General features: G+C 68.4%; 43 protein-coding genes. 19 read left to right on the plus strand and 24 right to left on the minus strand.

From position 1 onward, the window contains the following. From A5701_RS23925 to A5701_RS23960, 8 genes are all read left to right on the plus strand, one after another. A partial coding sequence (locus A5701_RS23925; RefSeq protein WP_197505055.1) for an arabinosyltransferase C-terminal domain-containing protein occupies positions 1-367 on the plus strand: 367 nt, incomplete at its 5' end. Between the two features lie 14 nt (positions 368-381). Further along, entirely contained in the window at positions 382-1,005 is a 624-nt protein-coding gene (locus A5701_RS23930) for a maleylpyruvate isomerase family mycothiol-dependent enzyme (RefSeq protein ID WP_067760198.1), read from the plus strand. A gap of 67 nt (positions 1,006-1,072) precedes the next feature. After that, positions 1,073-4,399 (plus strand): arabinosyltransferase domain-containing protein, encoded by a 3,327-nt coding sequence (locus A5701_RS23935; protein ID WP_067760201.1) that lies wholly within the window; start codon positions 1,073-1,075, stop codon positions 4,397-4,399. Beyond that, a complete protein-coding gene (locus A5701_RS23940; protein WP_067760204.1) occupies positions 4,396-7,623 on the plus strand; it encodes an arabinosyltransferase domain-containing protein in 3,228 nt (1,075 codons plus the stop codon). The genes A5701_RS23935 and A5701_RS23940 overlap by 4 nt, the downstream gene beginning before the upstream one ends. A 157-nt stretch (positions 7,624-7,780) precedes the next feature. Then, positions 7,781-8,284 carry a hypothetical protein gene (locus A5701_RS23945; protein ID WP_067760207.1) on the plus strand — a complete coding sequence of 168 codons (504 nt, stop codon included), beginning with the start codon at positions 7,781-7,783 and terminating at the stop codon, positions 8,282-8,284. 108 nt (positions 8,285-8,392) lie between these two features. Next, positions 8,393-8,851 carry a hypothetical protein gene (locus A5701_RS23950; RefSeq protein WP_156670249.1) on the plus strand — a complete coding sequence of 153 codons (459 nt, stop codon included), beginning with the start codon at positions 8,393-8,395 and terminating at the stop codon, positions 8,849-8,851. Between the two features lie 65 nt (positions 8,852-8,916). Beyond that, positions 8,917-9,294 (plus strand): FHA domain-containing protein, encoded by a 378-nt coding sequence (locus A5701_RS23955; protein ID WP_369807445.1) that lies wholly within the window; start codon positions 8,917-8,919, stop codon positions 9,292-9,294. Positions 9,295-9,304: 10 nt separating this feature from the next. Continuing rightward, positions 9,305-11,077, plus strand: coding sequence for an acyl-CoA dehydrogenase family protein (locus A5701_RS23960; protein WP_067760218.1), 1,773 nt, complete (start codon positions 9,305-9,307; stop codon positions 11,075-11,077). A 217-nt stretch (positions 11,078-11,294) separates the two neighbouring features. Here A5701_RS23960 and A5701_RS23965 read toward each other — a convergent pair whose 3' ends face one another. From A5701_RS23965 to glf, 12 genes are all read right to left on the minus strand, one after another. Then, a complete protein-coding gene (locus A5701_RS23965; RefSeq protein WP_067760220.1) occupies positions 11,295-12,662 on the minus strand; it encodes a tetratricopeptide repeat protein in 1,368 nt (455 codons plus the stop codon). Positions 12,663-12,696: 34 nt separating this feature from the next. Then, entirely contained in the window at positions 12,697-14,202 is a 1,506-nt protein-coding gene (locus A5701_RS23970; RefSeq protein ID WP_231968752.1) for an acyl-CoA carboxylase subunit beta, read from the minus strand. 65 nt (positions 14,203-14,267) lie between these two features. Next, complete coding sequence (gene pks13, locus A5701_RS23975; RefSeq protein WP_067760224.1) at positions 14,268-19,592, minus strand: polyketide synthase Pks13; 5,325 nt, start codon at positions 19,590-19,592, stop codon at positions 14,268-14,270. Between the two features lie 11 nt (positions 19,593-19,603). Continuing rightward, entirely contained in the window at positions 19,604-21,502 is a 1,899-nt protein-coding gene (fadD32, locus tag A5701_RS23980; protein ID WP_067760229.1) for a long-chain-fatty-acid--AMP ligase FadD32, read from the minus strand. A 290-nt stretch (positions 21,503-21,792) separates the two neighbouring features. Beyond that, on the minus strand, positions 21,793-22,803 hold the full coding sequence (locus A5701_RS23985; protein ID WP_067760231.1) for a cutinase family protein: 1,011 nt from the start codon (positions 22,801-22,803) through the stop codon (positions 21,793-21,795). A 131-nt stretch (positions 22,804-22,934) separates the two neighbouring features. Beyond that, on the minus strand, positions 22,935-23,837 hold the full coding sequence (locus A5701_RS23990) for an esterase family protein (protein ID WP_067760282.1): 903 nt from the start codon (positions 23,835-23,837) through the stop codon (positions 22,935-22,937). A 157-nt stretch (positions 23,838-23,994) separates the two neighbouring features. Then, complete coding sequence (gene ag85A / locus A5701_RS23995) at positions 23,995-25,044, minus strand: diacylglycerol acyltransferase/mycolyltransferase Ag85A (protein WP_067760233.1); 1,050 nt, start codon at positions 25,042-25,044, stop codon at positions 23,995-23,997. 329 nt (positions 25,045-25,373) lie between these two features. After that, on the minus strand, positions 25,374-27,344 hold the full coding sequence (gene aftB, locus A5701_RS24000; protein WP_304442295.1) for a terminal beta-(1->2)-arabinofuranosyltransferase: 1,971 nt from the start codon (positions 27,342-27,344) through the stop codon (positions 25,374-25,376). Then, entirely contained in the window at positions 27,331-28,239 is a 909-nt protein-coding gene (locus A5701_RS24005) for a decaprenyl-phosphate phosphoribosyltransferase (RefSeq protein ID WP_067760237.1), read from the minus strand. Before A5701_RS24005 ends, aftB begins: the two co-directional genes overlap by 14 nt. Continuing rightward, a complete protein-coding gene (locus tag A5701_RS24010) occupies positions 28,232-28,771 on the minus strand; it encodes a phosphatase PAP2 family protein (protein WP_067760239.1) in 540 nt (179 codons plus the stop codon). The genes A5701_RS24005 and A5701_RS24010 overlap by 8 nt, the downstream gene beginning before the upstream one ends. Continuing rightward, a complete protein-coding gene (locus tag A5701_RS24015; RefSeq protein WP_067760242.1) occupies positions 28,764-30,659 on the minus strand; it encodes a glycosyltransferase in 1,896 nt (631 codons plus the stop codon). The genes A5701_RS24010 and A5701_RS24015 overlap by 8 nt, the downstream gene beginning before the upstream one ends. Next, the gene (gene glf / locus A5701_RS24020; protein ID WP_067760244.1) at positions 30,656-31,855 is read right to left on the minus strand and encodes a UDP-galactopyranose mutase; all 1,200 of its coding nucleotides are present in this window, start codon (positions 31,853-31,855) and stop codon (positions 30,656-30,658) included. Before glf ends, A5701_RS24015 begins: the two co-directional genes overlap by 4 nt. A 269-nt stretch (positions 31,856-32,124) precedes the next feature. On the opposite strand from glf, the gene A5701_RS24025 reads away from it, so the two are divergent. Together A5701_RS24025 and A5701_RS24030 are read left to right on the plus strand one after the other, a co-directional pair. Then, the gene (locus A5701_RS24025; RefSeq protein ID WP_197505056.1) at positions 32,125-33,249 is read left to right on the plus strand and encodes a PirG; all 1,125 of its coding nucleotides are present in this window, start codon (positions 32,125-32,127) and stop codon (positions 33,247-33,249) included. 131 nt (positions 33,250-33,380) lie between these two features. Beyond that, positions 33,381-35,039 carry an LGFP repeat-containing protein gene (locus A5701_RS24030; RefSeq protein ID WP_197499000.1) on the plus strand — a complete coding sequence of 553 codons (1,659 nt, stop codon included), beginning with the start codon at positions 33,381-33,383 and terminating at the stop codon, positions 35,037-35,039. A gap of 16 nt (positions 35,040-35,055) precedes the next feature. Here the strand turns inward: A5701_RS24030 and A5701_RS24035 are convergent, their stop codons facing one another. The 4 genes from A5701_RS24035 to A5701_RS24050 are packed head-to-tail and all read right to left on the minus strand — an operon-like array spanning position 35,056 to position 38,216. After that, positions 35,056-35,871: a Cof-type HAD-IIB family hydrolase gene (locus A5701_RS24035; RefSeq protein ID WP_067760248.1), complete on the minus strand. Its 816-nt coding sequence runs from the start codon at positions 35,869-35,871 to the stop codon at positions 35,056-35,058. Positions 35,872-35,886: 15 nt separating this feature from the next. Continuing rightward, a complete protein-coding gene (locus A5701_RS24040) occupies positions 35,887-36,672 on the minus strand; it encodes a 1-acyl-sn-glycerol-3-phosphate acyltransferase (RefSeq protein ID WP_067760249.1) in 786 nt (261 codons plus the stop codon). A gap of 14 nt (positions 36,673-36,686) precedes the next feature. Beyond that, a complete protein-coding gene (locus A5701_RS24045; RefSeq protein WP_067760251.1) occupies positions 36,687-37,442 on the minus strand; it encodes a 1-acyl-sn-glycerol-3-phosphate acyltransferase in 756 nt (251 codons plus the stop codon). A gap of 6 nt (positions 37,443-37,448) precedes the next feature. Beyond that, a complete protein-coding gene (locus A5701_RS24050) occupies positions 37,449-38,216 on the minus strand; it encodes a 1-acyl-sn-glycerol-3-phosphate acyltransferase (RefSeq protein WP_067760254.1) in 768 nt (255 codons plus the stop codon). A gap of 62 nt (positions 38,217-38,278) precedes the next feature. On the opposite strand from A5701_RS24050, the gene A5701_RS24055 reads away from it, so the two are divergent. From A5701_RS24055 to A5701_RS24065, 3 genes are all read left to right on the plus strand, one after another. Next, on the plus strand, positions 38,279-39,022 hold the full coding sequence (locus tag A5701_RS24055) for a phosphotransferase (RefSeq protein WP_067760256.1): 744 nt from the start codon (positions 38,279-38,281) through the stop codon (positions 39,020-39,022). A 61-nt stretch (positions 39,023-39,083) separates the two neighbouring features. After that, the gene (locus tag A5701_RS24060; protein ID WP_067760284.1) at positions 39,084-40,634 is read left to right on the plus strand and encodes an MBL fold metallo-hydrolase; all 1,551 of its coding nucleotides are present in this window, start codon (positions 39,084-39,086) and stop codon (positions 40,632-40,634) included. Then, positions 40,631-40,975 (plus strand): hypothetical protein, encoded by a 345-nt coding sequence (locus tag A5701_RS24065; protein WP_067760258.1) that lies wholly within the window; start codon positions 40,631-40,633, stop codon positions 40,973-40,975. The genes A5701_RS24060 and A5701_RS24065 overlap by 4 nt, the downstream gene beginning before the upstream one ends. On the opposite strand, the gene A5701_RS24070 is transcribed toward A5701_RS24065, so the two are convergent. After that, a complete protein-coding gene (locus tag A5701_RS24070; protein ID WP_067760260.1) occupies positions 40,958-42,388 on the minus strand; it encodes a condensation domain-containing protein in 1,431 nt (476 codons plus the stop codon). The genes A5701_RS24065 and A5701_RS24070 overlap by 18 nt on opposite strands. 439 nt (positions 42,389-42,827) lie before the next feature. Between A5701_RS24070 and A5701_RS24075 the strand changes: the two genes are divergently transcribed. Beyond that, complete coding sequence (locus A5701_RS24075) at positions 42,828-43,553, plus strand: GAP family protein (protein ID WP_067760261.1); 726 nt, start codon at positions 42,828-42,830, stop codon at positions 43,551-43,553. A gap of 42 nt (positions 43,554-43,595) precedes the next feature. Beyond that, entirely contained in the window at positions 43,596-44,681 is a 1,086-nt protein-coding gene (locus A5701_RS24080; RefSeq protein ID WP_067760263.1) for a PE-PPE domain-containing protein, read from the plus strand. Positions 44,682-44,684: 3 nt separating this feature from the next. Here the strand turns inward: A5701_RS24080 and A5701_RS24085 are convergent, their stop codons facing one another. The 4 genes from A5701_RS24085 to A5701_RS24100 form a co-directional block, all read right to left on the minus strand. Further along, the gene (locus tag A5701_RS24085) at positions 44,685-47,885 is read right to left on the minus strand and encodes an RND family transporter (protein ID WP_082969826.1); all 3,201 of its coding nucleotides are present in this window, start codon (positions 47,883-47,885) and stop codon (positions 44,685-44,687) included. Between the two features lie 24 nt (positions 47,886-47,909). Next, positions 47,910-49,352, minus strand: a complete 1,443-nt coding sequence (locus A5701_RS24090; protein WP_067760265.1) for a condensation domain-containing protein — start codon at positions 49,350-49,352, stop codon at positions 47,910-47,912. Positions 49,353-49,516: 164 nt separating this feature from the next. Then, a complete protein-coding gene (locus A5701_RS24095) occupies positions 49,517-51,079 on the minus strand; it encodes an NAD(P)/FAD-dependent oxidoreductase (RefSeq protein ID WP_067760267.1) in 1,563 nt (520 codons plus the stop codon). 49 nt (positions 51,080-51,128) lie between these two features. Beyond that, positions 51,129-51,752 carry a TetR/AcrR family transcriptional regulator gene (locus A5701_RS24100; RefSeq protein ID WP_067760268.1) on the minus strand — a complete coding sequence of 208 codons (624 nt, stop codon included), beginning with the start codon at positions 51,750-51,752 and terminating at the stop codon, positions 51,129-51,131. 71 nt (positions 51,753-51,823) lie between these two features. Here A5701_RS24100 and A5701_RS24105 point away from each other — a divergent pair, with 71 nt between their 5' ends. Then, a complete protein-coding gene (locus tag A5701_RS24105; RefSeq protein WP_067760270.1) occupies positions 51,824-52,309 on the plus strand; it encodes a DUF2834 domain-containing protein in 486 nt (161 codons plus the stop codon). Here A5701_RS24105 and A5701_RS24110 read toward each other — a convergent pair. Then, the gene (locus tag A5701_RS24110) at positions 52,306-52,626 is read right to left on the minus strand and encodes a helix-turn-helix domain-containing protein (RefSeq protein WP_231972874.1); all 321 of its coding nucleotides are present in this window, start codon (positions 52,624-52,626) and stop codon (positions 52,306-52,308) included. The two genes, A5701_RS24105 and A5701_RS24110, sit on opposite strands and share 4 nt — an antisense overlap. 40 nt (positions 52,627-52,666) lie before the next feature. On the opposite strand from A5701_RS24110, the gene A5701_RS24115 reads away from it, so the two are divergent. Then, the gene (locus A5701_RS24115; RefSeq protein ID WP_067760274.1) at positions 52,667-53,248 is read left to right on the plus strand and encodes a carboxymuconolactone decarboxylase family protein; all 582 of its coding nucleotides are present in this window, start codon (positions 52,667-52,669) and stop codon (positions 53,246-53,248) included. Positions 53,249-53,273: 25 nt separating this feature from the next. Here the strand turns inward: A5701_RS24115 and A5701_RS24120 are convergent, their stop codons facing one another. Continuing rightward, positions 53,274-53,843, minus strand: a complete 570-nt coding sequence (locus A5701_RS24120; protein ID WP_067760288.1) for a class I SAM-dependent methyltransferase — start codon at positions 53,841-53,843, stop codon at positions 53,274-53,276. 55 nt (positions 53,844-53,898) lie between these two features. Between A5701_RS24120 and A5701_RS24125 the strand changes: the two genes are divergently transcribed. Then, the gene (locus A5701_RS24125; RefSeq protein WP_067760276.1) at positions 53,899-54,648 is read left to right on the plus strand and encodes a helix-turn-helix domain-containing protein; all 750 of its coding nucleotides are present in this window, start codon (positions 53,899-53,901) and stop codon (positions 54,646-54,648) included. Positions 54,649-54,673: 25 nt separating this feature from the next. Here A5701_RS24125 and serS read toward each other — a convergent pair whose 3' ends face one another. Continuing rightward, a complete protein-coding gene (gene serS, locus A5701_RS24130) occupies positions 54,674-55,933 on the minus strand; it encodes a serine--tRNA ligase (protein WP_067760278.1) in 1,260 nt (419 codons plus the stop codon). A gap of 122 nt (positions 55,934-56,055) precedes the next feature. Between serS and A5701_RS24135 the strand changes: the two genes are divergently transcribed. Continuing rightward, positions 56,056-57,380, plus strand: a 1,325-nt coding sequence (locus A5701_RS24135; protein WP_067760280.1) for a septum formation family protein, incomplete at its 3' end; no start/stop codon positions are given.

Genomic DNA, 57,380 nt, shown 5'->3' on the forward strand with positions numbered 1-57,380 from the left:
CGTCGTCGGCTCGAAGGACCCGGTGTTCCTGGATTGGCTCGTCGGCCTGGCGTTCCCCTGCCAGCGTCCGTTCGGCCACCAAAACGGCGTCGACGAAACGCCGAAATGGCGCATCCTGCCTGACCGTTTCGGCGCCGAAGCCAACTCGCCGGTGATGGACAACAACGGTGGCGGCCCGCTGGGCGTCACCGAGCTGCTGCTGAAGGCCACCACCATGGCGACCTATCTGAAGGACGACTGGTCGCGCGACTGGGGTTCCCTGCAACGGCTGACGCCCTACTACGCCGGGGCGCAGCCCGCCCGCCTGCAGCTGGGGACGGTCACCCGCAGCGGCCTGTGGAGCCCCGCGCCGCTGCGTAAGAGCTAGCGAGGGGGCCGGCAATGACGGCAAGCCTGATGAGCATGGCCCGCGACGAACGGGCCGACCTGGCCGAGTTCCTGGCCACCCTGACGCCCGAGCAGTGGGAGGCGCCCAGCCTCTGCACGCACTGGACGGTCAAAGACGTTGTCGCGCATACGATCAGCTATGAAGAGCTCGGCCCGTTAGGTCTGGCGGGGCGCTTCGCGAAGGGCTGGATCGTCCGCGCCAACCAGGTGGGCGTCGACGAGTTCGCCGGCCTGGGTCCGGAACAACTGCTCGACTTTCTGCGAGCCCATCTCCAGCCGCGCGGGCTGACAGCGGGTTTCGGCGGAATGATCGCGCTCGTCGACGGCACGATCCATCACCAGGACATCCGCCGCGCCCTCGACCGGCCTCGCATCGTCCCCGCCGATCGGCTCGAGCGCGTCCTGCAGCTGGTGCCGGGCAACCCGAGGCTCGGGGCCGGCCGCCGGATCCGGGGGCTGCGCCTGCGCGCCACCGACCTCGACTGGGCACACGGCCGCGGGCCGGAAGTCACCGGCCCCGGCGAGGCTTTGCTGATGGCGATGTCGGGCCGCCCGGCGGCGCTCGCCGACCTCGACGGCCCGGGCCTGAACACCCTGGCGGCCCGGCTCCCCCGCTGACGCCGCGCGGCCCCGCGCGGCCCCGCGTCCTCAGCGGACAAAGCGGCTTCGCTTACGATCGAGCCTCGTGCCCCACGACGGTAATCAGCGATCGCAGCGGATCCCGCGGTTCGTCGCCGCCGTCGCCGGCATCGTCGGACTGCTGTTGTGCGCGCTCGTCCCGCTTCTTCCAGTCAGGCAGACCACCGCGACGGTGCTGTGGCCGCAGGGCGTCGCGGACGGACACGTCACCCAGATCACCGCGCCGCTGGTGTCCGGGGCGCCGCGCGCGCTCGACATCTCCATCCCGTGCGCGGCGATCGCGACCCTGCCCGCCAGCGGCGGCCTGGTGGTCTCGACGCTGCCCGCCGGCGGCGTCGATGCCGGCAAGGACGGGCTGTTCGTGCGGGCCGACAAAGACCTGGTGGTCGTCGCGTTCCGCGACACCGTTGCCGCTGCCGCGCCGCGGGCGGCGGTCGCCGGCGGGGCCTGCAGCGTGCTGCACGCCTGGGCCGGCGCGGGCGCGGCGGGCGCCGACTTCGTGGGCATGCCCGGCGCCTCGGGCACCCTGTCCTCAGACAAGAAACCCCAAGTCGGCGGCATCTTCACGGACCTGAAGGTGCCGGCCCAGCCGGGACTATCGGCCCGCATCGACATCGACACCCGCTTCATCACCGCCCCAACCGCCCTCAAGCAACTCGCGATGGCCGTCGGTGCCCTGGCCGTGCTGACCGCCGTCATCGCGCTCGCCGCGCTCGACCGTCGCAGCCGCGGCGGCGGCACGCTGGTCAATTGGCAATCGCCGATCGCCTGGCTCTCCCGGTACCGGCCCCGGGCGCGATGGAGTTCCTGGCGCCGCGTCGGGCTCGCAACCTGGATCGCCGACGTCGGGGTGATCGCGACGCTCCTGGTCTGGCACGTCATCGGCGCCACCTCGTCCGACGACGGCTACAACCTGACCATCGCCCGCGTCTCCCCGAAGGCCGGCTACATCGTCGATTACTACCGCTACTTCGGTACGACGGACGCGCCGTTCGACTGGTATCTGGGGGTGCTGTCCAAGCTGGCGGCCGTGAGCACCGCCGGGGTGTGGATGCGGTTGCCCGCCACGCTGGCCGGGATCGCGTGCTGGCTGGTGATCAGCCACTGGATCCTGCGCAGGTTGGGCCCCGGCAGGGGCGGCCTGGCGGCGAACCGGGTGGCGGTGTTCACCGCGGGCGCGGTGTTCCTGGCCGCCTGGTTGCCGTTCAACAACGGGCTGCGGCCCGAGCCGCTGATCGCCCTGGGTGTGCTGGTCACCTGGATGCTGGTGGAGCGGGCGATCGCGCTGCAACGCTTGGCCCCGGCCGCGGTCGCGACCTTCGTCGCGATGCTCACCGTGACACTGGCGCCGCAGGGCCTGATCGCCGTCGCCGCGTTGCTGACCGGTTCGCGGGCCATCGCCCGGACGATCCGGCGACGCCGGGCGACCGACGGCCTGCTCGCGCCGCTGGCGGTGCTCGCGGCGTCGCTGTCGCTGATCACCGTTGTGGTGTTCCACGGTCAGACACTGGCCAACGTCGCCGAGTCGGCGCGGATCAAGTACAAGGTCGGGCCGACGATCGCGTGGTACCAGGACTGGCTTCGCTACTACTTCCTCACGGTGGAGTCGAACCCCGATGGGTCCATGGCGAGGCGTTTCGCGGTGCTGGTGCTGCTGCTGTGCCTGTTCGGGATGCTGGTCATCCTGCTGCGCCGGGGGCGAGTGCCCGGGCTGGCCAGCGGCCCGGCCTGGCGGCTGATCGGCACGACCGCCATCGGCCTCCTGCTCCTCACGTTCACCCCGACGAAGTGGGCGGTCCAGTTCGGCGCCTTCGCCGGACTTGCCGGGGCGCTGGGCGCGGTCACCGCGTTCGCGCTTTCGCGGATCGGCCTGCACAACCGCCGCAACCTGACGCTCTACGTCACGGCGCTGCTGTTCGTTGTCGCGGTGGCCACCTCCGGCGTCAACGGCTGGTTCTACGTCGGCAACTACGGGGTGCCGTGGTACGACATCCAGCCCGTGATCGCGAGCCACCCGGTGACGTCGATGTTCCTGACGCTGTCGATCCTCACCGGGCTGCTGGCCGCGTGGCAGCACTTCCGGATGGACTATGCCGGCCACACCGAAGTCAAAGACAACCGGCGCAACCGGGTGCTGGCGTCGACCCCGCTGCTGGTGGTCGCGAGCATCATGGTGGTCGGCGAAGTCGCCTCACTGACCAAAGGCGCGGTGTTCCGCTACCCGCTCTACACCACCGGCAAGGCCAACCTCGCCGCCATCGCTTCCGGCCTGTCCCCGACGAGCTGTGCCATGGCCGACGACGTGCTTGCCGAGCCCGACCCCAACGCGGGCATGCTGGCGCCGGCGCCCGGGCAGGTCTTCGGGCCCGACGGCCCGCTCGGCGGGGTCAACCCGGTCGGCTTCAAGCCCGACGGCGTCGGCGACGACCTGCGGTCGTACCCGGTGGTGACCAAGCCCGGCGTGGTGAATTCGGATGCGTCGCCCAACAAGCCCAACGCCGCCATGAGCGACTCGGCGGGCACGGCCGGCGGGAAGGGCCCCGTCGGCGTCAACGGCTCCCATGCGGCGCTCCCGTTCGGACTCGACCCGGCCCGCACCCCGGTGATGGGCAGCTACGGCGAGAACTCGCTGGCCGCCACGGCGACCTCGGCGTGGTACCAGCTACCGCCCCGCACCCCGGACCGGCCGATCGTCGTGGTGTCGGCGACCGGCGCGATCTGGTCGTACAAGGAGGACGGCACCTTCACCTACGGGCAGTCGCTGAAGTTGCAGTGGGGAGTCACCCGCCCCGACGGCACCACCCAGCCGTTGGCCGAGGTGCAGCCGATCGACATCGGCCCCGAGCCGGCGTGGCGCAACCTGCGCTTCCCCCTCACCTGGGCGCCGCCCGAGGCCAACGTGGCGCGCATCGTCGCCTACGACCCGAACCTGAGCTCGGATCAGTGGTTCGCGTTCACCCCGCCGCGGGTGCCGGTGCTGCAAACCCTGCAGCAGCTGATCGGGTCGCGCACGCCGGTGCTGATGGACATCGCGACCGCCGCGAACTTCCCATGCCAGCACCCGTTCTCCGAACACCTTGGCGTGGCCGAACTTCCGCAGTACCGCATCCTGCCCGATCACAAGCAGACGGCGTCGTCGTCGAATGGGTGGCAGGCCAGCGAGGCCGGCGGCCCGTTCCTGGTCACTCAGGCGATGCTGCGCACCTCGACGGTCTCCACCTATCTTCGCGGCGACTGGTATCGCGACTGGGGCTCCGTGGAGCAGTACTTCCGGCTGGTGCCGGCTGACCAGGCGCCCGACGCCGCAATCGAACAGGGTGTGATGACAGTGCACGGCTGGAGCCGACAGGGACCGATTCGGGCGCTTCCATGAGCATCACGACCGTGAACAACCGCGAAGACAAGACGACCGCCGGTCAAAACGTGCGCGCGACGCGCTGGGTCGCGACGATCGCCGGCTTGATCGGCTTCGTCCTGTCGGTCGCCACGCCGTTGCTGCCCGTCGTGCAGACCACCGCCACCCTCAACTGGCCCCAGGGCGGCCAGCTGAACAGCGTTACCGCGCCGTTGATTTCACTGACGCCGGTGGACGTGACCGCAACCGTGCCGTGCTCGGTGGTGAGCGCGTTGCCGCCGGACGGCGGGGTCGTCCTGAGCACGGCGCCCAAGAAGGGCAAGGACGCCGCGCTGAACGCGCTGTTCGTCGTCGTCAACGCCAAACGCGTCGACGTCACCGACCGCAATGTGGTGATCGCCAGCGCGTCTCGAGACCAGGTGGCCGGCCCGCAATGCCAGCGCATCGAGATCACCTCGACGAAAGCCGGCGCCTTCGCCACCTTCGTCGGGCTGAAGGATTCGGCCGGCGGGCCGATCGGGGGCGGTTTCCCCGACCCGAACCTGCGGCCGCAGATCGTCGGGGTGTTCACCGACCTCACCGGCCCGGCCCCGCCGGGCCTGAAACTGTCGGCCACCATCGACACCCGGTTCTCCACCACCCCAACGACTTTGAAGCTGACCGCGATGGTGCTGGCCATCGTGTCCACGCTCGTCGCGCTGATCGCATTGTGGCGCCTGGACCAGCTGGACGGCCACCGGATGCGCCGGCTCATTCCGGCGAACTGGCGCACCTTCACGCTGGCCGACGTCACGGTCATCTTCGGGTTCCTGCTGTGGCACGTGATCGGGGCGAACTCGTCCGATGACGGCTACATCCTGGGCATGGCCCGGGTCGCCGACCACGCCGGTTACATGTCGAACTACTTCCGCTGGTTCGGCAGCCCGGAGGACCCGTTCGGGTGGTACTACAACCTGCTGGCGTTGATGACCCACGTCAGCGACGCCAGCCTGTGGATGCGCCTGCCGGACCTGATCGCGGGAATCGTCTGCTGGCTGCTGCTTTCGCGTGAGGTGCTGCCCCGTCTCGGGCCCGCGGTCGCCGGCAGCAAGGCGGCGAACTGGGCGGCGGGCCTGGTCCTGCTCACCGCGTGGATGCCGTTCGACAACGGCCTGCGCCCGGAGCCGATCATCGCCGTCGGTTCGCTGATCACCTACGTGCTCATCGAGCGCTCCATGCGTTACAGCCGGTTGACTCCCGCCGCGCTGGCGGTCATCACCGCGGCGTTCACCCTCGGCGTCCAGCCCACCGGATTGATCGCCGTGGCCGCACTGGTCGCCGGTGGCCGTCCGATCCTGCGTATCCTGGTCCGCCGGCATCGGCTGGTCGGCACCTTGCCGCTGGTGGCGCCGATGCTGGCCGCCGGAACGGTCATCCTGACCGTGGTGTTCGCCGATCAGACGCTGTCAACGGTGTTGGAAGCCACCAGGATTCGGACCGCGATCGGGCCCAGCCAGGCCTGGTACACCGAAAACCTGCGCTATTACTACCTGATTCTGCCCACCGTCGACGGTTCACTCTCGCGCCGCTTCGGCTTCCTGATCACCGCGCTGTGCCTGTTCACCGCCATGTTCATCATGTTGCGGCGCAAGCGAGTTCCGGGCGTGGCCCGCGGGCCGGCGTGGCGCCTGATGGGTGTCATCTTCGGCACCATGTTCTTCCTGATGTTCACCCCCACCAAGTGGGTGCACCACTTCGGGCTGTTCGCCGCGGTGGGCGCGGCGATGGCCGCGCTGACGACGGTGCTGGTGTCGCCGAAGGTGCTGCGCTGGTCGCGCAACCGGATGGCGTTCCTCGCGGCGGTGCTGTTCATTCTGGCGCTGTGCTTCGCCACCACCAACGGCTGGTGGTACGTCTCCAGCTACGGCGTGCCGTTCAACAGCAGCATGCCCAGGGTCGGCGGAATCTCGATCAGCACAATCTTTTTCGCGCTGTTCGTGATTGCCGCGGTGTATGCGGCCTGGTTGCATTTCGCCGACACCAGCCACGGCGAGGGCCGCCTGGCGCGAGCGCTGACCGCCGCGCCGATCCCGCTGGCGGCCGGCTTCATGGCGCTGGTGTTCGTGGCGTCGATGGTGGCCGGCATCGTGCGTCAATACCCCACCTACTCCAATGCCTGGGACAACCTGCGCGAGTTCAGCGGAGGCTGCGGCCTGGCCGACGACGTGCTCGTCGAACCGGACAGCAACGCCGGCTTCATGGCGCCCCTGCCCGGCGATTACGGTCCGCTGGGGGCGCTCGGGGGCGTGAACCCGACGGGATTCACTCCCAACGGTGTTCCGGACCGCACCCTGGCCGAGTCGGTCAAGGAGACGTCGGTGCCGCAGCCGGGCACCGACTACGACTGGGACGCGCCGCTGAAGCTGACGACGCCCGGCGTCAACGGATCGACGGTGCCGCTGCCGTACGGCCTCAACGCCGAGCAGGTCCCCCTGGCCGGGAGCTACACGACCGGGGCGCAACGGCAGAGCCGGCTCACCTCCGCGTGGTATCAGCTGCCGAAGGCGGATGACGGGCACCCGCTGGTAGTCGTCACCGCGGCGGGCACGATCGCCGGCAACAGCATCTTGCATCACCACACCAGCGGCCAGACGGTCGAGCTGGAGTTCGGCCGTCCCGGTCCCGGCGGCTCCGTGCAGCCGGGCGGCAGGCTGGTGCCCTACGACCTCTACGGCGAGCAACCCAAGGTGTGGCGCAACCTGCGCTTCGCGCGCTCGCAGATCCCGGCGGACGCCGTCGCCGTGCGGCTCGTCGCCGAGGACCTGTCGCTGACGCCGGACGACTGGATCGCGGTCACCCCGCCGCGGGTGCCGGAACTGCGCTCGTTGCAGGAGTATGTTGGCTCGACGCAGCCGGTGCTGATGGACTGGGCGGTCGGGTTGGCATTCCCGTGCCAGCAGCCGATGTTGCATGTCAACGGTGTCACCGAGATCCCGAGGTTCCGCATCACCCCGGACTACAACGCCAAGAAGCAGGACACCGACACCTGGCAGGACGGCGTCAACGGCGGCCTGCTGGGCATCACCGATCTGCTGCTGCGGGCCCACGTGATGTCGACCTACCTGTCGCACGACTGGGGCCGGGACTGGGGATCGCTGCGCAAGTTCGACACCGTCGCCGATGCCCATCCCGCGCAGCTCGATCTGGGCACCGCGACCCGTAGCGGCTGGTGGTCTCCCGGGCCGATCCGCATTAAACCGTAGGGCGTAATAAACGCCTTTTCTCTGGCAATTCGTCAGCCGCCCAATAACCGCACAAATTAACGAATGAGTAATTGCCGGAAATAGGTTTGATTTTGCCGGGCCCTGGTTAATACCTAACCGCTGTGATTCAGTTCACACGGGAGAAACAGGTGGGCCCATGTACACGCTGAGACGTATCCGAACATGTGCGGCGCTGATCGCGGTGGCGATCACCTGGGCGATGACGTTCGGCGTCAAGGCCCACGCCGAAGGCGGCACCACGGTGGTGCTGGACAACTATTTGCGGCGCTGCGATTTCAGCCGCGTCGGCGTGGCCCCGAAGGTGCCGAGCCCGATGCTCGGCACCGGCTCGGCGGTGATCCGTACCAGCGGGTTAAGAGCGCTCGCGGAGGTGCACCTGTACGACGAGCCCGAGCCCGGCACCCACTTCGACGTCGGGCTGATCCAGATGCCCCGGCCCTCGTCGAGCACCTGCGGTCCGGGTGATCCCGGCACCGCTTTCGCGGGCATGGATATCGATGCGGCGGGCACCGGAACAACGACCGTCCAAGACACCATTCGTCCCGGCACGACTGGAGTTTGGGTGATTATCGAACGGACCAACGCTAACTCGCAGAATCCGGCGGAGTTCTACACATCAGAGTTCGTCGCCCCGGTATAACCACGCCGTTGGGAGCGGGCAGTGCCTTAAGTCCCTATCACGACGCCGCGGTCGAGTGCTCCGATAAAGGGGTCGCCGCGTGACCGGCGTCGGATGAAAGGTACGGCAATGGACGCTTCCCAACAGTCGACACGCTTCTTCTGCCGCGTGCTCGGCCCCTTCCTCGTCGTCGTCGATGTGACGGCGGTGGCGCGCGCCTCGGACATGCAGTCGCTGCTGTCGCAGTTCGAGGCGAATTCGATGTGGACCTTCGTGACCGGAGCCTTCATCCTGCTGATCGGCCTGACCATCGTTGCGGCCCACCAAAGCTGGCGCGGCGCCGCGGCGGTCACCGTTTCCCTGGTCGGCTGGCTGATCGTGTTGCGCGGATTGCTGCTGGTGGCATTTCCCAGGTTCTTCGCCGCGCTGGCCAACGACATGATCGGCGCGCAGGGCTGGTGGATCACGGCGTGCGTCGTCTTCGCCCTGGTCGGGCTGTACCTGACCTACGTCGGTTGGGTGCCGGCGCCGCAGCGCCCGACATCGCAGGCGACGGCGGCCAACCCGGACCTGCCGCGAGCCGCGTGAGCGACACGGGGTCGACGCCGCACCGGCCAACTCGGCGCGAAGACCCGGAGGACCGCACCGGCGCCATCGGCAGCGCCATGCCCGCCGAGCTCGACGCGCCGGCAACCGCCGCCGATGCCGCGATCGAGGACACCGCCGGGTTGCGCCCAGGCTCGGCGCTGCTCGTCGTCAAGCGTGGCCCCAACGCCGGTTCGCGTTTTTCCCTGAGCGCAGACGTGGTCTCCGCCGGCCGCCATCCCGAGAGCGACATCTATCTCGACGACATCACCGTCAGCCGCCGGCACGCCGAATTCCGAAGCGACGGAAAGCAATTCCGCGTCGTCGACGTGGGCAGCATGAACCAGACCGACGTCAACCGGGAGCCGGTCGACTCGGCGGTGCTGGCCAACGGCGACGAAATCCAAATCGGCAGGGTCCGTCTGGTCTTCCTCACCAGCGCGTAGCGTCTCACCCATGAGCGACTACGCCGCGGAGGCGGTGGACAGGCTGCCCTTCTCCACCGAGGAGAAAGCGCAGCGCTACCGGACCGAGGACTATCGCGGGGCCGCCGGTCTCAACTGGTACCTGACCGACCCCACCCTGCAGTTCATCATGGCGTACTACCTGCAGCCGGACGAGCTGGCGGTGGTGGAGCCGCACCTGGTGCGCATGGGCGAGCTGATGGGCGGCCCGGTCGCGAAATGGGCGGAGGAGACCGACCACAACCCGCCGCGGCTGGAACGCTACGACCGGTGGGGACACGACGTCAGCCAGGTCGTCATGCCGGCGTCCTTCACCCAGTCCAAGCGCGCGGTCCTGGACGCCCAGCAGGCGCTGCGCAACGACGCCCGCGCCGCCAAGGTGAGCTCGGGCCTGGGCCTGTTCGCGTCGAACTACCTGCTGAATCAGGCCGACATCGGGATGGGCTGCGCGTTGGGCACCGGCGGTGGCATGGTCTCCTCGCTGGTGGCCGCCTACGCGCCTGCCGATGTGCGCGAGCACGTGCTGGCCAAGTTCGCCTCGGGCGAGTGGGCCGGGGAGACGGCGCAGCTGCTGACCGAACGCACCGGCGGCTCGGACCTGGGCGCGCTGGAGACGACGGCGACGCGGGCCGGGGATTCCTGGATCCTCAACGGGTTCAAGTGGTTTGCCTCCAACTGCGCCGGCGAGGCCTTCGTCGTGCTGGCCAAGCCGGAGGGCGCACCCGACTCGACGCGGGGCGTCGCCAACTTCCTGGTGCTGCGCACCCGCCGCGACGGGTCGCGCAACGGGGTGCGGGTGCGCCGCCTGAAGGACAAGCTCGGTACCCGCTCGGTGGCCTCCGGCGAGGTGGAATTCGTTGACGCGGAAGCGTTTCTGCTGTCGGGGGAGCCCAGCGGCGAAGCCGGCCCATCGGACGGCAAGGGCCTGGGCCGCATGATGGAGTTGACCAACGCCGCGCGCCTGGGCATCGCCCTGTTCGGCCTGGGTAACGCGCGCCGCGCCCTGGTCGAGTCATTGTGCTACGCCCGGCAGCGGCACGCGTTCGGCGGCGCGCTGATCGACAAGCCGCTGATGCGGCGCAAGCTCGCGGAGCTGATCGTCGACGTGGAAGCCGCGCAGGCAATGGTTTTCGACGGCACCGGCGCCACCAATCATCGCCAGCCGCGGGCCATGCGGCAACGCATCGCGGTGCCGGTGACCAAACTGAAAGTGTGCCGGCTCGGCATCACCGCGGCGTCCGACGCGATCGAAATCCACGGCGGCAACGGTTACATCGAGACCTGGCCGGTGGCCCGGCTGCTGCGCGACGCGCAGGTGAACACCATCTGGGAGGGGCCGGACAACATCCTGTGCCTGGATGTGCGGCGCGGCATCGAGCAGACCCGCGCGCACGAGCCGTTGTTGGCGCGGCTGCGCGACGCGGTGTCGGTGTCGGACGACGACGACACCACACGGCTGGTCGCCGGGCGCATCGAGGATCTCGACGCCGCCATCACGGCGTGGTCCAAGCTGGACCGCGACATGGCCGAGGCGCGGCTGTTCCCGCTGGCCCAATTCATGGGCGACGTCTATGCCGCGGCGTTGCTCACCGAGCAGGCCGCCTGGGAGCGCGAGGCCCGCGGCGGGGAGCGAAAGGCGTTGGTAGCCCGGCTGTATGCGCACCGGTACCTCCCGGATCGGGGGGCGCTGCGCGGCATCGACGCCGAATCCGACGAGGCGCTGGAGCGGTTCGACGACCTGGTCGACGGCGCGTTCACGGGCTAACGATCATCACCCGCCGGTCGCGTCGTGCGACAAACACCACTCGATGGACGGATTTGATATCGCTCGCGATATCACGGTCGGCATATGAGGGGCGAGACGCTGCCGAAGCGATCAATGATACTGCCCCGCAGCCGGTCTGGACCGCGATCAGCCCACACGTTCGCTCGGTGCGGAACCATGACTGATTTCGTGATCGTGGTGAAACACCAGGATCACGTCAGACCATCGCGCTGCCATCCCAGAACAGTGGCAGACCGCTCCAGGTGCGGGTGTCGATGAAGTGCAACATCGTTCGCGACGCCTCCGTGAGTTCATGGTCGTCGCCGAGCAGCCGCGCGCAATCGTCGATCAGCCGCCGGGTCCGCTCGCCGGCCGCCTCGAATTCGTGCCCCTCCCAGAACCGCCAGGCCAGGAAATAACGCCAGAGCAACGTCTCGTAGGCGTCATTGCCCGCGGCGCGGGCGCTACGGGACAACGCTTTCTTGGCCGCCACAACATTTTCCATCAACGCGGCGCGCTCGGCGCGCTGGTCGTCGGCGTCCTCGGTCACCTTCTCGACCGCGTCTTCGTCGAGGTCTCCGGTGTCCAGCCAGTCGCGTCCCGGAGGCTGGTCGATGTCGCGTTCTTCGGATTCCACGTCGACGAACAAATGGAAGGCCAGGTCGCGCACCTCGTTGAGGTCCTGCTCCCACTCGGCGTACGCCGCCGAACGTTGTTCGCGCGCACCGACGCTCAGCGGGTGCGCCTCGCCGAGGCCGCGGGTCAGGTCCTCGGCCAGCAGGTCCCACTCTGAGATGCAGTCCACTTCGGTACCGGACGTTTTCGGCGTCAAGAGCGCACGAACGTAACGCGCCCGCAAAGTAATTTCGTCGTCGTGGCCGAGCGCGTTTTCGGCGGTCGTTATCAGTTCGTTGAGGCTCTTCAGAACGAAGCTGGTGGGGCCTGTGGCTTCCCCGAGCCAACCCAGCCGCGCCAGTTGGGCGGCCAAAGTCTCGGGATGATGCGCCCCCAGTAGTTGGCGGCGGTACGTCACCACGGGCACCGCATCTGAGCTGGCGCCGAAAGGATCACCGAGGTCGTAGCGGGCCTGCGCCACCATGTAGGCCGCCGACAGCGTCACCTCGTGCTCGACACCGAACACGCGAGTTTCGGCGCCGCACAACCGCACCCAGCGAACCAGCCTGGTCGCCGCATCCTCATGGGGATACTCGACGTAGGCCACGACATGACTCGCACGGAGCGTGTCGGGGTGCTCGGCGCCCAGCACCCCAACCATCGCCGGAATCAGTTCGCGCAGTTGGTCAACCGCGCCGATGTCACCGAGGAGGAAGCGCCACCGTGCCACCGCGCCGGCCACCGCGAGAGTATCCGGGTGTTCGGATCCGAGTACCTCGCGACGTGTATCGAGGACTGCACCGGCGTCACCGACAGCACCTAGCGTGTCGCCGGCATTCTGCCGCGCCTCGGCCAGCGCCAGTCGCGCGGCCAAAGTCGATTCGTGTTGCGGCCCCAGCGCGGCATGCACCGATTGCCACTTCTGCACTGCTGCCGTGACGGGATCGACTGCCTCGAGATTCTCCGACATGATCCCCCTGACTGGCCGGCCGTTCGGCCTGACGCTAGACCGGGATCAGCCCGTGCTTGCGTGCCGTGCGGAACCACAACTGCTTGTCGCGCAACAACTTCATCGACTTGCGCAGCAACAGCCGGGTGTCGTGCGGGTCGATGACCGCGTCGATGAAGCCGCGCTCGGCGGCCGTCCACGGGATCGCCATGTTGAGGTTGTAGCCCTCGATGAAGTCCTTCTTGATCTGCTGCGCCTCGGGCGTGGTCGGGTCGGGGAACCGCTTCATCAGCAGCTGGGCTGCGCCCTCGGCGCCGATCACCGCGATGCGCGCGGTGGGCCAGGCGAAGTTGAAGTCGGCGGTCAGCTGCCGGGAGCCCATCACGGCGTAGGCACCGCCATAGGACTTGCGGACGGTGATGGTCACCTTCGGCACGTCGGCTTCGACGACGGAGTAGAGGAACCGCCCACCGCGCTTGATGATGCCCCGCTTCTCCTCCTCGGCGCCCGGCAGGAACCCCGGGGTGTCCACCACGAAGACCAGCGGGATGTTGAACGCGTCGCAGAACCGGATGAACCGCGCCGCCTTGTCGGACGCCTCGTTGTCGATCGACCCGGACAGGTACATGGGCTGGTTGGCGATCACGCCCACCGGGTGCCCGTCGACGCGGGCGTATCCGGTGATGATGGCCGGCCCGTGCTGCGCGGCCACCTCGAGGAAGTCACCGTCGTCGAAGATGCGCAGCAGGATCTCGTGCATGTCGTAGGCCATGTTGTCGGAGTCCGGCACGATCGAGTCGAGCTCCAGATCGGTCGGCGTGACCTCCGGCTCCAGCCCGGGGTTGACGATCGGCGGCCTGTCGAAGCAGTTCGAGGGCAGGAACGACAGGAAGTCCCGCACGTACTGGAACGCCTCGGCCTCGGAATCCACCACCTGATGGATGTTGCCGTAGCGGGCCTGCGCGTCCGAGCCGCCGAGCTCGTCGAGGGTGACCTCCTCGCCGGTGACCTCCCGGATCACGTCGGGACCCGTCACGAAGAAGTAGCCCTGGTCGCGCACCGAGACCAGCAGGTCGTCCTGGATCGGCGAATACACCGCTCCCCCGGCACATTTGCCGAAGATGAGGGAGATCTGCGGCACCAGTCCCGACAGCGCCTCGTGGCGCCGGCCAAGCTCGGCGTACCACGCCAGCGAGGTGACCGCGTCCTGGATGCGGGCTCCGCCGGAGTCCTGGATGCCGATGATCGGGCAGCCGATCATCGCGCACCACTCCATCAGCCGCGCGACCTTTCGGCCGAACATCTCGCCGACCGTGCCCTGGAACACCGTCTGGTCGTGCGAGAAAACCCCGACGGGCCGGCCGTCGATCGTGGCGTGTCCGGTGACGCACCCGTCGCCGTAGAGCGCGTTCGGGTCGTTCGGTGTCTTGGCGAGCGCGCCGACCTCGAGGAAGGTGCCCGGGTCGACCAGTGCGTGGATGCGGGCCCGGGCGCTGGGGATGCCCTTCTTGTCACGCTTGGCGACGGCCTTCTCACCGCCGGGCTCCTTGGCCAGCTCCATGCGAACGTGTAGCTCGGCCAGCTTTTCGGCTGTCGTGTGAGCGCGAGAAGGCTCCGCACCGGTCACTAGTTGCCCACCTCACTCTTCCGGCGGCGCCCCGCCTCGATGTTCTCCAGCGCCTCGGTCATGTGCGCGCCGACCTTGGCGATGATCGGCTCGTCGATGGCCTGGATGTGCTCCCCGCCGATCGGCACGACCTCGAGCTCGGACACGTACTCGCCCCAGCCGCCATCCGGCTGGCGAATGGCATACCGCGGCTCGAACTCGATGACGTCGTCATGGTAGCGATCCGCCATGTAGAGCGTGACGTGGCCGTCGTAGGGCTCGATCTGGACCGTCTCCAAGGCGCGGTTGTCGAGGTACGACGTGCGCTGGTGCTCGATGATCCCGCCCGGCACCTGCACACCGCTCTGCTGGACGATCTCCAAGACGAACTTGACCTGACCCTCGTCGTCGAGCTCCTCGAGCTGCTCGTAGGGGATCGCGGGGATCTCGACGTTGAAGGTGCGCTCGGCGAATCTCGCGTACCGGTCCCACCGCTTGCGGGTCTCTTCCCTGGTCTGCGGGATCTCTTCGCCGGCCCGGACCGTGTCGATCATGCCGACGAACGCCACGTCGGCGCCCATCCGCTTGAGCCCGATCGCGCAGGCGTAGGCCAACGCACCGCCCAGCGACCAGCCGACCAGGATGAACGGCTTGTCGCCGTTCATCTCCAGCAGTTTGGGCACGTATTGGGCGGCCCGTTCCTGGACGGTGCCCTCGACGCGCTCGAGCCCGTACATCGGGGTGTCCGGCGGCAACCGGTTGAGCAGTGGCTCGTAGACCACCGTCGAACCGCCGGCCGGGTGGAACACGAAAACCGGTATCTGCGAATCGTTTTGCGGCGCCCGGATGGTGCGGACGAATCCGTCGAGTTCACCGGCCTCGAGGTATCCGCGAACCTTCTCGGCCAGGGCCTCGATGTTCTCCGACGTCACCACGTCCTCGGCGGTGATCGGACCTTCGGCCCGCTCGGAGAGGCGCTGCGCCATCTTCTCGGCCTGCGCGTCGTCCAGCTTGGGCAGCGGGTTGAAGATGCCGCCCGGGGACTTACCCGTGACGATCGCCCACGTCGCGAAGGTGACCCGTTCGGCGGCGTCGCGCGGCGGCACGTCGGAGTTCAGCGCCTTGGTGACCGCCTCCTGGTTGAGCGCCTGTGCGGCGCCGGCCAGGTTGGGTGCGGGCTGCCCGCCGTTCGCCTTCGGCCCGGTCGGGTCGGTGGGCGGCGGCGGGATCGGCACGTCCGAGGCCGGCGGCGGCGCCGGCTGGGTCTCGGGCTCCGCCTGCGGGTCGGGCGCGGGCGCGGCGATCGTCGCGGGCGAGGCGCCGCTCATCAATTGCGCCTGGGCCTTGGCGATCTCCTCGGGCGAGTGGCTCTGCTGGTACTCGTGCAGCTGCTCGACCTCGTCGCGGTGCTCGACCGCGTACTTGATCAGCTCCTCGATGTTGTAGAGGTTGGCGTCCCGAACGGCCGTCAGTTGGATCGGCGGCAGGTCGAAGTCGTACTCGACGCGGTTCTTGATCCGCACCGCCATCAGCGAGTCCAGCCCGAGCTCGATCAGGGGCACCTCCCACGGCAGGTCCTCGGGCTCGTAACCCATGGCGGAGCCGACGATCAGCCCCAGGCGCTCCGCGACCGTCTCGCCCGAGTCCGGCGACCACTTGCCCATGCTCGCCGAGAAATACCGGTTGGTCAGGCTGTCGGTCAGGGTCTCGGCTTCGGCCTCACCGCCGGACTCCGCCGGCGCGACGGCGGCCCCGTTGGACGCAGCCGTGATGGCCGCGCCCGCGCCGACCGCGGCCGGCAAGGCGACACCGGCCTCCCCGGCGCGGGTCACCAGCGCGTCGTAGACCAGCGTGAAGGACTCGTCGATGCGGGCGTGTACCTGGACCGAGGCGCCGCCCGGATGCCGGGTCAGCGTCGTCACCAGCCGGGCGCCCTCGCCGGGCACCGCACGCTGCTCGGCGGCCGCCAGCTGCGCGTCCGGAAGGACCTCTGCCGCAGCGGCTTTCACCAACGCGGGCAGGTCCGTCAGGCCGCGGGGGTTGTACTCCCAGACGTGGCGGCCGTCAGGCAGCGCGACGTGGTTGCCCGGCATGAGCACCGAGCTGCTGCCGTGCGCGAAGTGCACGTCCAGCCAGTGCTCCTTGCGCTTGAACCGGGTCGGCGGAATGTTGGCGTAGTCCTCGGGACCGGACGCCCGGCTGAACAGCGTCCAGATGTCCAGGTCGTGGCCGTAGACGTAGAGCTGGGCCATGGCCGCGATCATCGCCTCGACGTCGTCCTGCTTCTTGGCCAGCGTCGGGATCAGCTGCGCGTCGTGCAACCCGGCCGCGGCGGTGGTCAAGCCGATCTGCATCAGCGCCACCGGGTTGGGCGCCAGCTCCAAAAAGGTGGTGAACCCGCTGTCCACGGCGTTGCGGACGCCGTGCGTGAAGTACACCGAGTGCCGCATCCCCTTGACCCAGTAGGCCACGTCGTGGATCGGGTCGCCGTCGGGTTTGACGTAGGTACCCTCGTGCACCGTCGAGAAGATCCCCACGGTGGGCGTCATCGGCTCGATGCCCTGCAACTCCGCGGAGAACTCGCCGAGCAGCGGGTCCATCTGCGAGGTGTGACCGGCGCCCTTGGTCTGCAGCTTGCGGGCGAAGCGGCCCTCGGCCTCGGCCCGGGCGACAATCGCGTCGATCTGTTCGGGCGGGCCGCCGATGACGGTCTGGGTGGGCGCCGCGTAGACGCACACCTCCAGGCCCGGGAAGTCGGCGAACACCGTCTTGAGCTCGTCGGCGGAGTACTCGACGAGCGCCATGAACCGGATGTACTCGCCGAACAGCATCGCCTCGCCCTCACCCATCAGGTGCGAGCGCGACGCGATGACCCGGGCGGCGTCGGCCAGCGACAGCCCGCCGGCGAAGTAGGCGGACGCGGGTTCGCCGAGGGACTGCCCGATCACCGCGGCGGGCTTGGCACCGTGGTGCTTGAGCAATTCGCCGAGCGCGATCTGGATCGCGAAGATCACCACATTGGACGTCTCGATGCCGTACTCGTGCGAGTCGTCCAAGATCAGCTCGAGCACCGAGTAACCGCGCTCATCCTGGATCAGCGCGTCGACCTTCTCGATCCACTCCGCGAAGACCTCGTTGCGCAGGTAGAGGTTCTTCCCCATCTTGCGGTGCTGCGCGCCGAAGCCGGCCATCGCCCAGACCGGTCCGTTGGTCACGGGCCCGTCGACGCTGAACACGCCCGGCCGCTGCTTGCCCTCGGCGACGGCGCGCAGACCCTTGATGGCCTCCTCGTGGTCGTGGGCCAGCACGACCGCGCGGGAACGGCCGTGGTTGCGCCGCGACAGCGCCCGGCCGACCGATTCCAGGGACGACGCCTGGCCCTCCGGGCTTTCCAGCCAGTCCGCGAGCTCGGCGGCCGCGGCCTTCTTGCGCGAGGTCAGGAACGCCGACACGGCGAGCGGGATCAGGGGCTTGGTCGGCTCCGCCGCTTCTTTCGCCGCGAGCTCTTCGAGCGCGATCTCCTTGAGCCGCAGCGCCTCGTCGGTGACGCCCGGCAGCTCGTACTCGTCCTCCTCGGGCGCCTCGGCATCCGGGATGATGTTGCCGAAATCGTCGAACCGCAGCGCGTGGCTTTCCATGGTGGGGGCCTCGGCGGTTTCCGCGGCCGCCTGCGGTTCGGGCGCCGGCTCCGGCTCCCGCTCGATGACGTCACGGGGCAAGACCTCGCGCACCACCAAGTGGGCGTTGGCGCCACCGAAGCCGAAGCTGGACACCCCGGCCAGGGCGTAGCCGCCGTAGCGCGGCCAGTCGGTGGGCTGGTCGACCACCTTCAGGCGCATCGCGTCGAAGTCGATGTAGGGGCTGGGGCCGGCGAAGTTGATCGACGGCGGCAGCTTGTCGTGCTGCAGCGCCAGCACCACCTTTGCCATGCTGGCCGCGCCGGCCGCCGACTCCAGGTGGCCCACATTGGTTTTCACCGCGCCCAGCAGCGCCGGGCGATCGGCGGGGCGGCCCCGGCCGACGACGCGGCCCAGCGCCTCGGCCTCGATCGGGTCGCCGAGGACGGTGCCGGTGCCGTGCGCCTCGATGTAGTCGACGTTGCGGGGATCGATGCCGGCGTCCTTGTAGGCCCGGCGCAGCACGTCGGCCTGCGCGTCCTGGTTGGGGGCGATCAGGCCGTTGGACCGGCCGTCGTGGTTGACCGCGCTGCCCGCGATCACGGCGAGGATCTGGTCGCCGTCGCGGCGGGCGTCGTCGACGCGCTTGAGCACCAGCATGCCGCCGCCCTCGGACCGGGTGTAGCCGTCGGCGTCGGAGGAGAACGACTTGATCCGGCCGTCGGGCGAAAGGACCTGGCCGATCTCGTCGAAGCCGAGGGTGACCACCGGCGTGATCAGCGCGTTGACGCCGCCGGCGACGGCCACGTCGCACTCGCCGTTGCGCAGCGCCTGGACCGCTTGGTGGGCGGCCACCAGCGAGCTCGAGCAGGCGGTGTCGACGGCCACGGACGGACCGCGGAAGTCGTAAAAGTAGGAGACCCGGTTGGCGATGATCGACGTCGCGGTGCCGGTGATGGCGTAGGGGTGCGCGACGGTCGGGTCGGACACCGCCAGGAAGCTGTAGTCGTTGTTGGAGACACCGACGTACACGCCGACGGACCCGCCGCGCAGGCTCGACGCCGGGATGCGGGCGTGTTCGAGCGCTTCCCAGGTCAGCTCCAGCGCCATCCGCTGCTGCGGGTCGATGTTGTCGGCTTCGGTCTTGGCCACCGCGAAGAACTCGGAGTCGAAGCCCTTGATGTCCTTCAGGTAGCCGCCACGGGTGCGGGCCTTGGCCATCCGCTCGGCGAGCCGCGGCTCTTCGAGGAACTCCGCCCAGCGGCCCTCCGGCAGGTCGGTGATGGCGTCGCGGCCCTCCATGAGCGCCTGCCACGTCTCGTCGGGGCTGTTCATGTCCCCCGGCAGCCGTGTCGACAGGCCCACGATCGCGATGTCGACGCGCTCGGCCGGGCCGTTGCGCGTCCAGTCGGAAACGTCGTCACCCGAGGTGTCGAGCTCCGGCTCGCCCTCGATGATCCGGGTGGCCAGCGACTCGATGGTCGGGTGCTGGAAGGCCACCGCGACCGACAGGGTGACACCGGTCATGTCCTCGATGTCGGCGGCCATCGCTACGGCGTCGCGCGACGACAGGCCGAGCTCGACCATGGGCACCGACTCGTCGATGTCGTCCGGCGACTTGCCGACGGCCCGGCCCACCCAGTTGCGCAGCCACGCGCGCATCTCGGGGACTGTGAGCTCGGTCTTCTTGGCGGGCGAGTTCTCCTGAGGTTCGTCTGTGTCAGCCATGGTTCCTGAATTCAGTCGTTAGCCCCGGCGAAGGCCGTCGGCGATCCGACGCCGCTACGCAGGCTGCCGTCGAGGTAGGCGGCGCGGCACGCGCGGCGCCCGATCTTGCCGCTCGAGGTACGCGGGATCGTTCCCGCCTGCACCAGCAGCAGGTCGCGGATGGTGACCCCGTGGCGGACGGCGATGGCCGCCCGGATTTCGTCCGCGATCGGCTGGTAGTCCAGCTTGTGAGTGCCGGGGGCGCGCTCGGCCACGATCACCAGCTGCTCGGAGCTGTCGTCGGGGTCGTGCTTGAGCCCGGTGTGCGGGTTGTCGAACACCACCTGCGGCAGCTGGTTGGCCGGCACGGAGAACGCGGCCACGTAGCCGGTGCGCAGGGCGCGGCTGGCCTCCTGGGCCGAGTACTCGAGGTCCTGCGGGTAGTGGTTGCGGCCGTCGATGATGACGAGGTCCTTGATCCGGCCCGCGATATAGAGGTGGCCCTTGTGGTAGGTGCCGTAATCGCCGGTGCGCACCCACATGCCGTCGTCCGGGGCGCCCTCGGCGTGCGACTGGCTGATGCGCGACTTGAGGATGTTGCGGAAGGTCTCGGTGGTCTCGTCTTCCCTGCCCCAGTAGCCGGTGCCCATGTTGTTACCGTGCAACCAGATCTCGCCGATCTGCCCGTCGGGCAGCTCACTGGCGGTGTCGGGATCGACGATGACGGCCCACTCGTCGACGCCGATGATGCCGGCGGAAACCTGTGCGACGGCCTTGGGCGAATCGGCGGCCACCTCGACGAAGCGCTGCTTGTTCAGCTCGTCGCGGTCGACGTGGATGACCGTGGGCGCCTCGTCCATGGGCGTGGTGGACACGAACAGCGTGGCCTCGGCCAGACCGTAGGAAGGCTTGATCGCGGTCTCGCGCAGGCCATAAGGCTTGAACGCGTCGTAGAACTTGCGCATCGACGCCGGGGACACCGGCTCGCTGCCGTTGAGGATCGCCTTGACGTTGCTCAGGTCCAGAGGCGGCTCGCCGTCCTTGGGCACGCCGCGCACCGCGGCGTGCTCGAACGCGAAGTTCGGCGCGACGGTGATGACCTCGCTGTCCGGGGCGTCTTCGGGCTTGCGGGCCATCTCCCGGATCCACCGGCCGGGCCGGCGCACGAACGCGGCCGGGGTCATGAACGTGAAGTTGTAACCGAGCACCGGCGACAGCAGCGCAGTGATCAGGCCCATGTCGTGGAAGAAGGGCAGCCAGGACAGGCCGCGGTCCCCTTCCTTGCCTTCGAGGCCGTTGAGCACCTGCAGCACGTTGGTGGGCAGGTTCAGGTGCGTGATCTGCACGCCGGTCGGGGTACGGGTGGAGCCGGAGGTGTACTGCAGGTAGGCGATCGTGTTCTCGTCGGCCTCGGGCTCGACCCAGGTGGACGCGACCTCGTTGGGCACCGCGTCGACGGCGATCACGCGGGGCCGTTCCTTGGCGGCGCGTGCGCGGATGAATTTGCGGACGCCTTCCGCGGCCTCGGTGGTGGTCAGGATGGTCGACGGCGTGCAGTCGTCGAGCACGGCGTGCAGCCGGCCCACGTGGCCCGGCTCGCCCGGGTCGAACAGCGGCACCGCGATCCGGCCGGCGTACAGCGCGCCGAAGAAGGCGATGAGGTAGTCCAGGTTCTGGGGGCACAGGATGGCGATGCGGTCACCGGGCTGGGTGACCTGCTGCAGCCGGGCGCCCACCGCCCGGTTGCGGGCGCTGAAGTCGCTCCAGACGATGTCGCGATACACCCCGTCGCGCTCGGTGGAGTAGTCGATGAAACGGTAGGCCAGCTTGTCGCCGCGCACCCTCGCCCACTTCTCAACGTGCTTGACCAGGTTGGTGTTGTCCGGGAACCTGATCTTTCCATTCACGATGAACGGGTTGTGGTACGGCATTCCGCTCTCCTGTCACACCTGTTTCAGGCCGGCGGTACGCCGGCTAGCTGTCCTTCGGTCGGCCAGGCCGACGGCTTCCATTTCTACGCGGGCCAGTCCTCGCGCGGCGCCGCGGGCGCCGGCCCCCTGTTCATCCCAGGCCGGCTTCCACCAGGATCGGGTCCGCAACAAAGTGTTATAGCTCTTAAATTCCTCTTAATGTTAAGGGGCGGGCCGCAGCACACCAAATCACAAGGTACCGCTGATCTGCACCGGCAACGGGCTCCTGATGGCTGTGTCCCGCGGCCGGGTCATCCATGTTTGGGGTGCGGCGCGTTGGCGATCAGTCCTTGAACCCAGTTCAACGTCCAATCGGTGGCCGGCTGCCCGTCCAGGTTCCAGAACTGCGTGGTCGCGTACAACGCGTGGATGGGCTGCCCGGCACCGCCGGCCAGGGTGTTAAGGGTATTGGGCAGGTTGGCCACGCTGAACGCCTCGTCCGGCGCGGCGCAGATGAGGTCACCCGGAGCGCAGATTTCGTTGGTCTTGTCGTTGAGCGCGCCGAACCCGCCGGGCCGCGCGCCGGTCATCGTCAAGCCCAGCCCGGAGAGCACGGGCACTTCGTGCAGCGTGACCTCGGCGCCCTGCCCGGGCGGGTTGGGCCCGATGTCGTTGCCCACGCCGGGCTGGCGGCGACCGTCAGCGATCAACGTCACACCGAGCACCAGGTCGTCGTCGACGGGTCCGCGGCCGTTGCCGATGTCGCTGGCGATGTCACCGGCGATCACCGCGCCCTGCGAGAAGCCCATCAGCACGTAACTGGTCAGCGGGCACTTCGCGTTCATGTCCGTCATCGCCTGGACCGTGGCGCGGGTGCCCTCGGCGCGGCTTTCGTTGTACGACATCTGAGTGTCGCCGCTGAGCGGGTTGTGGAACTGCGCGGTGTAAGGGGTGGTGTACTCCTGCACCCGGGACGCGGGGAACTGCTGGGTGATCGCCGTGGTCACCCTGTGCAGCAGCGCGTTGGGGAATTGCATCGGGTTGAGCGGATCGTCCTGCGGCGCGGACTCCCAGGTGCCGGGGACGTTGACCAGCTGGACGTCGGGGCACGACGCATCTTGCGAAGCGGGCCGGGGTTTGTGCGGGTGGGTGGTCGTGGACGGCGACGGCAAGACGCCCGGTGGCACCGCGCTGGGCGGGGATTCGCGGCCTCGCAGCATGACGACCACTAGCACGATGACCAACAACACCACCCCTGCCATCGCCAAGGCGGCGGTCCAGGCGAGGGCTCGGTGGCGCTTACGCCGCGCGTTGGTGGCCATGGTCTCCCGCTAGCAGGTCGGTGGATCGCAGCCAAGCGGTCCTCCCGACCCCTGCTGCACCCCCTACACGGTACCGGCTCGCAGGACCACCTCAGCCGGGCGGCGACCCGCGTCTCCCGGCGCCGACCCGCTTAGCGAATCGCGCCGACGATGTCGCCCGACATCGCGCCCAGCTGCCCCGACCAGGAGCCCCAGCCGTTGTCGCCGCCGCCCGGGAAGTCGAAGTGACCGTTGTGCCCGCCGTTGCTGCGGTACTGCTGGTAGAACTCGCGGGAGCTGCCCATGGCCGCCCCCGCCTGGCCGATCATGGCGGCGTCGTCGCCACCCATGTTCGTCGGGCTGTAGACCCACACGCGGGTGTTGTTCTGCGCCAGCAGCGACGCGTGGACGTATGGGTCGTGCCACTTCCACCGGCCCAGCTGCGGGGCCCCCCACATCCCGTTACCGTCCACACCGCCGAACTGTTGCAGGCCGGCCAGGATCGCGCCGTTGTAGTTGGTGCTCGACGGGTACAGGAACCCGGACAGCGAACCGGCGAAGCCGAAGCGGTCGGGGTGGAAGGCGGCGAGCGCCATCGCGCCGTAGCCGCCCTGCGAGGCGCCGACGGCCGCGTGGCCGCCCGGCGCCAGGCCTTTGTTGGCGGCCAGCCAGTTGGGCAGCTCGCTGGACAGGAAGGTGTCCCACTGCTTGCTGCCGTCCTGCTCCCAGTTCGTGTACATGCTCCAGGCCCCGCCCGCGGGCGCCACCACCGAGATGCCCTTGCCGCCAAGCGTGTTCATCGCGTTGCCCGCGGTGACCCAGTTGCTCACGTCGGGGGCCGCGTTGAACGCGTCCAGCAGATACACCGCGTGCGGTCCGCCGGCCAGGAAGGCCACCGGGATGTCGCGGCCCATCGCCGCCGACGGCACCATCAGGCTCTCGTAACCGGCCGCCCTCGCCTTGCCGGCCGGTCCGCCCGCCACGGTCACACCGATCAGCCCGATCGCCAGCGCGGCTACGGAGAACACCCGAAGAAGCGCTGACGCACCCCGCACGACCCTCATGTCACCCTCCATCGTCTAGTCGCTGACGAGCACATTAGCCAGCGCCGTAGTTCCCCCGCCCACGGGGTAGTGAAACAAATCACACACCAAACCAACTAACGGCGGAAACCCCGAAGGGTTTCCGCCGTTAGTCGCGTTGTTCGTGGGCTTAGGTGCCCTGGCCGTTCGTGCCGTTCCCGGCAGCCGCGGCGGCCGTGGCCGGCCCGGCGCCCGGGGTGGCGCCCAGCGCCGACTGCAGGTCAGGCTTCATCGCCTGCAGCTGCGCGCCCCAGTAGGGCCAGTCGTGGGTGCCGTTGGCGTCGAAGTTCCACACCGCGTTGTTGCCGCCGGCGGCTTTGTACGCGTCCTGGAACTTCAGGTTGGAAGTCCGCACGAAGCCCTCGAGGAACTTGGCGGGCAGGTTGTCGCCACCGAGGTCCGACGGCTTGCCGTTACCGCAGTACACCCAGATGCGGGTGTTGTTGGCGACCAGCTTGCCGACCTGAAGCGACGGGTCGTTGCGGGCCCAGGCCGGGTCCTCCTTGGGACCCCACATGTCGGCTGCCTTGTAACCACCGGCGTCACCCATGGCCAGGCCGATCAGCGACGGGCCCATGCCCTGCGACGGGTCCAGGAGCGCGGACAGCGAGCCGGCGTAGGTGAACTGGTTCGGGTGGTAGGCGGCGAGGATCAGCGCCGACGACCCGGCCATCGACAGACCGACGGCGGCGTTGTTGGTCGACCTGACCTGCTTCTGCGCCGACAGGTACGCGGGCAGCTCGCTGGTCAGGAAGGTCTCCCACTTGTAGGTGGTGCAGCCGGCCTTGCCGCAGGCGGGCTTGTACCAGTCGGAGTAGAAGCTGGACTGGCCACCGACGGGCATGACGACCGAGATTCCGGACTGGTTGTACCACTCGAACGCCGGGGTGTTGATGTCCCAGCCGTTGAAGTCGTCCTGCGCGCGCATACCGTCGAGCAGGTACAGCGCGGGCGAGTTGGCCCCACCGCTTTGGAACTGAACCTTGATATCGCGGCCCATCCCCGCGGAAGGAACCTGCAGGTATTCCACCGGCAGACCGGGGCGCGAGAAGGCACCAGCGGTCGCCGAGCCCCCCACGGCGCCAATCAGGCCCGAGAGCAGCGCCGCGCCAGCGGCCGCCACCACGAGCCGCCGCGGCATACCTGCCACGGCGCCGCGAAACCTGTCGACAAGCGTCATCCTTGCTTCCTCATCCTTCTCGGCGCGCCCGTCAACCGGGCGCGTCATGTTTTGGGTCGTACTGCATACGATCTCCGCGCAGCAGTGCTCGTGTAGTCAACCACACCTTCCGGCGCCCGGTCGCATCGAGGCGGCCACCGAAAGCCTCACTGGGCCCGCTTTACCCGGCGCTTTCCAGGCGAAACGCCCGCCCCGGAATCCGGGTTTTCGCATGTGCTTGAGCCTTATTGCCAGCTGGTAACGGCCCAAATGTGATGTTGCTGGCAATTTTTCACGGGGCCGGCTTGAAGACAATTTTGAGATTGGTCGAAAATTCTTCTGCCCTGGGCTTACTCGCGAGGTGGCGGCGGGGCCTCTTCGGGCACCGGCAGCCCGCATCTGGCCAGCTCGTAGCGCGGCACACGGTCTATCCGGTATTTGGTGAATTCATAGGAATGCAGCAGGTTCGACAGGAACCTGTGCGGGGTCATCGGGGCGCGCACCGAACTCAGCACCGCCTCGGTCTCGGGACATTTGAGGGCGGTCACCGCCTCGGCGACCCACTGCTGGTCCAGATAACCCGGAATGCCGGGATACAACTTCACCCACGGACCGTCGGCGATCACCCAGTCCGGGAAGAGGTTCTTGTCGTGCCCGATGCGGCCGTGCTGCAACCGTTCCGTGTGTTGCGCAAGCGGATTCGCCAGTCCGATCTGGTCGATCACCCTGACATCGAGCCCGACATTCATGCCGACCATGCCGAGGTTGGTGAAAAACACTGCGTGCTGCGGTTTTTGGGGTTGCTTGTCGGGCCCCGGTTGCGCCATCGGCACGAGGTCCCACTGGATGTAATTTCCCGACGGCAGCAGTAACGCCCCGTCGGGAGTGTTGTCGAGCGCCGTCAGGATGGCCGCCATCCTGGGATACCCCAGGTAGTCGGCGGCGGTGAGCGGATGCGCGTGCCCGGTGGCCTGCGCGTAGAAGCGCCGCTCGTCGACGATTCCGGAGTAGCTGACGTGGGTGGCGTCGTCGCCCATCCCCGGCGAATTCGCCGCCCACAGCGACCAACCGGCCACACCCAGCCAGAGCGCGCCGGCCGCGCCGGCCACCCAGTAGCCCGTCTCCCGCGAATAGTCCTGTCCATCCGGAATGGCCAGCGGGATCACGGCGACCGGGGCCAGCAAGCAGAACAACGGCGCCAACAGCACCCGCCCGTGCATGAAGTCGCCGCCCTGCCGGATCCAGTAGAGCGCTTGCAGCAGGCCGCTCACCACAACGAAAGCCACGACGGCGGGCGGGCTTTGAACCGCCCTGGCCACCCGCCCGTAGTTCGGGGCGAAGGCGGGCCGCAAAAACGACGGCCGGCGGCGCGCCGCGAGAAGCAGCAGCCCCAGCGGCACGAGGAGCACCACCGGCACCCACACCGCGTAGGGCGCGTCGAAGTTCGACAGGTAGATCATGCCCTGGGACCACTTGTCGCCCGCCGCGTCCTTGGCCAGCGCGGTCCCGGGCACCAGCAGGCCGTAGTAGCCCATCCGGAAGATCTCGTAGCCGACGGGCAGCAGCCCACCGGCCAGCACGATCAGCACCCGGCGCCCCCAGGTCCGCGCCGCGATCAGCATCATGATCAGGGCCAACCCGCCCATCAGGGCCAGGTCGGGCCGGACCAAGACGCTGAAACCGGCCACGAACGCCAGCGCACCGATGAAGAGTTTGTGATCCGGGCGGTTCCGCACCGGCTGGCCCCAGCAGACCATCATCCACCACAGCAGCCCGAGGTAAGCCAGCGTCAGCCCGCTCTCCAGACCGGAGGTGGCGAAGTCACGTGCGGGCGGAAGCGCGACGTAGACCAACGCGCCGGCGGGCAGCATGACGGCCCTGCGGCCGCGCAGGCTGGGTGCGTACAACCGGGCGGCTCCCAGCATGAGCAGGGCGACGCCCAGCACCGAGAGCGTCAGGGCCAGCGCGAGCGCCACGTATTCCATCCGCATCGGCCCGCCCACCCAACTGCCGGCGTACATCAGGTAGGTCCAGGCCGTGGAGGTGTTGGCCTCCACCCGCTCACCCTGGTTGAAGACCGGCCCGTTGCCGGCGAGCAGGTTGCGCACCGTGCGCAACACGATGAGCCCGTCGTCGGCGATCCAGCGCCGCTGCCAAGCACCCCAGGCGAACAGGACGGAGACCACCGTCACGCTGATCCACAGGGTGACCCGCACCAGGGTCGTGTAAGGGAACACCGGCCAGCCCAACCGCCTGATGGCCGGCCGGCTGCGCATCATGCGCGCTTTGAGGGCCTGCAGTTCGGGGCTAACCGAAGGCAACGGCGGCTCCAAGCGTCGCGATCCACGCGAGGAAAAGCAGCTGCAACACCCGGTCGCGCAGCGCGATGTCTTCGGGCTCGCCGGCCAGCCCGCCGTCGACGTCGACGGCGTAGCGCAGGATCGCGATGGTGAACGGCACCATGGACACCGCGAACCACGATCCCGAGTGGCGGTCGCGCTCGAACGCCCACAACCCGTAGCAGAGCACCACGGCGGTGGCCGACATCGTCCAGACGAACCGCAGATAGGTGCTGGTGTAGCTCTCCAGGGACTTGCGGATCGCGGCGCCGGTGCGCTCGGCGACCTGCAGCTCGGCGTACCGCTTGCCCGCCACCATGAACAGCGACGCGAACGCCGCGGTCAGCAAGAACCATTGCGACAGCGGGATGCCGGTGGCGGCGCCACCGGCTATGGCGCGCAGCAGGTACGCCGACGACACGATGCAGATGTCCATCACCGCTTGGTGTTTCAGACCGAAACAATAGGCAAGCTGCATGCCGAGGTAGACGGCCATCACGACCGCCAGGTCCGGCGTCAGCCACCACGCGAGCCCCAGCGAGCCCGCCCCGAGAACCAGCGCCAGGGTGTACGCCAGCCACTCGGGCACCACACCCGCGGCGATCGGGCGGAATCTCTTGGTGGGGTGCTCGCGGTCGGCGTCGACGTCGCGCACGTCGTTGACCAGATAGATCGACGAGGCCGCCAGGCAGAACACCACGAACGCCACCGAGACCTTGGTCAGCACGTCGGCGTAGTTGTAGTGCACCGGGCCGCCCAACGCGGCCACCGGTGCCGCCAGCACCAGGACGTTCTTCACCCACTGCCGCGGGCGGATCGCCTTGACGACCCCGACCACCACGTTGCCCGGGGGCCCGGTCACCACGTCCTCACTCATTCGCCCAGACCTTCCGCGCCCGGCCCTCTAGCCGAACGGTGATTCGCGCGACAGTGGCGCCGAGGACGATGCCGCAGGCCACGTCGCTGGGATAGTGCACCCCGAGCAGCATCCGCGACACTGCCATCGGGGGAACCAGGAGGGCGGGCAGCGGCAGGCCGGTGATCCGGCCCATCAGGATGGCCGCGGCCGTGGTCGAGGTGGCGTGGGCCGAGGGGAAACTCAGCCGGCTGGGGGTGCCGACGTTCACGACGACGGCCGGATCGTGCGGCCGCTGGCGCCGCACCACCCGCTTGACCAGCACGGCGGCGGCGTGCGCGGCGAACGCGCCCGCGCCGGCGACCAGCCAGTCCCGACGCCGCCTCGGCGCCAGCAGCGCGCCGACCGCCGCCACGGCCAGCCAGCCGAGGCTGTGCTCGCCGAAATGGGACAGGCCGCGCGCCGTCGTCAACGCACCGGGGCGGTCGGCGAGCGCGGCTTGCACGGCCACCAGAGCGGCGACCTCGCCGCGCGGGGTGGCCGATTCAGCCATGCTCTCGCTCGGCGTGCGCGGGCAGCAGCGCCATCTCCCATTTCTGCTTGCTGGACAGCACCGGCAGCGCGTCCCGGTACGTTTTGCGCATCTCGTCGAAGCGGCTCGCCAGGAGGCGCTGCCGGCGCAGCGAGGCGAACAGCAGTTGGAACATCTTGCGCCGGTCGCGTTGCCGGTAGACCACGCCGCACCCGTCGGCCGTCGTCACGGTGACGCCGTCGACCGTGCACAGCCGGAACCAGCGGGCGTCCTGGGTCGGCACGTTGAATTCGGGGCGCCGGTGGGCCTCGGGGTCGGCCTTGGTCGCGTTGTGCAGGATGCCGCGGGCCAGCCGGTAACCGATCGACAGCGGGTTCACTGGCGGCTTCATCGCCTTGGTCTTGTGCGACGGCGCCGGGAGTTGGCTCGCGGCCGGCAGCACCACCGCGTCCGGGTACTCCTTGCGCAACCGATGCACCTCGGGCAGGGCGGATTCCAGGATCGAGAAGATGTGCTCCGGGCCCGCGAGGAAGTCGTCGATGGCCCGGTTCTGGATCGCTACCGTCGAATATTCAAGGCAGGCAAGGTGTTTCAGCGTTGCCTTCAGGTGGCTGCGGACCAGTCCGGTGATGTCGCCGTCCCAGTGCATCGCGGCGACCACCAGGCGATTGCGCAGGTGGTAGTAGGCCTGCCAGTCGATGGCGTCGTCCTTGTCACTCCAGGCCATGTGCCAGATCGCCGCGCCGGGCAAGGTGACGGTCGGGTACCCGTGCTCGCCGGCGCGCAGACCGTATTCGGCGTCGTCCCATTTGATGAACAGCGGTAGCGGCTGGCCCAGTTCCTCGGCGACCTGCCGGGGGATCATGCACGTCCACCAGCCGTTGAAGTCGACGTCGATGCGCCGGTGCAGCAGGGCGCTTCGAACATTCTTGTCGTTCAACGGATATTCGGCGAAGTCGTGGTCGTACTCGGCGTGCGGGGCGGCGGTCCACATGAAGTTCGACTGGTTGACGACCTCGCCCATGATGTGCAGGTGCGAGGGCTCCTGCAGGTTGAGCATCTGACCGCCGATCAGCATCGGCGTCTTGGCGAAGCGGTGCAGGGCCAACACCCGCAGGATCGAGTCGGGCTCGATGCGGATGTCGTCGTCCATGAACAGAATCTGTTGGCAGTCCGTGTTTTTCAGCGCCTCGTACATCACCCGGCTGTAACCGCCCGAGCCGCCGAGGTTGGGCTGGTTGTGGATGGACAGCCGATTGCCCAGCCCCGCGGCCGCGGCGGGGAAGTCCGGGTGGTCGCGCACCTTTCGGGTGCCCTGGTCGGGGACGATCACCGCCCCGATCACCGCGTCCACCAACGGATCTGCGGTCAGGTCGGCCAGCGCGTTGACGCAGTCGGCGGGCCGGTTGAACGTCGGGATGCCGACGGCGACGTTGGCCGTGCCCGGCGCGGGCTCGGTCGCATACCAGCCACCGCTCACCAGGTTCACCGCGGTGTCGGTGGTGATGTCGAACCAGATCCAGCCGCCGTCCTCGAACGGCTTGAGCGGCACCTCGATCTCGACGACGGCCGGTTGATCGTCGGTGCCGACGAATTGGCGGCCCTCCACGGAGATTCGTACCCCGGTGGCCTTGGTGCGGTACAGGTCGACGCGCCCGGTTCCGGTGAGCTCGACTCGCAACACCACCGACGTGCAGATCGACCAGCGGCGCCAGTAACTGGCCGGGAACGCGTTGAAGTACGTGGCGAACGACACTTCGGACTCTTTGCCGATCTCGAGCGAGGTTCGGCTGGTCGCGTGGGCACGCCGCGCGTTGGTGGTCGATTCCTCCAGATACAGCTTGCGCACGTCGAGGGGCTCACCCGGACGCGGCAGGATGATTCTGGAAAGCAGGCTTACAGCGGTCATCCCCCCGCGCCTTCCTCCACTAGTGCTGTGCCGTCGCGCAGGTGTGGCGCGAGGACGTTGTCGTACATGTTGAGCGCGCTGGCGATCGCCATGTGCATGTCCAGGTATTGGTAGGTCCCCAGCCGGCCACCGAACAGCACCTTCGATGACGCGGTCTCGGCCTTCGCCCGCGCCCGGTAGGCGGCCAGCAGCGCACGGTCGGCCTCGGTGTTGATCGGATAGTAGGGCTCGTCGTCGTCTTCGGCGAACCTCGAGAACTCCCGCATGATGACCGTCTTGTCGGTCGGATAGTCACGCTCGGGGTGGAAGTGGCGGAACTCGTGAATGCGGGTGTAGGGGATCTCGAGATCGTTGTAGTTCATCACCGGCGTGCCTTGGAAGTCGCCGCACTCGGTCAGCACCTCGAGCTCGAAATCCAAGGTGCGCCAGCCCAACCGGCCTTCGGCGTAGTCGAAGTAGCGGTCCAGCGGGCCGGTGTAGACGACCGGTGCATCGGGACTGTCCGCGCGCAACTTGTCGCGGACGTCGAACCAGTCGATGTCCAGCCGGACCTCGATGCGGTCGTCGGCGGCCATGTTCTGCAGCCACGCCGTGTACCCGTCGGCCGGCAGCCCCTCGTAGGTGTCGCTGAAGTATCGGTTGTCGAAGGTGTAGCGCACGGGCAGCCGGGTGATGTTGGCGGCCGGCAATTCCTTGGGATCGGTCTGCCACTGCTTGGCGGTGTAGCCCTTGACGAACGCCTCGTACAGCGGGCGCCCGATCAGCGAGATCGCCTTCTCCTCGAGGTTCTGCGCGTCCTCGGTCTTGATCTCGGCGGCCTGGTCGGCGATCAGGCGGCGGGCTTCGTCCGGGGTGAAGTACCTGCCGAAGAACTGTGACACCAGGCCCAGACCCATCGGGAATTGGTAGGCCTGCCCGTTGTGCATGGCGAACACGCGGTGTTGGTAGTTGGTGAAGTCGGTGAACTGACGCACGTAGTCCCAGACCCTCTTATTAGAGGTGTGGAACAGGTGGGCGCCGTATTTGTGGACCTCGATACCGGTCTGCGGCTCGGCTTCCGAATAGGCGTTCCCCCCGATGTGCGGGCGGCGCTCCACGACGAGCACGCGCTTCCCGAGTTGGGTAGCCACGCGCTCGGCAATGGTCAGGCCGAAGAATCCAGAGCCGACGACGAGGAGGTCAAAGCGAGCGGTCATCGGTTGCTTAGGGTATCCGACGGCGTCGGCCTAACCCATTTGGCGAGGCCAGGGAGTCCGCGATCGGTCGTGTGGCGACGATTCGGGACTGTCGAACCCGGCGATCACGGTCCGGGTCGCAATTACCTCACGATTCAATATCGCCACTCTAGTCACAGCATTCTCACTCGTACCATCGACTCTGTGTGGTTGTCGGCGGCTAGAAACCGGCAAGGCCGCACTGACACAACACAGTTGAACATTGAGTTGTCCAGATTGAGGAGACTTCCGTGCCGAACCGACGCCGACGCAAGCTTTCGACAGCCATGAGCGCGGTCGCCGCCCTGGCAGTGGCGAGTCCTTGCGCATACTTCCTTGTCTACGAATCGACGGCGGGCAACAAACCGGCCGAGCACCACGACTTCAAGCAGGCGGCGGTAATGACCGACCTGCCGGGCGAGCTGATGGGCGCCTTGTCGCAGGGGCTGTCGCAATTCGGGATCAACCTGCCCCCGGTGCCCGCGCTGAGCGGGGGCGCGACCAGCACTCCGGGCCTGGCCAGCCCCGGCCTGGGCACTCCGGGCCTCGGGACTCCAGGGCTCACGAGCCCTGGTCTGACCAGTCCGGGCCTGACCAGCCCCGGCCTCACCAGCCCCGGCCTGACCAGCCCCGGTTTGACGAGCCCCAGTTTGACCAGCCCGGCTCTGACCAGCCCGGGCCTGGCGCCGACCGCGACGCCGGGTCTCACCGCGCCCGGCGCGCTGCCGACCACCCCGGGCGCCGGAGTGGCGACCCCGGGTGCGGGGCTCAACCCCGCGCTGTCCAACCCCGGGCTGACCAGCCCGGCCGGGGTCACGCCCGGGCTGACGAGCCCGACGGCTGCCGGTGAGGTGCCAATCACGGCCCCGGCCAGCCTGGACCCGGGCGCCGACGGTACCTACCCGATCCTGGGCGACCCGTCGTCCTTCGGTAACGGTTCACCGATTGGTGGTGGCACCGGCCTCGGCGGCGGCGGCGGAAGCTCCAGCAGCGGCGGCGGTGGCCTGGTCAACGACGTGATGCAGGCCGCCAACCAGCTCGGCGCCGGTCAGGCGATCGACCTGCTCAAGGGCCTGGTCATGCCGGCGATCACGCAGGGTCTGCACGGCGGGGCGGGTGCAGCCGGTGCGCTTCCGGGCGCCGCCGGTGCGCTGCCGGGTGCCGCGGGCGCCCTCCCGGGTGCCGCCGGTGCCTTGCCGGCCGCTGCCGGTGCGCTGCCGGCCGCTGCCGGTGCGCTGCCGGGTGCCGCGGGCGCCCTCCCGGGTGCCGCGGGCGCCCTGCCGGGTGCCGCCGCGGGCGCCCTGCCGGCTGCCGCCGGCGCTGCCGGGGCTTTGCCGGCTGCCGCCGGCGCGGCACCGGTCCTGCCACCCGTCTAGACCTTCAGGAAACCCTCCAACCAGACGGCACCGCAGATTCTTCTGCGGTGCCGTCGAATTTGGCGCAGTTTCGTCGCGCCCAGGTCGTGTCGTCTCATCATTAACATTAGAAACACAAGTAACATCGGCTGGTGTCTCCTAGTCGTGGGCCGACGACATTGCTCACCGCCATCGCGGCGACCGTCGTCATCGTCTCCTGGGTGGCCGACACCACGCGCGATCGCGGCACTGCCAGTCCGCCGCCGACCCACGACACCCAGCTGACCGAACAGCCGCTGGTCGGGTTGGGCGGCGGTGTCACGGTTCGCCAGATCAGCCAGGACACCCCGTTCTCTCTCGTCGCGCTCACGGGCGACCTGGCAGGCACCTCGACCAGGGTGCGGGCGCGGCGGCCGGACGGTTCGTGGGGGCCCTGGTACCAGACCGAGTACGAGACGGCGGCGCCCGACGGGGCGACGGCAGCCGGATCGCTCGAGGGGCCGCGCGGAACCGACCCGGTGTTCGTCGGCACCACCACCACCGTCGAGATCGCGGTCACGCGTCCGATGGATGCGCCGCCGACCCTGGGGGCCCCACCCGTCGGCGGGGGACCATCACCCGCGCCCCCCCGCGAGACCGATCTGGGCTACAAACCGGCGTCCCGGGAACAACCCTTCGGGCAGAACATCTCCGCCATCCTCATCTCCCCGCCGCAAGCACCGGCCAAAGCCCAGTGGACGCCACCCTCGGGCGTGCTGATGCCCGGCCAGGCCCCCGCCATCATCAGCCGGGCGGAATGGGGTGCCGACGAGTCGCTGCGTTGCGGTAGTCCGCAGTACGACAACGGCGTTCGTGCCGCCGTCGTACACCACACGGCGGGCAGCAACGACTACTCGCCGCTGGAATCGGCCGGGATCGTCAAGGCCATCTACACCTATCACAGCAAGACCTTGGGCTGGTGCGACATCGCCTACAACGCCCTGGTCGACAAGTACGGCCAGGTGTTCGAGGGCAGCGCCGGGGGGCTGACCAAAGCGGTCGAGGCCTTCCACACCGGCGGATTCAACCGCAACACCTGGGGCGTGGCGATGATCGGCAACTTCGACGATGTACCCCCCACGCCGATCCAGCTGCGCACCCTGGGCCGGCTGCTGGGCTGGCGCCTGGGCCTGGACAACGTCGACCCCAAGGGCACCGTGTCGCTGGAGTCGGCGGGTAGCCACTACACCACCTTCCCGGCCGGTTCCGTCGCGACGCTGCCCACGATCTTCACGCACCGCGACGTCGGCAACACCGATTGCCCGGGCAACGCCGCCTACGCGCTGATGGACGAAGTACGCGACGTCGCTTCGCATTTCAACGATCCGCCGGAGGAACTGATCAAGGCCCTGCAGGGCGGCGCGATCTACGACCACTGGCAGGCGATGGGCGGCATGAACAGCGTACTGGGCGCGCCCACGTCCCCCGAGGACAGCGCGGAGGGTGACGCGCGGTACGTCACCTTCGCCCGGGGCGCGATGTACTGGTCGCCGGAAACCGGCGCCCAGCCGGTCACCGGCGCGATTTACGACGCCTGGGCGTCGCTGAGCTACGAACGCGGACCGCTCGGGTTGCCGACCAGCGCCGAACTTCAAGAGCCGCTGCAGATTACGCAAAATTTCCAACACGGAACGCTGAATTACGAGCGGCTCACCGGCAACGTCACCGAGGTCGCGGAGGGGATCATCACGCCGCTCTCGACGCAATCACCGAGCGGCCCCACCGTGCCGCCCGAACACTTCTCGTTACCGGCGCACCCGTCTGCCACCTAGCCGGTCCCGGCAGTCGCTAGAGCCACCAGCGCTCGAGCACCCGCCCCACCCCGTCGTCGTTGTTGACAGCGGTGACCTCGTCGGCGGCGGCCAGCACGTCGGGATGGGCGTTGCCCATCGCCACGCCATGACCCGCCCAGCGCAGCATGGGCAAGTCGTTGGGCATGTCGCCGAACGCCAGTACCTCCTCGCTGCCGATCTGCAGGGGCCTGGCGATCTCGTCCACGCCGGTGGCCTTGCTGGTGCCCAGCGGCACGATCTCCACGAGACCGTTGTTGGTGGAGTAGGTGATATCGCCCTCGATGCCGACGTGCTTGGCCAGCTCGGCGGCCATATCGGCGCTGCGTGCCCCGCTTCGGCGGATGAGCAGCTTGATCGCGGGCGCACTGAGCAGGTCCTCGATCGACACCTCGGTGTTGTCCGGGTTCAGCCACGCGTGCTCGTAGCCCGGTGAGCTGATGAACTGGGGGGTCGCCGTGTCGTGGGCGCGTTCGCCGATTCGCTCGACGGCCAGGCCCGCGCCCGGGATGACGCGCGTCGCCAGCTCCGCAAGCTCGGCCAGCGTGTCGACGGGCAGCGTCCGCGTCGAGACCACCCGGTCCGTGGCGGGATCATAGACGACGGCGCCGTTGGCGCACACCGCGATTGGCGCGAAGCCCAGCGCGTCGACGACGGGGCGTATCCACCGCGGCGGCCGGCCGGTCGCCACGACGAACGTCGCGCCGGCATCGACGGCGGCGCGCACGGCATCGCGGGTACGCGGGGTGATGGTTTCGTTGTCGTCGAACAGGGTGCCGTCGACGTCGCAGGCTATGAGCGCCGGCTGGGTCACGTTGACGTCATCTGGTCAATGCACTCCGCTCTGGTCCTGTCCGGGTCGGGTCACGCCGTCCGTGCCGTATTTCTGCATCCGCGCCTGCAACTCCGACAAGCGGATCGCCCGGGAATCGTCCTGGGTGGGCGCGGCGCCGCCGAGCCGCCTCGGGACCCAGAATTCACCCTCCGGGTGGGGGTATTCCTCCTGTACCTGATACAGCAACGCATTCATCGACTGGCGCAGCGCCGCGTTGAGCTGTTCGAGCGTGCCGTGCGGCGGCAGCGGCCGGCCTGCGGCGACGGTGATCGGAACCTTGTTGCGCCACACCTTCTTTGGATGGTCCTTGGGCCAAATCCGATGGGCACCCCAGACGATCACCGGAACGATCGGCACCTGGGCGTCCAGCGCCATCCGGGCCGCACCGCTCTTGAACTCGCGCAGCTCGAAACTGCGGCTGATCGTGGCTTCGGGGTGCATCCCGATGAGCTCGCCCTGCCGCAGGCGCTGCGTGGCCAGCTCGAGCGCGCCGTTCCCGTTGGTGCGGTCCACCGGGATCAGCCTGGCGTGGTTGATCACATAGTTGACCGCCTTCACGTCGGCCATCTCGGCTTTGATCATGAAGTACGCCCGCCGGTGGCGCTCGCGCACCGCGAGCAGCGTTGGCAACCAGTCCAGGTAGCTGGTGTGGTTCTGGGCCAGCAGCGCGCCACCCCGCTCGGGGATGTTTTCCAGCCCGCGATAGGTGAACTTGGTTCCCTGCATCGCAACCATCGGCGGTACGACCCACTCGCACAACCGGTAGAACCCCTCGGGCATGTCTTCTCCTTCGTCTACCGGGACGGCCGTCCGCCTCGGCCCGCGGCCCGCGCCGCCGCCTCGTCCGCCTCCATCCGGGCCGCCTCCGCCATGGTCGGTGCCCCACCGCCCAGCCGGCGCGGCGTCCAGTACGCCCCCGGCTCGTGCGGATAGTCCGCTTGGACCCGGTGCAGCAGTGCGGTCATCGACTCGCGCAGTGCGGCGTCGGTCTGCGCGATGTCTTCGGCCGCCGGCACTGGCGCGCCTGCCTGCACTTTAATCGGTACCTTGGCGCGGCTCAGGTTGCGTGGGTGGTCTTTGGTCCAGATCCGGTGGGCGCCCCAGACGATCACCGGGACGATGGGAACGTCGGCTTCGATGGCCATGCGCGCGGCGCCCGTCTTGAATTCCTTGAGCTCGAAGCTGCGGCTGATGGTGGCCTCCGGATAAACCCCCACCAGCTCGCCCTCGCGGAGCCGTTGCACGGCCACGGCGTAGGCGCCGGCCCCGGCGCCGCGGTCCACCGGAATAGTCCGGGTGTGCTTGATCAGGAAGTTGACGATCCGCACCTGCTGCATTTCGGCCTTGATCATGAACCTGAGCCGCCGTCTCCGCCGGTGCACGGCCAGCGCGGCGGGCAGGAAGTCGACATAGCTGGTGTGGTTGATCGCGATCACGGCGCCGCCGGTGTCGGGGATGTGCTCCTCGCCTCCGTAGGAGATCTCGGTGTTGGTGGCGACGACCACCAGCCGAGCCAGAATCTCGAGCGTGCGGAAGACGGGCTCCACCATTGATCGCTACTCCGGAGCTCCCGTGGGTCCGGCCCGGCGGGCAGCGCGAGCGGCGGCCTCCTCGGCGTCCATCCGGGCGGCTTCGGCCAGCGAAGGGGCGCTGCCGCCCAACCGCCGCGGCACCCAGAACTCACCCGCCGGGTGCGGCCCGTACATCTCCTGGGCCCGCTCCAGCAGGTGTTGCATCCGCGAGTGCAACAGCCCCTTGAGCTCCTCGACGCCCAACGTCGGTTCGATCGGCTCGCCGACCAGCACCGTGACGGGCACCTTCGGCCGCATCAACTTTTTCGGGTGCCCCTTGGTCCAGATGCGCTGCGCGCCCCAGACGATCACCGGAACGATCGGCACCCCGGCCTCGACGGCCATCCGGGCGGCGCCCGACTTGAATTCCTTGATCTCGAAGCTGCGGCTGATGGTGGCTTCGGGGTAGACGCCGACCAGCTCACCGTCCTTGAGGTTCCTGACCGCCTCCTCGTAGGAGGCGGCGCCGTCCTGCCGATTCACCGAGATGTGCCGCAGGCTGCGCATGATCGGGCCGGTGATCTTGTTGTCGAACACCTCCTGCTTGGCCATGAACCGCACCTTGCGTCCCAGTCCCTGCTGGTAGGCGGGCAGACCCGCGAACGTGAAGTCGAGGTAGCCGGTGTGGTTGATGGCGATCACGGCACCGCCGGTTTTGGGCAGGTTTTCGACCCCCGCCACGGTGATCTTGAGGCCCTGTAGGCGCCAAACCAGGCGGGCAAGTTGAATGACAGTCCCGTATACCGGTTCCACAGCTGATCAGCCTAATGCTCCTGGCTGTGAGTCACCCGAGGTGGCGAAAAGGAGGCCATCGCTTGAGCTTCCCCGCGGCACCCGTTCCGCCGCCCGAAGTGGTTCGCCGGTTTGCCGGCGGCAGGGCGGTTCGCGCCGTGTGGGTCAACGAGATCGGCGGGGTGACCTTCCGGATCGGCCCCGACGCCGGCGGCGCCGAGTTCATCAAGGTCGCGGAAGCCGGCGTGACCGACTTTGCCCGTGAAGCGGAGCGCCTGCGTTGGGCCGCCCGGTACGTGCTGGTGCCGCCGGTGCTGGGCGCCGGCGTCGACGGGGGCTACGCCTGGCTGCATACCCGGGCACTGCCCGGCGTCTCGGCCGTACATCCGCGCCTGCGGGCCACACCCGAGGTGGCCGTGCGCGCGATCGCCCTCGGCCTGCGCAGGCTGCATGACCGGCTACCGGTGTCGTCCTGCCCGTTCGACTGGTCGGTCGAGGGCCGGCTGGCGGCCCTGACACCCGTCGCGCGTGCACGGCTGGGCAGCCCGCCGCCCATCGACCGCCTGGTGGTGTGCCACGGCGACGCCTGCTCGCCCAACACCCTGGTCGACGGGCGCGGCCGGTACCGCGGGCATGTCGACCTGGGCGACCTCGGTGTGGCCGACCGGTGGGCCGACCTCGCGGTCGCGACGCTGTCGTTGGGCTGGAATTTCCCCGACCGGGTGTGGGACGGAGAATTCTTCGCGGCCTACGGCGTCGAGCCCGACGCCGCTCGCATCGACTTCTACCGACGGCTGTGGGAGGCCGACGATGCCGCCTCGCGCTAAGCTCGGGGGCTGAAAACCCGTTACCGGGCCGTGGGCGAGTACGGCCCCCAGGAAGGTGTTTGTGCAGGTCACCAGCGTAGGTCACGCCGGATTTCTGATCGAGACCCCAGCGGGCAGCATCCTGTGCGACCCGTGGGTCAACCCCGCGTACTTCGCGTCCTGGTTCCCCTTCCCGGACAACAGCCAACTGGACTGGGACAAGTTGGGTGACTGCGACTACCTGTACCTGTCGCACCTGCACAAGGACCACTTCGACGCCAAGAACCTGGCCGAGCACGTCAATAAGGACGCGGTGGTGCTGCTGCCGGACTTCCCGGTCCCGGACTTGCGAAATGCGTTGCAGGAGTTGGGTTTCTACCGGTTCTTCGAGACCGGCAACTCGGTCAAACATCGCGTCAGCGGTCCGAAGGGCGAGCTCGACGTGATGATCATCGCGCTGCGCGCGCCGGCCGACGGGCCGCTCGGTGACTCGGCGCTGGTGGTTTCCGACGGCGTCACAACGGCTTTCAACATGAACGACGCCCGGCCGGTCGATCTCGACGTGTTGGCGTCGGCGTTCGGCCACATCGACGTGCACATGTTGCAGTACTCCGGCGCCATCTGGTACCCGATGGTCTACGACATGCCCGCCCGCGCCAAGGAGTCCTTCGGCGTGCAGAAGCGGCAGCGGCAGATGGACCGTGCCCGCCAGTACATCGCCCAGGTGGGCGCCACGTGGGTCATCCCGTCGGCCGGTCCGCCGTGCTTCCTGGACACCGAACTGCGCCATCTCAACGACGACCACGGCGATCCGGCCAACATCTTCCCCGACCAAATCGTGTTCCTCGACCAGATGCGGGCCCACGGCAACGACGGCGGCCTGCTGATGATCCCCGGCTCGACCGCGGACTTCACCGGCACCGCCCTGAACTCGCTGAGCCACCCGATGCCCGACGACCAGGTCGAGGCGATCTTCACCACCGGCAAGCAGGCCTACATCGCCGACTACGCCGAGCGGATGGCGCCCGCCCTGGCCGCCGAGAAGGCGCGGTGGGCGCCCGCCACGGGCGAGCCGCTGCTGGAGCAGCTGCGTGCGCTGTTCGAACCGATCATGTCGCAGAGCGACGAGATCTGTGACGGCATCGGCTATCCCGTCGAACTCGTGATCGGCCCGGAAACCATCATCCTGGACTTCCCGAAACGTACTGTGCGCGAACGCATTCCCGACGAGAAGATCCGCTATGGTTTCGCCATAGCGCCGGAGTTGGTGCGCACCGTATTGCGCGACCGGGAGCCCGATTGGGTCAACACCATCTTCTTGTCCACCCGGTTCAGGGCGTGGCGTGTCGGCGGTTATAACGAATACCTGTACACCTTCTTCAAATGCCTCACCGACGAGCGGATCGCCTACGCCGACGGCTGGTTCGCCGAGACTCATGACGATTCTTCGTCGGTCACGCTGGACGGCTGGGAAATTCAGCGCCGCTGCCCACACCTGAAGGCCGACCTGTCGAAATTCGGTGTGGTCGAGGGCAACACGCTGACCTGCAACCTGCATGGCTGGCAATGGCGATTGGACGACGGTCGCTGCCTGACCGCGCGGGGTCACGAACTGAGAAGTTCGCGGGCATGAGCGCCACCCACGGCCAGTGTTACGACGACGGCCTGGTCCAGCTGGACCGCGCGGCGATCACCCTGCGCCGCTACCACTTTCCCTCCGGCACGTCGAAAGTGATCGCACTCGGCGCGGTTCGTGGGTACAAGGCCGAGGGGTTGGGCCTGCTGACGCATCGATTCCGGATCTGGGGCAGCTCGGACTTGCGCCGCTGGCTCCCGCTGGACGTGAGCCGGCCGTTCAAGTCGACGCTGATCACGCTTGACGTGCCGGGCATTCAGCCCAGCCCCGCCTTCACGCCGGCGCGACCCGAGGAGTTCACCGCACTCCTGGACGAGCTGCTAAGTCAGCGCGGTTAGCCGCGCGGGCGAGTGCGCGAACACCTGGCTGCGCCTGCCGTCGGCCACCCGGACATACGCCGACTTCAAGGCGTCGATGTACCGGCGCACCGATTCGCGGGCGACCGGGTTGTCGGGAAACAACACCGTCACCTTGGTCTCGTGTTGTAGCCGGATGACCCACAGCGAGACTTGATGGGACACCCTGCCCTCGTCGTAGATCCGAAAGTTCAAGTCGGAGTTCGCGACCGAGGACAGCGGGGCGATGCTGGCGTCCAGGAACGACATCACGAAGTTGCCGGGCCGCGGCCTGGCCAAACCCGCCCCCGGGGGCGCCAACTCCAGCACCCGGTCGAACGGAATGGTGGCCAAGTCGATGCCCGAATCGAAGGACGTCTGCGCGGAGTGCGCCGCGTCCCCGAAAAGCCCGGCGTCGATGTCGACCGTGACCGGAACCAGGCCGGTGAACCAGCCAGTCGTCATCAATTCCGTTGGCGTCCTGCGGGTATCGGTAGTCGTTACCGCGGAAAACGTTTCCGCACCGGTCAATTCACGGTGCGTGAGGCCCGCGCAGGCGAACACACCGCCGCTGAAGCGGGCATCCGCAGCCACGCAGGCCCGCTCGAACCGTTCCGTCTGCCGTTCGTCCATCAGCGTCTCGGTGACGAGCTTGCCGGCATAGGGCACCGAGAGGTCGCCGAGTCGCAGCGGAAAGTGCGGTAGCGTCCCCCCGTTTTCGGCGGCGAAGGCGGTCCACGCGCGCACCTTGGGGGAGTCGGCCGTCAACGTGGCCATCTCCTCCCGCTGCCGAACGCAGTACTCGCCGTAACGCCCGGCCTCCGGGAGTTCGACGGGCGCGCCGCCACCGACCAGGGTGGCGTACATCAGGTGGATCTCCGTGAAGAGAACGCCGACGATCATGGGGTCGACGCAGAGGTGGGCGATGCTCGCGTAGAAGGTGAAGTGGTTGTCGCTTTGCACCACTCCGAACAGAAAACAATCCCACTGCAGCGGCTGCGGGGTCGATATGTGTTCGCGCAACTCCGTGGGCGTGAGCCCCCCGTGCTCGATCGGGACGAGTTCGATGTCATCGGGGTCGGCGATGGTGTGGCGAACGATCTGTTGGGCGTCGCGGTAGTCGAACCAGCTGTGGTAGGTGTCATGCCGGCGGATGTGCGCATTGACCGCGTAGTTCATCGCGCGGATGTCGCAGCGGCCGGGGACCTCCCAGGTGAAGATCATCAGGCGCGACATGTCCAGGCCCCGCGCGGCGTGATCGCTGTAGCGCCGAAGGTGTTGGGTTTGCTGGTAGCTGGGGGGAACCGGACTGGGCGGCGCCGCTGCCGCTTTGGCCCTCGCCGCCGGTGAGGCGTGCCAACAGATGACGGAGCGCGCCTGCGGTGTCCAGTCTTGAAGAGTGGTTATGCCGAACACTGAATACCCTGCACCTCCGCGCTGTTCGGCTCGGCGGGGCGCAGCTGCGCGCCCGCCGGGCGATGCTCAGGCGACCTGCCGTCCGCGCTGTCGCCGCGGAGCCGAGCCCGCCGGGGCACCCGCAGCCATCCCGCGGCCAGGCGTGTTTCACGCTGCTCCACGAAACCCTCTGGTGGGCACCAACAATGACGGCACCGGACCGGCAGGCCCAGCCGCCCCCCAGGATTTCTCCAGCCGCAAGTGGTGCTGCGGGAGCCCCCAGCATATCCGCTTTGGGCGGGGTCCGCCCCGCGACATCCCGTGTGCGCGTGACGTTTGGGTTACACCCGTCTGAACCCAGCCTGACGAAATTCGCTACCCCCTGGCATGATCAGCCGAGACCGGCTTGTGCGGGCGAGTTTGGGCGCTGGACCTGGCCGCGTGCGGTACGTTGCCCAGCATGTGGATCACCGTGCTGGTATTGGCCGGCTCGGTGATTTTCGAACCGATCCGGCTCGGTCTGGTGATCCTGCTGCTCAGCCGGCGGAGCCCGCTCAGGCAGTTGCTCGCGTTTCTGTGTGGTGGCTTCGCGATGGGCGTGGGCGTGGGGCTGACGGTGCTATTCCTGCTACGGACCGCGCCGGTGGTCGGCCACGTCAGTGTGGCGCAAGTGCAAATCGCTTCCGGGCTCGTGGCTTTGCTGATCGCCGTTGTGGTGGCCACGCGCGATTCGGCGCGCAGCCGCGCCCGCCCCGCCTTGGCGCCCGTCAGGGTCGGAACTGGCGGCGTTGCGCTGCTGGAGCGGCCGGCACCGAGCGGCCGCCGGCAACTGGCTGACCGCGCACGCGTCTTCTTGCGGGGCGACTCGCTCTGTGTCGCAGCGGTTAGCGGTATGGGCGCCGCTTTGCCTTCGGCGAACTACCTGGGCTCGATGGCCGCCATCCTCGCCTCGCACGCCGCGCCCCTCGCGCAGGTTCAGGCGCTGGTGGCCTTCAACCTGGTGGCCTTCACCGTGGCGGAGCTCCCACTGATCGGGTATCTCACGGCGCCGCGCAAGACGCGTGCCGTCATGGCCGGGCTGCGGAACTGGTTGCTGTCACGCGGTCACCGCGACATCGCGGTATTGCTGGCCTTCGCGGGTTGTTTCATGCTCGTCCTCGGGCTGACCAGCATCAGTGCGCGGTAGCATCCCTGCTGTAGCCCTTTCGGTAGGCCGTGAGGAGAGTTCGTGAACAAATTGCTCACCTCGGCCATCACCGTTGGAACATTGGCGTGCGCAATCGTTTTCGATTCCGGTGGCGCCGCCGCCGACACCGCTTTGATAGTGCCCGGCACGGCCCCGTCCCCCTACGGGCCGCTGCGGTCGCTGTATCACTTCGATCCCGCGATGCAGCCGCAGATCGACGCGCGCTATTACAGTCCGGCGGCCGTGCGCCGCGTGGTGCCCTACCCGGGCAGCTTCTGGCCGGTCACCGGGCTGAGTTCGCCGACCGTCAACAGCTCCGTGACCACCGGGGCGAACAATCTCGATGCCGCGATCCGCAACACCGACGGTCCCATCTCGGTGGCCGGACTGTCCCAGGGTTCGCTGGCGCTGGACCGCGAGCAGGCGCGCCTGGCACACGACCCGGCGGCGCCGCCGCCCGGTCAGCTCACCTTCATCAAGGCCGGTAACCCCGACAACCTGCTCTACAAGGTGTTCGGGCCCGGGACGCACGTGCCGATCATCGACTACACCGTCCCCGCTCCAGTGGAGAGCCAATACGACACGGTCAACATCGTGGGGCAGTACGACCCCTTTTCCGACCCGCCCAACCATCCCGGAAACCTGCTGGCCGACCTGAACGCGATTGCGGCGGGCGGGTATTACGGTCACAGCGCCACCGCATTCTCGGACCCGTCCCGGGTCGCACCGTGGGACATCAGGAGGACCACCAACGACCTGGGCGGCACGTCGACGACCTATTTCATCCGGAACTCCGAGCTGCCGCTGGCCCGGGCGCTGGTCGACGGGGCGGGGATGCCCCCCGAGGCGGTGGGGCCGATCGACGCGGTGCTGCGCCCGATGGTGGACCGCGCCTACGACCCGGGCCCGGCGCACAACCCGGTCCAGATCATCAACGGCATCACCCACATCCCGACGATTTTCTCTGCGGTCTCCTGGCCCATCCGCGGCGCCCGCGCCGGGATCAACCTGGCCACCAACTCCCTGGCCGTCGCCAACCTGGCCCGGATCCTCACCCCGGGTCCCGGGCTCGGCAAAGGCGGCGTGGTGCGCAAGGTCGTCCGCGCGGTCGTCAAAGCCAAGAAGTAACCGCTAGAGCCGCAGCCCGTCGCGGGGCGAAAAGCCAATCAGCTGTTCGGCTATCGGCGCCGGTGACTTCTCTTCTTCGGGCAGCAGCGGCTTACGTCCGACCGGGCGACGGCGCCCTGGCGGCCGGCTCAAGGACGCCCAGCCCGACGGCCACCACCAGTTCGCCCGCCCGACCAGCACGGCGATTGCGGGCACCGTCACCGTCCGCAGCAGGAACGTATCCAGCAGCAGGCCCGTCCCCAGGACGAAGCCGGCCTGAATCACCGTCGACAGGCTGGCGAATACCAGGCCGTACATCGACGCTGCCATGATCAGGCCCGCCGCGGTGATCACCCCGCCCGTCGAGGAGACGGTTCGGACGACACCGGTTCGGATTCCCGACGCCGACTCGTCCCGTAGCCGGGAAATGAGCAGCATGTTGTAGTCGGCGCCCACCGCGACCAAGATGACGAAGGTCAATCCCGGGACGCTCCAATGCATTTGCGCGCCGAGTAGGAACTGGAACACGATGACGCCGATGCCGAGGGCCGACATGTACGACACGATCACCGTGCCGATCAGGTACAACGGCGCAATGACCGCCCGCAGCAATGCAATGAGAATGAGCAGCACCACGCAGATCGTCATCGCGATGATGAACCGCAGATCGTGATCGGAGTAGTCGCGCGTCTCCTTGAGCACCACCGGCAGCCCCACCACCGAGACCTTGGCGTCGGCCAGCGTGGTGTTCGGCTGGGCGCCCTGCGCAGCCGCCCCGATCGCGTTGACCTGATCCATCGCCGCGGTGCTGAACGGATCGAGATCGGTCTGGATCAGGTACCGCATCGCGTGTCCGTCGGGTGAAACGAACGCGCCGGCAAGTCGTTTCAACTGATCGGCCGTCATTCCGCCCATCAGGTCCTGCACCCCGCCCGGCAACTCGGCCGGCTTCCCGCCCTCACCGGTGGCGTACGACAAGGCTTGTGCGGGAATGTAGAAGCCCGCCATCGCCGGCGTCGTCGCTTCCTTCTTCATCGACAGCAGGAACGCGGACGCCTCCCCCAGCCCGAAACCCATCTTCTTGACCTGATCGACCAGTTGCTGCACTCCGTCGGCCAATTGCCTGCTGCCGTCCGCCAGCGTGTTGGTCCCCTGCTGCAGGAAGGTGATCTTCGCCCGCATGCCGCCCGGGCTGCCCATCCCCAGGGAGCCCATCGCACCGATGACGGTGGACAGCGCCCGGCGCAACCCGGAAACCGTTGCCGCGAGGGTGTGTACGGCCTCGGTCGCCCGCAGTTGGCGCGCCAACTCCGATATCTTGCCCAGCGTCCCGTCGTCGCGCGCGGTCACCAACCGCTGCAGTTCCTCGCGCGCGTTCACGCAGGCGGGCTCGGCGCTGCACATCGGGCTGTTGTCCAGTGCACCCAGCACTGGGTTGGCCCAATCGGAGTTGTTCGCAACGAAATTGGCGTTGGCGCCGATGGCGTCGCCGAGCGAACGCATCCCGTTGACGAGCCGTTCGGCGCCCTCGAGTTCGGCCAGCGCCCGGTTCCCGCCGAAGACGTTCTGCAGCGTCGCCAGCGCGTCGACCAGGCCCCCGACGGCGGACACCGCCTGATTCACCTGGGTGCGCACGTCGCCGAGCTTGCCCGCCATCGTGTTGGCGCCGCCCGCCAACCGGTCGAGATCACCGGTGTGGTCGACGATTTGCTTGGAGCCCGCGTCCAGTTTGTCGCCGACTTCACCGGCCTGCCATGAGGTCTTGGCCTGCTCCAGGGACTGCCCGGTGGGCCGGGTGATGCCCCGGACCATCGCGACGCCCGGCACCTGGCTGACTCGCTGTGCCATCTGTTCGAGGTCGGCGAGGGCCCTCGCCGTCCTCAGATCCTGCGGCGAGGAGATGAACAGGTACTCGGGGATGATCAGGTTGGTCGAGAAGTGCTTGTCCAGCGCGGCGTATCCGATCGAGCTTTCGACGGTGCCGGGCAGGGCCTTGCGGTCGTCGTAGTTGTAGCGGGCCAGACCCGCGCACCCGGCCAGGATCACCAGCACCAGCGCGCTGGCCAGCAGGTGGGCCTTGGGCCGGCGCACGATGTTGACGCCCGAACGCCGCCAGAAGCGCCGGCTGAGGTCGCTGCGCGGCGCGATCCAGCCGCGGCGCCCGGCGAGCACCAGCAGTGCCGGCAGCAGGGTGATCGCCGCAAAGAACACGACGGCCACCGAGATGCCGAGCACCGGCCCGACCGTCCGCAAGATTCCCAACCGGGTGAAGACCATCCCGAGGAAGGTGATCGCGACGGTGGCGGCCGACGCCGCGATCACTTTGCCGATGGACGCCAGCGCCTTGACCACCGCCTCATCCGAAGCCACGCCCTGACGCACGTAGTCGTGATATCGGCTGATCAGGAACACCGCGTAATCGGTTCCGGCGCCGACCATCATCCCGCTCATGAAGATGACGGTCTGGTTGGCGATGCCCAGGCCCGCCGATCCGACGACGGCCACCAGCCGCTGGGCCACCACCGCGGACGTCCCGATCGTCAACAGCGGCAGCACCATCGTGACCGGGTTCCGGTAGATCACCAGCAGAATGACGAACAACAGCACGACGATCGCTAATTCGATTCGCGCGCGGTCGCGCTGGCCGGTGAGGTTCAGGTCGGCGACCGTCGACGCGGGCCCGGTCAGGTTGGCCCTCAGCGTGGATCCGGCCACGGTCTGCTTCACGGTGTCGGCCACCCGCGCGTACGCCTGTTTGGATTGCGGCGAGCCGAGGTCGCCGGGCAGGCCGACGGGCAGCATCCACGCCTGGTGGTCCTTACTGGTCATCAGCTCACGCAGCGGCGGGGTGGTCAGAAAATCCTGCACCATCGCGACGTCTCGGCTGTCCCGGCGGAGGGCCTCGACGAGGTTCCGGTAGGTGCCTTCGTCGGCGGGGGTCAGCCCCTTACCGTCGCTGAGCACCACCACCGCGATGCTCTGCAACCCGGCTTCCCCGAACGCGGCGTTCATGTTTCGGGTTGCGGCCAACACCGGGGCGTCCGAGGGCAGGATGGCCACTGGGTGTTGCTGAGAGATCTGTTCCAGCGACGGCGCGGTCAGCGATAGGACGCCCGCGATCGCGATCCAGACGCCGATCACCAGCCACGGCCGGCGCACTATCAGGCGTCCGAGCCGGGGGAAGATGCCCGGGGAGTCGTCCCGGCCGGCCTTCGCTAGTGACATTCGAGAACCGCATTCTTTCCGGCGTTAGTACGCGGCCTGCCGATACCGGTGGGCAGCGTTACGTGCACGCTCGGCCGCCCCGCCGTCGGCGATGCGGACGCACACGGATTTTAGGGCATCGAGGTATCGGGTCACGGAATTTCGGGCCACCGGGTGGTCGGGGAACAACACGCTGGCCGCGGTCTCGTCGAACCGCCCCACCATGGTGCTCAACGGGTAGGTGACCCTGCCGTCGCTGTGTGCACCCACGGTCAGTCCCTCGAACAATTTTGTCATCATCGACAGCGGATTGGCTTGCGCGTCAAAGAAATTCACCAGGTTGAACAGCGGCGGCGGCCTGCGCAGTGACGGCACCAATTCGACGACGCGCTCGAAGGGCACCCGCGCGAGGTCCGCCCCCGCGTCGAAGGACTCCTGCGCGCTTCGGGCGATGTCGTTGAAGGACAGCCCGGCGACGGGCACGGCGATCGGGATCTGGCCGGTGAACCAGCCCTGCGTCGTGAAGTCGTCCTGCGTGCTGCGCGTGTCCTTCGGGGTGATGCCGAAATAGGTTTCGGCGCTGGTCAATTCGTGACTCGCCAGGGCGAGGCACGCGAACATCCCCCCGACGAAACGGGCGCCCGCACCGACGCAGGCGGTCTCGAATCGATGGGTTTGTCCCTCATCCAGCAGTGTCAGGCCCCCTAAGTCGCCTTCATAGGGCACGGATTGATCGCCGAGGGGGAGCGGGAACGCCGGGAACGTCCCGTCGTTGCGTTCGGCGAAGTCGACCCAGGCGCGCACCTCCGCGGAGCCGGCGGTCAGCGCCGAGGTGTACTCACGCTGCCGGACGCAGTGGTCGGCGTAGCTGCCGGCCGGCGGAAGTTCGACCGGCGGGTTGCCCCCGGTGAGCTCCGCGTACATCGTCTGGAATTCCATGAGTCCCATTCCGACGAATTGGCCGTCGGCGTGCAGGTGGTCGATGCTGGCGTAGAAGGTGAAGCGGTCGGGGCGCTGAATCACCCCGAAGCCGAAGCAATCCCACTGCAGCGAGTCGGGGGTGGCCACGACATGGTCCTGCAGCTCGGCGCTGGTCAGGTCGCCGTGTTCGGTGAGCATCAGCTCGATGTCGACCGGGTCGGCGATGGTGTGCCGAACGATGTGGTCGGCGTCGAAGTACTCGAACCAGCTGCGGTAGGTGTCGTGGCGGCGCAGGTGCGCATTGATGACGTAGGTCATGGCGCGCAGGTCGCAGCGGCCCGACACCTCGACCGAAGCGATCAGCAACCGGGAGTGATCCAGGCCGCGGGCGGCCTGTTCGCGCAGGCTGCGAAGGTGCCGGGCCTGGACGTAGCTGGGGGGCACCGGGCTGACCGGCGCCGCGAGGGCCTTGGTGCGGGCAGACGGTGACGGGTGCCACGCGAACAATGCGCCGGGCGCGGGCGCCCATTCCTTGACCGTTGAGACTTCCAATGGCCCGATCCGCACCGCTGCCTCCCGTACGTAGCACCGACGGCGGTGCGTGGAGAAGGCAGTGACTGCTCACCCGGGGGATCCGCCAAACACCGGTGGTGCCGAGGTTCCCCGGTAGCGTAGCCCCCGCCGCCGTGCGCCGCTCGGAACGACGTGCCGCCCGGCCGGCGTCCCGAAGGTCAGGCCGTGCGCTCTTCGAGCGCCCGGCGCGCCGCGTTGTAGCCGGGCGTGAAGGTGATGCCCGGCCCCCCGTGGCAGCCGGCGCTGCCCAGGTACAGCCCTTCGATGGGGATCGGCTGACCGCGAAAGCCCTTGGGGCCGGGGCGGTTCGGCCCGATCTGATCCGAGCTCAGCAGTCCATGGCAGTAATCGCCTCCCGGGGCGCCGAACATCACGCCCATGTGCTTGGGGGTGAAGGTGGTGTGCCGGATGATGCTGCGCTCGAAGTTCGGCGCCAATCGGGTGATCTTGTCGATCACGCGCTGGCCCATCTCGACCTTCGCGTCGCCATAGTCGGCGCCACCCTCGATCGGGAACCACAGCGCGAACGCCGAGGCGGCGTGCTTGCCCTCGGGGGCCAGGTCCGGGTCGTTCTGCGTCGGAATCTGCAACACCACGGTGGGGTCGGCCGGCACGATTCCGCGGCGGCAGTCCTCCCACTGCTGCTGAACCTCCTCCGGCGTGCAGAACAGGCCGATGGATGCCTGCATCGCCGGGTCGTTGAGCGCCTCGTAGGGCGCGGCGAACTCCGGCGCCTCCTCCAGCGCGAAGTGCATCTGCAGGTAGCTGCCCCGATGGTCGGTCCGGGCAAATCGCTCCCGAATGTCGGCGGGCAGCAGGGCCGGGTCGATCAGGTCGTTGACGGTGACGTCGGGCGCGATGCCGGAGACGACGATCGGGGCGGTCAACTCCTCGCCGGCCTCGGTGCGCACCCCGCGCACCCGCCCGTCGGCGACCAGGATCTCGGTCACCTTGGAGCGCAGCCGGACTTCCCCGCCGTGGCTTTCCAGCAGCTCGCCCAGGTGCGAGGTGAGCGCCCCGATACCGCCGCGCAGTTTCTTCATCTGCATGGTGTCGCCGTCCGGGACACCCAAGCCGAAGGCGAGCGCGGCCGCGCTGCCCGGGGTGGCCGGCCCGCGATACAGGGTGTTGACGGCCAGCACGGTCATCGATCCGCGCAGCGCGCCGTGCTTTTCGCGGTCGGGAAGGTAACGGTCCAGCACGTCGGTGACCGAACCGAAGAGCATGTCGTCGATGGCGGAGCGCTCGAATTCGTTTGTGGCGCAGGCATACATCTCGTCGAAGGTCTTGGGCTCGGTTCCCGCCTCGAACCTGCCGAGCGCCCGCGTGGGGGCCTGTGCCCAGGCCATCAGCCCCGCCATCCCGTTGACGGCGTCCGCCCCGTGCACCTCGTTGAGGTGGGTGAACAACTTGATCGGGTCGCTGTACTGGATCAGCGGGTCGTCCCCGACGCCGCGCACCGCCACCGACATCACGTCGAGGTCGATCGTCGGCAGGGTGTCCAGGCCGAGCTCCTCGACGACCACCGTCGAGGTGGGGAACTGGACCGAGCCGGCGATCTCGAAGCGGTACCCGTCGAAGAGCTCCACCGTGGACGCCATGCCACCGGCGTACAGCTTGGAATCCAGGCACACCGTGCGCAATCCCGCCTTCTGCAGCAGCACTGCGGCCGCCAGGCCGTTGTGCCCGGCACCGATAACTATCGCGTCGTAATCAGACATGTCCTGACCTCCCGCACAGCAGGCTGGCATGCGGTCAAAGTTTTGTCAATTATGACGAAACTGTGGTGACCCAGGTACCGGAGATACCCTCCCTCAGCGATTCCAGCGCGACGTGCGACATCCGCGCCAGCTCTCCGAGCGACCGCTCCTCGCCAACCATCCAGGCCTCCATCGCACCGAACACCGCGGCGGCGATGCAGCGGGCCGTCACGGTGATGCGCAGCCGCGCATCGGGCTTGCGCGGGGCCGTGCAGCTACGCCGATCCAGTTGCGCCTCGATGGCGTCGGCGAGGTCGGCCTGGACGTCGCGAATGTGGCGATGGATGCGGTCCTGGTCGAGCTCCCCGCCTCGCATCGCGGCGATCTTCGCCACGGCCTCAACGTCATAGGGAAACGCGAAGATAGCCGACTGAACGGAATCGATGAGCGGTTCGTCAGCGGGTCTGGCGTCCAGCGCCGCGCGAAACCAGTTCAGCCCGGTGTAGTCGGCAAACAGCAGATCGTGCTTGGAGCTGAAGTGCCGATAGAAGGTGCGCAGGGAGACTCCGGCGTCGGCCGCGATCTGTTCGGCCGACGTGTCCTCGACCCCCTGCGCCAGGAAGCGCACCATGGCGGCCTGGCGCAACGCCTCACGAGTGCGTTCGCTGCGCGCCGTCTGTGCCGGCCTGACCATGCAAGTAAGTTACCCCAAACCGCCTTTTGTCAGTATTGACAAAACTTTGGGTGCCGGGTGAGACTGCGGCCATGGTCTCGCTTCTTGTGCATGCAGTTCTCGGGCTCACTGTCATCGGCTGGATCGTCGCCGCGAACTCGAAGGTCTTCGCCCGGCCGGCCGGGGGTCCGTTGTTCTCCCCGCTGGAGTGCGTCTACTACCTGGTCGGGATCGCGTCGGTCGCGCTGGGCTGGTACTTCAACATCACCTACGTCTCGCAGTATTCGCACGGGTCCACCAACCCGCTGTGGGGCGAGCACGGCAGCTGGGCCGAGTACATCAGGCTGATGTTCACCAACCCGGCCGCGTCCTCCGCCAGCCAGGACTACACGATCGCGAATGTGGTTCTGCTGCCGCTGTTTACGATCGTGGACGGCTATCGCCGTGGGTTCAAGCACCCTTGGCTGTACTTCGTCTCCAGCCTGTTCACCAGCTTTGCGTTCGCGTTCGCCTTCTACTTCGCCACCTTGGAGCGGCAGCGCCGGCACGAGCAGGCCCGCGAGACGGTGGACGCCTAGGTCCCCTCCGCCCAGCGGCGGGCCCACCGGTCCAGCGGATCGAGGGCCTCGCCCAGCGACAGGCCGGCCTCGCCGAGCTCGTAACACTGGTCGGCGCGCTGGACCACCAGGCCCGCGTCCGTCAGTTCGCCGAGCCGGTCATACAAAACGCTGGGGGACATGCCGTCGCAGCGCTCCCGCAAAGCCCGCGCTCCCAGCGGACCGTCGCGAAGCTCCCACAGGATCCGCAACGACCAGCGCCGCCCCAGGAGATCCAGGGCCGCCATCAGCGGGCGCCCGGTTGTCGACCCCCGCACCGGCCGCCCCGGCCGAGCCACCGATTGACGTTTCGGATTCCGTAACGTAGCTTTCTTGTCCATGGTTACGGAAATAGTAACGCCTCGCATCGGTGTCCTCGACCCGCCGTACGAGGACGCAGTGGCGGCACAACTTCAGAAGATGATGCCGCCGAACGTGCCGCCGATCGCCCTGTTTCGCACCCTGGTGCACAACATGCCCATGGCAGAGGCCATGACGCTCTGGGGCGGTTACGAACTCAGCCGCGCGTTGTCGCTGTCCCTTCGTGATCGTGAGATCGTGATCGACCGCACCTGCGCTCGCTGCGGCTGTGAGTACGAATGGGGCGTGCACGTCGCGTTTTTCGCAGAGAAGGCGCGCCTCGATCGCGAGCAGGTCCGCTCCTTGACCCAGGGCGGTGCCGACGATTCGTGCTGGACGGCCGAACGAGATCGCCTTCTCGTGCGGGCCGTGGACTCGCTCTGCGACCGTCGCGACATCGACGACGCCCTGTGGACGGCGCTGCGCGGCGAGTTCGACGAGTGCGAGATTCTCGACCTCACGATGCTGTGCGGGTGGTACCACGCGATCAGCTTCACCGCGCGTGCCGCCCGGGTGCCGCTCGAGCCGGGCAGCCCCACCTTCGCCGGCATCGGTGACTGATCAGTCCACGAGTGGCAGTCCGCGCTCAGGTCGGTTTGCTGGCGCGCCACCGTTGCCGCGGCCCCGACGGGTCGACCTGCACGTCCGCGAAGCCCGCCTTGAGCAGCCGCGCACCAAGATCCTTCGGCGCGATCGGGTTATAGGTGTCGGCGACGTGGAGCAGCCGGAAGGTCAGGGACGGGACGCCGTCGCTACCGGCGAAGGTCCCGCCCGGCTGCAGCACCCGGAAGGCTTCGGCGAAAAGCCGGTCCTGCAATTCGATGCCGGGAACGTGGTGCAGCATCGTGAAGCACACCACCGAGCTGAAGTGGTCGGCGGGAAGCCCGGTGGCGGTGCCGTCGCCGTGGATGATGCGGGCTCGGTCGCCGTAGCGGCGCTGCAAACGCTCGGCCATTGCGGCATCGACCTCGATGGCGGTGAGCGAATTCGCCCTATCCAGCAGGGCGAGCGTCGTCGCGCCGTATCCCGGGCCGATTTCCAAAGTGCGAGAGCCCAATTCGACGCCGTCCAACGCCCACGGCAGCAGCTGATCGGCCACCGCCTTCTCCCAGCCCACCGAGCTGCACCGCCGCCGGTGCAAGAGATTCATCGCCATGACGGCCACGCTAGGCGGCCGCACACACTGCGTGCTTCCGATATTCTGCCGTGTTATGTCGGAAATCGGCCACCACGGGCCCGCGACCTCGTCGCAGGCGCTGGCGCCGGGGACCCGCATCGAGCGGCACCGACACCCCCTGCACCAGATCGTCTACCCGTCCTCGGGCGCGGTCTCGGTCACCACCCCGGCGGGCACCTGGATCACGCCGGCGAATCGGGCGATCTGGATACCGGCGGGCTGCTGGCATGAACATACGTTCCACGGCCACACGCAATTTCACGGTGTGGCGCTGGACCCACGCCGCTACCGTCGTGGTCCCGCGGGGCCGGCGGTGCTGGCGGTCAACCCCTTGATGCGCGAACTCATCATCGCGTGTTCACGGGCCGCCGGAACCGACACCGACGAGCACCATCGAATGTTGGGGGTGCTGCATGACCAGGTGCAGGCGGCCGGTCCCGGTGAGCCACTGTGGATTCCGACACCGGTCGACGCCCGGCTCCGCGAGGCGTGCGCGTTGATCGCCGCCAACCTATCCGCGCCGTTGACGTTGCAACAGCTCGCCCGGCGGATCGGAATCAGCCAACGCACCCTGAGCCGCCTGTTCCGCGACGAGCTTTCGATGACCTTCCCGCAATGGCGCACCCAGCTCCGCCTGCAGCGCGCCCTGGTGTTGCTCGCCGAGCGCCGTGACGTCACATCGGTGGCATCCGAATGTGGTTGGGCCACAGCGAGTGCCTTCATCGACACCTACCGGCGGGCCTTCGGACACACGCCGGGCCGGGCGATCGCGAAGGCGCCCTAGCAAATGGTGCGACCCTCAGCACCCGTTAACCGGTGGGCTCGAGCAGCTCGGCGCCGACGAAAGGCACCAGCGCGTCGGGCACCCGCACGCTGCCGTCGGGCCGCTGGTGGTTCTCCAGGATCGCCACCAGCCACCGGGTGGTGCCCAGCGTGCCGTTGAGCGTGGCGGCGGTCTGCGGCTTGCCGTTGTCGTCGCGATAGCGCGTGGAAAGGCGGCGCGCCTGAAACGTGGTGCAGTTCGACGTCGACGTCAGTTCCCGGTAGGCGCCCTGCGTGGGAACCCATGCCTCGCAGTCGAATTTGCGAGCGGCCGACGACCCGAGATCACCCGCGGCGACGTCGATTACGCGATACGGCACCTCGATGCGGGCCAGCATCTCGCGCTGCCAGCCCAGCAGCCGCTGGTGTTCGGCCTCCGCGTCGCCCGGCATGCAGTAGACGAACCCCTCGACCTTGTCGAACTGGTGCACCCGGATGATGCCGCGGGTGTCCTTGCCATAGCTGCCGGCCTCACGGCGGAAACACGACGACCAGCCCGCGTACCGCAGGGGCCCACCGGACAGGTCCAGGATCTCGTCGGCGTGATAGCCGGCCAGCGGCACCTCGGAGGTGCCGACCAAATAGAGATCGTCGGCTTCGACCCGATAGATCTCGTCGGCGTGCGCGCCGAGGAATCCGGTTCCGGCCATCACCTCGGGGCGCACCAGCACCGGCGGGATCATCGGGATGAAGCCGTTCTCGACGGCCAGGCCCAGGGCCAGCTGCAGCAGCCCGAGCTGCAGCAGCGCGCCGCGCCCGGTCAGAAAGTAGAAGCGCGAGCCGGACACCTTCGCGCCGCGCTGCATGTCGATGAGGCCCAGCGACTCGCCAAGCTCCAGGTGGTCCTTCGGGTTCTCGAGCGCAGCCGGTTCGCCGACCAGGTCCAGGACCCGGTAGTCGTCTTCCCCGCCGGCGGGCACCCCCTCGATCACGACGTTGGAGATCGCCATGTGCGCCGCGGTGAACGCCGCCTCGGCCTCGGCCTGCTCGGTCTCGGCGGCCTTGACCTGCTCGGCCAATTCCTTGGCGCGCGCCAACCTGGCCGGCCGCTCCTCGGGGGACGCCGCGCCCACGCTCTTGCTGGCAGACTTCTGTTCCGCCCGCAGCGCATCGGCCGACGAGATCGCGGTCCGGCGGACGGCGTCGGCCGCCAGCAGGGCGTCGACCAGCGCCGGGTCCTCGCCGCGGTCGAGTTGGGAGCGGCGCACGGCGTCAGGGTCTTCCCGGAGCAATTTGAGGTCGATCACGGCCCTGAGACTACTTTTTCGGCTCCGGTCGGCTGGCAGAGCATCCCACCTATGATCACCCCAGGACTCACATCAGTAACGATTGTCACACCGCACAGGCGCTGCTGTCAGAATGGGAGCCGATGTCGCAAGCGCCCGAGACGGACCTCCCGGAAGCCCCGGAGGCCGACGCCCCTGCCGCCAGGCCGCAACGGTTCCCGGCGGGCTTCCGGTGGCCTCGCAGCCTGCAGGCCCAGGCCACCCGGCGCGCCCTGCTCTTGACCGCGCTGGGCGGCCTGCTGATCGCCGGGGTTGTCACCGCGCTGCCGGTCGGCGGCACCGGTCCCGGCCGATTGTCCGGCTATCTCGACGGCAACCCGGTGCCCACCACCGGGAACAAGAGCGACGCCGCCTTCAACAAGGCCGCGAGCGGTGATTGCCTGATGTGGCCGGACACCACCCCGGAGTCGGCGAAGATCGTCAGCTGCGCCGACGACCACAAGTTCGAAGTCGCCGAGTCCGTCGACATGCGGACGTTCCCCGGTTCCGAATACGGGCCCAACGCCGCTCCGCCGTCGCCCGCCCGGATCCAGCAGATCACCCAGGAGCAGTGCGAGTCCGCCGCCCGGAACTACCTGGGCCCCAAGTTCGATCCCAACAGCAAGTTCATCGTCAGCCTGCTGTGGCCCGGTGACCGGGCCTGGCGCCAGTCCGGCGAGCGCCGCATGCTGTGCGGCCTGCAACTGCCCGGCCCCAACAATCAGCAGCAGGCCTACAAGGGCAAGGTGGCCGAAGTCGACCAGTCCAAGGTCTGGCCGGCGGGCACCTGCCTGGGCATCGACCCGACCACCAATCAGCCGATCGACGCTCCGGTCGAGTGTGCGGCACCGCACGCGATGGAGGTGACCGGCACGGTCAACCTGGCCGAGAAGTTCCCCGGCGCGCTGCCGGCCGAGGCCGACCAGGACGGGTACATCAAGGACCTGTGCACCAAGATGACGGACGCCTATCTGGCGCCGGTCAAGTTGCGCACCACCACCCTGACGCTGATCTACCCCACCGTGCCGCTGGCCAGCTGGACGGCCGGCAGCCGGGAGGTCGCCTGCAGCATCGGCGCGACGTTGGGCAACGGCGGCTGGGCCACCCTGGTCAACAGCGCCAAGGGGCAGCTGCTGATCAACGGGCAGGCGCCGGTCCCGCCCCCCGACATTCCCGAAGAGCGGCTCACCCTCCCGCCGATACCGCTCCAGGTACCGGCTCAGGCCCCGCAAAGCCAGGCCAGCCCCACCCCGGAGATCCCGCCGAACAATCAGCACCTTCCGGGCCAGCAGCCGGTGGTGACGCCCCAGGCGCCCGAGACCAACTCGCCGGCCCCCCAGGCGCCACCACCCGCGGACGCCGGAGCGCCGCCGCAGGCCCCGCCGCCGCAGGCCCAGTCCGAGTACCCACCCGTCCCGGCGAACGAGAT

The sequence above is a fragment of the Mycobacterium sp. E3305 genome (assembly GCF_001666785.1).
In the GTDB taxonomy this organism is placed as follows: Bacteria; Actinomycetota; Actinomycetes; order Mycobacteriales; family Mycobacteriaceae; genus Mycobacterium.

Bases quoted from the DNA above. Each gene is read 5' to 3' on its own strand.
- A5701_RS24120 (WP_067760288.1), bottom strand. From the start codon at position 53,843: ATGGCGATGAATCTCTTGCACCGGCGGCGGTGCAGCTCGGTGGGCTGG.
- A5701_RS24040 (WP_067760249.1), bottom strand. From the start codon at position 36,672: ATGCCCGAGGGGTTCTACCGGTTGTGCGAGTGGGTCGTACCGCCGATG.
- A5701_RS24100 (WP_067760268.1), bottom strand. From the start codon at position 51,752: ATGGTCAGGCCGGCACAGACGGCGCGCAGCGAACGCACTCGTGAGGCG.
- A5701_RS24045 (WP_067760251.1), bottom strand. From the start codon at position 37,442: ATGGTGGAGCCCGTCTTCCGCACGCTCGAGATTCTGGCTCGGCTGGTG.
- A5701_RS23930 (WP_067760198.1), top strand. From the start codon at position 382: ATGACGGCAAGCCTGATGAGCATGGCCCGCGACGAACGGGCCGACCTG.
- fadD32 (WP_067760229.1), bottom strand. From the start codon at position 21,502: ATGCCGTACCACAACCCGTTCATCGTGAATGGAAAGATCAGGTTCCCG.
- glf (WP_067760244.1), bottom strand. From the start codon at position 31,855: ATGACCGCTCGCTTTGACCTCCTCGTCGTCGGCTCTGGATTCTTCGGC.
- A5701_RS24105 (WP_067760270.1), top strand. From the start codon at position 51,824: ATGGTCTCGCTTCTTGTGCATGCAGTTCTCGGGCTCACTGTCATCGGC.
- A5701_RS24065 (WP_067760258.1), top strand. From the start codon at position 40,631: ATGAGCGCCACCCACGGCCAGTGTTACGACGACGGCCTGGTCCAGCTG.
- A5701_RS24010 (WP_067760239.1), bottom strand. From the start codon at position 28,771: ATGGCTGAATCGGCCACCCCGCGCGGCGAGGTCGCCGCTCTGGTGGCC.
- A5701_RS24085 (WP_082969826.1), bottom strand. From the start codon at position 47,885: ATGTCACTAGCGAAGGCCGGCCGGGACGACTCCCCGGGCATCTTCCCC.
- A5701_RS24015 (WP_067760242.1), bottom strand. From the start codon at position 30,659: ATGACCGCTGTAAGCCTGCTTTCCAGAATCATCCTGCCGCGTCCGGGT.
- A5701_RS24005 (WP_067760237.1), bottom strand. From the start codon at position 28,239: ATGAGTGAGGACGTGGTGACCGGGCCCCCGGGCAACGTGGTGGTCGGG.
- A5701_RS24075 (WP_067760261.1), top strand. From the start codon at position 42,828: ATGTGGATCACCGTGCTGGTATTGGCCGGCTCGGTGATTTTCGAACCG.
- A5701_RS23940 (WP_067760204.1), top strand. From the start codon at position 4,396: ATGAGCATCACGACCGTGAACAACCGCGAAGACAAGACGACCGCCGGT.
- A5701_RS23970 (WP_231968752.1), bottom strand. From the start codon at position 14,202: ATGGAGCTGGCCAAGGAGCCCGGCGGTGAGAAGGCCGTCGCCAAGCGT.
- A5701_RS23965 (WP_067760220.1), bottom strand. From the start codon at position 12,662: ATGTCGGAGAATCTCGAGGCAGTCGATCCCGTCACGGCAGCAGTGCAG.
- A5701_RS23950 (WP_156670249.1), top strand. From the start codon at position 8,393: ATGGACGCTTCCCAACAGTCGACACGCTTCTTCTGCCGCGTGCTCGGC.
- A5701_RS23985 (WP_067760231.1), bottom strand. From the start codon at position 22,803: ATGGCCACCAACGCGCGGCGTAAGCGCCACCGAGCCCTCGCCTGGACC.
- ag85A (WP_067760233.1), bottom strand. From the start codon at position 25,044: ATGACGCTTGTCGACAGGTTTCGCGGCGCCGTGGCAGGTATGCCGCGG.
- A5701_RS24125 (WP_067760276.1), top strand. From the start codon at position 53,899: ATGTCGGAAATCGGCCACCACGGGCCCGCGACCTCGTCGCAGGCGCTG.
- pks13 (WP_067760224.1), bottom strand. From the start codon at position 19,592: ATGGCTGACACAGACGAACCTCAGGAGAACTCGCCCGCCAAGAAGACC.
- A5701_RS24095 (WP_067760267.1), bottom strand. From the start codon at position 51,079: ATGTCTGATTACGACGCGATAGTTATCGGTGCCGGGCACAACGGCCTG.
- A5701_RS23960 (WP_067760218.1), top strand. From the start codon at position 9,305: ATGAGCGACTACGCCGCGGAGGCGGTGGACAGGCTGCCCTTCTCCACC.
- A5701_RS24115 (WP_067760274.1), top strand. From the start codon at position 52,667: ATGGTTACGGAAATAGTAACGCCTCGCATCGGTGTCCTCGACCCGCCG.
- A5701_RS23945 (WP_067760207.1), top strand. From the start codon at position 7,781: ATGTACACGCTGAGACGTATCCGAACATGTGCGGCGCTGATCGCGGTG.